This window comes from Trinickia violacea (assembly GCF_005280735.1).
Taxonomy (GTDB): Bacteria; Pseudomonadota; Gammaproteobacteria; order Burkholderiales; family Burkholderiaceae; genus Trinickia_A; species Trinickia_A violacea.
In genome coordinates, this window is the sequence record NZ_CP040078.1 from 3,599,577 (window position 1) to 3,655,272 (window position 55,696).

Genomic DNA, 55,696 nt, shown 5'->3' on the forward strand with positions numbered 1-55,696 from the left:
ACGAAAATCTCGGGGGAGAGGTAGCGTCCGTCCACGAGCCACCTGACGAGCGCTTCCGCCCCCACGCATTCGCGGTCCGCGAGCTTGACGATGGGCTGGTAATACACGTCGAAGTCACCGCGCTTGATGGCCCGTTCGAGCAACGCCGGAAACGACAGCTGGCGCGACAGCAGCCGGAACGCCATCCACCCCACCAGCGCGCCCGCCAGAACGCCCACCGACAGCCACGCCGCAAGCAGGTTGGTCCAGCCGGTCAGCAAGCCGACGCGCGGCGACTTGACCACCACGCCCCACGGTCTCGTCGGCGAGCGCGCCACCGCGTACAGCCAATCGCGGCTCGTCACTTTGCCCTGCTGCTTCCAGGCGGCCAGCATTTCGGCACTGTTCGCGCCCGGCGACAGCGCAAAGATCGTATTCGTCTCGACATTGACCGCCGCAATCGGCCGCCGGTCCTCATCGATGACATCGACGTACGATTGCGGATCGATCGACACGTAATCGCCGTTGCGTCCGATCATGAGATCTTCGCGCGCCACGTCGAGCGGGCTCTTTTGATGAAACCACACCTGGTAGCCGTCTTCGCTCTGCCAATCGGGCGGGGGCAGCTTGAAGTGTTGGTATCTGACATCGCCGAGCAGCGGTGAACACCGATATTCCCCGCCGCCGTAGGCACCGGAATCTTGCACGTAGCGATAAGTGAAGCTGATGCGGGCCAATTGCTGAAGAAAGGCCGGCGAGCATTCTTGCTGGGATACCGCGGCGATGTCGGCGATCGCGGTGAACGCTTGGCGCGTGACGAGTTCCGAGCGCAGCACGGCTTTCTCCGCGTACTCCTGGAGATCGCTTTGCTCTCGGTGCGCTGCATCGCGATTGGCGACGTAGAGGCTGGTGAGAACGGGCGCAAGAGTCGCGGCGCAAGCGACGACGGCAACGGAAACGGAGATCAGCGAGAGACGGCGCATGGAGTTGGCCCCTGTCAGACCCGGATACGTGCCTGCCGCGACGCGCGCGCTTCAGTGGATCGCGGCTCGAACCGCACTCGTAAGATCATATATCCCGGGGACGCTTTTGCGCGGCGATATTGTCGTATCGCGCATCCCTGACGGGCAAAATGCGCGCTCGCGCGCGGCGCTATACTAAGCCGCACCGCCTCTAGCCGCCTGAAGCAAACCTTAAGGCACGTCAATCGCTTCCCCCAAATGGCCGATCACGTTCAATACCAACACATCGCCGAAGTCCCCGGCCTCGTGCTTGGTGCAGCGCGATTTTCCGAATTCAGCTTCGACCTCCACTTCCATCTCGACTATCACATCGGCTTGGTGACCGAAGGCGTCCAGCGCCAGAGGTTCGGGGGAAAGACCGTTTTGCTCGGTCCTGGCTGCGTCTCGCTGATGCCGCCCGGCGAAATCCACGACGGAACTCGCGAAGGCGGCGGCGCCTTCACGCTCCAGACGTTCCGGCTCTCCCCCGACCTTCTCGACAACATGGCCGAGGAGATCGGCGGCTCACCCCGTGAGCCGGAATTGGCCGGAATCGTGCTCGAAGATCCGGTGCTGGCCGGGCATCTGCTGCGCTTGCACGATGCCATGCGGCGCAACGACGGCGCGATCACGCTGGACGTGCAGTCGCAATGGCTGACGCTGATGGAGTGCTTGTTCAGACAGTCGCGCGCCGTGGTTCGGCAAGATGTCAAAGGCGCGCTTTCGCCGATGCAATGGCAGCGGGTAAAAGACTACTGCTTTGCGCACCTCGGCGAAAAAATCACGCTGGACGAATTGGCGTCGGTGTGCGGCTTGGGGCGCTTTCACTTCCTGAGACAGTTCAAGCAAACCGTGGGCATGACACCGCATGCGTGGCTCGTGCGGCTGCGTCTCGAACAGGCATGCGCGCTCTTGGCGCGAAGCGCGCACACCATCGCCGAGGTCGCGCAGGGCGTGGGGTTCTACGATCAAAGCCACTTCAATCGTGCTTTCCGGCAGGCGTTCGGCGTGCCGCCTTCCAACTACTAGGTTCGTCAAGCTCGAAGCGCGCTGCGCCTGCGCTTCGTTCGTCCAGTCAATTTTTTACAATCGCGCCCGCCACGATCCCCCTACGATGCGTCCATCGTCGAGGAAACGGTTTCCTCGCAGCAAGGAAGGATGTTCGAACATGACGGAACGGCATTATCTGCACAGCGACAAGCTGGAAATGCACGCCTCGGTGGTCAGTTGCTCGCCGGCCGAAGACGGGACCTATCAAATCGTTTTGTCGGCGACGCTGTTTCATCCTCAAGGCGGCGGCCAACCGTCCGATCTGGGGACGATCGCCGACGCCAAAGTCATTCGCGTGAGTCAGGCGGGAGACGACGTGATTCACCACTGCGACCGGAGCGTCGCGGCAGGCGACGTCGATATCAAGGTATCCGCCGAGCCTCGCGCCTTGCACGCCCGGCTGCATTCCGCCGGTCACTTGATCAGCTATTGCGGCGAGCCGTTCGGATGGCGGGCCGTGAAGGGCCATCACTGGCCGGGAGAAGCACGCGTCATTTTTGAAGCCGAAGACGGCGCGCCAGCATTCACCGCCGACGCAATCGAACAGCAGGCCAACGCTCAGATCGCGTCCGATGCGGCTCGCCACGTGTCGCAAGAAGGCGAAACACGCAAGGTCGGCTTTGGACATCTGCCCGCCTATCCCTGCGGCGGCACGCACGTGGCGTCTTTAGGGATCGTCGGAAGGGTCAGGATTCTGAAGGTCAAGGAGAAGAAAGGCCAGCTGTGGGTTCACTACGATGTCGAAAGCTGAGCGCGGCTCCTTTACTGAATATCTGGCCCCACCAGATGTGACTTAAGTGTCGGCGTGGACGCGTCGCGCTAGCCGCTATAACACGTTCATCACCGCCAGCGCCGTCTCCCGCAACGGCCCCAATACACGCTTGAGCGCCGCCTCGACCGTCTCGCCGCCAAGCGGCATATTCGTGCTGAGCGCGGCGACCACTTCGCCGCGCCGGTCCTTCAATGGCACCGCAATGCCGCGCACGCCGATCTGCAATTGCTGCTCGATGACCGCGTAGCCATCGGCGCGCGCCTGCGCGATGATTTCGAGCAAGCGTGCCTTGTTGGTCAGCGTGTGCGGCGTGAACGGCGCCAGCTCGGTGCTGTTCAGCCATTCGCGCACCGCGTCCTGATCCGGCAGGCCCGCCAGCAGCACCACACCCGGCGACGTCAGCGGCACCGGCACGCGCGCGCCGAGCACGAACCCCGTCGTCATCACGCGTGACGTGCTGTTGCGCGCGATGAACACCAGCTCCCATTCGTCGAGCACGCTGACGTAGACCGATTCGCCGATCGTCGCGCTCAATTGCTGCAAATACGGTTGCAGCATCCTCGGCAAACGCGCCGAATCGAAATACGACCAGCCGACCCGCAGCACGCGCGGCGTGAGGCCGAAGAGCTTGCCGTCGCTTTGCACGTAGCCGAGGTGTTCGAGCGTCAGCAAATAGCGCCGCGCCGCGGTACGCGTCATGCCGGTGCGCGCGGCGGCCTCGCTCGGCGTCATGCGCGCGTGCTCGGCGTCGAACGCTTCGAGGATCGCCAGGCCTTTTTCGAGGCCGGCGATCCAGTCGCGTTTATCCAATGGTGGCCGGGTCATAGGTGGATGCCTTTCTCCTGCTATTGCCGTTGCTGTTGCGTATCAAGCGGGCCGTGCGCCGTCTCAGGACTAACCCGCGAAGCGCGCGATAATCGCACACTTTGCGTCGATAATCGCACAACTCTCAGTCAGTGAGCATTGCCTCACCTAGCGCACCTCCCTATTCTCTAGTCACCGCGCAGCAAACTAACCGTTCCGGTCACGCCGAGCCAGCCCGCTCCCGAACGCCCGTCCGCTGCGCGTGAATTTTTCCAACATTTGAGACATCGCCATGACATCCGCTATCCGCACCCCTCATATTCCCGCAGTGGCCAATCGCGAGAAAAGCCGGGCCCGCAAGGCGGCGGTCGGCAGCTTCGTCGGTGCGGTAGTCGACTGGTACGACTTCCTGCTCTACGGCATCGTCGCCGCGCTCGTCTTCAACACGCAGTTCTTTCCGAAAATCAGCCCGGCGATGGGCACGCTCGCCGCGTTCGGCACCTTCGGCGTCGGCTTTCTGTTCCGGCCGCTCGGCGGCTTCGTATTCGGCCACTTCGGCGACCGGCTCGGACGCAAGCGCATGCTCGTGCTCACCGTGATGATGATGGGCCTCTCCACGGCGCTGATCGGCCTGTTGCCGACCTTCGCGTCGATCGGCTGGTGGGCGCCCGTGCTGCTCGTCGTGCTGCGCGCGGTCCAGGGCTTCGCCGTCGGCGGCGAATGGGGCGGCGCGGCGTTGATGGCGGTCGAAAGCGCGCCTGAGAAAAAGCGCGCGTTCTACAGCAGCGGCGTGCAGGTGGGCTATGGCGTCGGCCTGGTCCTCGCGACGGGCATCATGTCGATCCTCGGCGCAACGCTCGGCTCCGACGCGGTCAAGGCCTGGGCGTGGCGCATTCCGTTCGTGTTCAGCGTCGTGCTGGTGCTGATCGGCTTGTGGGTGCGCGCGAGCATGGAGGAATCGCAGGAGTTCATGCACGAGGTCGTCGAAAAGAAGCACCGCAGCAAGCTGCCGATTCTCGAAGCGCTGCGCCAGCATCCGAAGGCGTTCCTGCTGATCATCGCGCTGCGTTTGGCCGAGCTCTTCACGATGTACATCGTCACCGCGTTTGCGCTCAGCTATTCGACGACCAACCTGCACATGTCGCAGCAGTTCTTCCTGAACATCGGGCTGCTCGTCGGCGCGATCAGCATCGTGACGATTCCGGCCTTTGCGGCGCTCGCGGACCGCTACGGCCGCCGCCGCGTGTACCTCACCGGCGCGGTGATCGGCTTGCTGAGCGCCGTGCCGTTCTTTGTCGCGCTCGAAGCGCGCGCCACGCTCTGGATCGTGATCTTCGCCGTGATGCTCGCGAACGTCGCGCACGACATGGTGGTCAGCGTGCAGCAGCCGATGTTCACCGAACTGTTCGGCACCGAGTACCGCTATAGCGGCGCGGGCGTCGGCTATCAGGTGGCGAGCGTGGTCGGCGGCGGGTTCACGCCGTTCATCGCGGTGGGGCTCGTGAGCCTCGCGGACGGGTCGTGGCATCCGGTTGCCGCGTATCTCGCGATCGGCTGCCTGCTGTCGGTGCTGGTTGCGGCGAGGATGAAGAAGAGCTGAGTCGACGGCAGCGCGCAGGCGTGCCTGTGTGTGCGGGAGAACCGGCCTCATCGTCGAAGCGAGCGGTGTGCGCTGGGTTCGCGTCGCGCTCGCGTTGAGTCTCGTTGGCCGGCCGTTGCGGCGTCGCCGCCGCTAACGTGGGTTGAGGGTCTTTTCCGCAGCAAGCCGGATCAGGCGTTCAGCGCCCGCAGCGCTGCGGGCTCGATCGTTGTGGTCGCAACGATCTGGACGGCGCAGTACGCGGGAGCGTCGGCTACGGCGCAATACGCAGGCTTGCCCGATGCGGACACGGCGCAATAGGCCGCCTCGCTCGAAGCGGATACCGCGCAGTACGCTGGCTTGCTTGAAGCCGACACGGCACAATACGCCGCCTCGCTCGATGCGGACACGGCACAGTACGCGGGCTTGCCTGCCGCCGACACGGCGCAATACGCCGCTTTGCTCGACGCCGATACCGCGCAATATGCCGGTTTGCTTGAAGCCGACACGGCACAATAGGCCGCGTCGCTCGACGCGGACACTGCACAATACGCGGGCTTGCCCGCCGCCGACACGGCGCAATACGCCGCTTTGCTCGACGTCGACACCGCGCAGTAAGCGGCATCGCTCGAAGCCGACACGGCACAATAAGCCGCCTCGCCCGACGCAGACACCGCACAATAAGCCGCCTTCCCCGAAGCGGAAACCGCGCAATACGCCGCCGCTTCCACCACCGGCTTCGCGCAATACGCCCCCGCCTCCGCCTCGTCCGCACGAAACTCCGACGCCATCAGCTTGTTCGTCTCCTCGGCCATGCTCAAGAGCCGCGCCTCGTCTTCCGGCCCGTCGATGCCGACATACGGATTGTGATGCAGCACGCCGCCGAAAATGCGCTCGCAATCGGCCGCATAGCGCTGCGTATCGAGAATGTGCGCGTGCCAGAAATCGTCGACTGCCTCGCTCGGCACGACCGGCATCTGCGGATATTTCGCCGCGAGCTTCAAGAAGCGCCGATACCCCTCCTCCGCGTGCGCGAGCGCCTCGGCCGTCCACGTGCTTCGCTGGCCGTGCAGCATCTTCTGCTTCATGCGGTCGAAGTCCAGCTCGTCGATGGCCTGCCACAGCGCTGCAACGCCTTGTCCCCGTTGTTCCATGATTTTTTACTCCTTCCACTCAGGTGTGATACGCGCGTTCCAGGTTTTCATCCTGGACGCGCAACGCAGCCGGTTTGCGCCTCTCGGCGAGACCGGCATCCAGCCGTCGATTGACGAAACTGCCAACCTCGTCGGCGGGAATGGGTCGGCTGAAGAAGTACCCCTGTACCTCGTCGCAGCCTTCGTTGCGCAGGAAATCGACCTGCGCCTGGGTTTCCGCCCCCTCCGCGATCACTCTGAGCCCGAGGCTGTGCCCGAGCGCGATCACGGCGCTCGTGATCTGCGCGTCGCCGCGGCTGTCGGGGATATCGCGAATGAAGGAGCGATCGATCTTCACGACGTCGATCGGGAAACGCGTCAAATACGCGAGCGATGAATACCCGGTGCCGAAGTCGTCGATCGACAAGCGCACGCCGGTTTGCTTCAAGCTCGACAACCAGCGCGACGCCTGTTCCGGCTGGCGCATGACCATGCTCTCGGTCAGCTCCAGCTCGAGCGAATCGCCGGCCAAGTGCGCTTCGTCGAGCGCTTCGAGAATGTGGTCCAGAAGATCCGGCGTCGCGAATTGCGCGGCGGACAGATTGACCGCCACACGGATCTGCCCGAAGCCGGCCGCGCGCCATTCGGCGGTTTGCCGGCACGCTTCGCGCAGCACCCACGCGCCGAGCGGCACGATCACACCGGTCTCTTCGGCGAGCGGGATGAAATCGGACGGCATCACGAGACCCAGCGCGGGGCTCTGCCAGCGGAGCAGCGCTTCGACGCCCGTGCAGCGGTTCGTCGCGAGGCACACGCGCGGCTGATAGCGCAGCGTGAACTCGCGGTTCTCGATGGCCTGCCGCAGATGTGCCTCCATCTCGACGCGCCGCTGCAGCGACATGCTCATCTGCCGCTGATAGAGCTGATACGTGTTCTTGCCGCGCTGCTTGGCGCCGTACATCGCGATATCGGCGTGCTTGAGGAGCGTTTGCGCGTCGTCGCCGTCGTCGGGGAACGAGCTGATGCCGATACTCGCGCTCACTTGCAGCTGCAGATCGCTGACGAACACGGGCCTCGCGAGTGCGGCCTGGATGGCATCGACGGTGCGGATGATGCTCGCGTGATCGCTGTGCTGCTTCACGAGCACGGTGAATTCGTCGCCCCCCAGGCGCGCGATCATCTCGGCATCCTTGACCTCGTCGAGCAGACGGTCGGCGACCGCGCGCAGCAGCGCATCGCCGACGTTGTGCCCGAGCGAATCGTTGATGTCCTTGAAGCGGTCGAGATCGATGAACAGCACGTGCAGCGTCGTGCCGTCCTCGCGTGCGTGCGAGAGCGCGTCGTCGAGGCGCTCCTTGAACATCAGGCGGTTGGGCAAGCCGGTCAGCGCATCGTGATTGGCGATGAAGTGGAGATTGTCTTCAGCCTGCCTGCGCTGCAGGAAGTGGCTCAACTGGCTGGCAATCGAGCGCGCCATCGCGAGCGCATGCGGCTCCGCGTGACCCCGCTCGCGCGAATAGAATTCCGCCACGCCGAGCACCACCGAACCCGTGCGAAGCGGAAACGCGAACACGGTGAGGATGCCCGCATCGGCGAGCCAGCGCGCGTGCGCGAGCTGCGCCACCTGCTGTCCCGCGTACCACGACGGCGCGGCAGGGAGGTCGTCGCTATCCGGCGCGATCGGCGAGCGCGCCGCCAGCCACGGCTCGAGCTCGCGGCATGGCGCGACATACGTCGGCCGCAGCGACTGCTTGAGGCCCGCGCGCGACGGCCAGAACGCGCCGGCTTCCCAGCCCATGCCCTGCGCGAGCGAAGCGATCATCTGCTGGAAGACTTCGACTTCGTTCGTCGCCGTCGCGAGCTGCAGCGTGATCGCGTGCTCGAGTTCGCGCACGCGTTCCGCCGATTTCTGCTTCGTGATTTCCAGCGCGGTGCCGCGCAGCATGCGCTGATCGTTCGAGCCGTACGCGTAGCCGATCATGCGCAGCCATCCGCGCCGGCCGCGCTTCGAGCGATAGCGGCACTCGAACTCGAATGCGGCGCGGGTGTGCAGCGTGTGCCTCACACGCTCGATCAGCGCGAGCCGGTCCGCCGGTTCGATCGCGCGCATCAGTGCCGTCAGCGTCGGCTTGCCGCTGCGCCAGCCGATGAGGCGCGCCATCTCGTTCGAAAGATGGATCACGCGGCGGTCGAGGTCGACGCGCCAGTCGCCCAGATGCGCGATGCGCTGCGCTTCGGCACGCGCCATTTCGCTTTCGCGCAGCGTGTGCGTGATCTGATTCGCGAGCTTCACGGCGCGCACGCGCGAAGTCGAAAGCGCATAGGCAAGCCCCGAGAGCAGCATCGCGATGATCGTGCCCACGAGAAACGCGAGCCCGGGCAAGAAGCGCTGCGGACCGCTCAAGGCCATCGGGTCCGCGTCGAACACGATCAGCCAGCGGCGTCCGCCGAACGACTGCACGACGCTGCGCTCGAGACGCGGGTTGTCGCGATCGATCGCCGAGACCGCATCGGCCGATTTCGCACGGGCCGGCGAGAGCGGCGCGATGCCGCTCGCGCCCGCGGCTGCCCGATGCGCGCTCGTTGCCGTCGAGACGCCCGCGACGCTGTCGTACAGCAACGTCGAGGGCGAGGGCGGCACCGCCGGCACGCCGAACGAGCCCGCATCGTAGATGCGGAATTGAATCAGGCGTTGCGTCTCCGCGCTGAGCAGGCCGGCAAGCAGATCGCTCACGCGAATGCCCGCGCCGACCGAGCCGATATACGCGCGGCGCCGCTCTTCGACGGTCGCGAGCGGCAAGCCGCGCCGATACACCGGCATGCGCACCGCAAGCCCCACTGCTTGCCCGCCGCCGTCGACGAAGATCAGCCGCCCGCTACTGATCGCCTCATTGTTGTCGCGCGAGCGCTCGAGCGCCGCGAGCCGGCGAGCGTCCGAACCCATGTCGATGCCGAGCGACGGCAGATTCTTCGCCAGCGGCTCCACATAGCTCAACACGTAATACCCGGCGCGCGCACCCGGCGGACGAACGGAGAAATCGATTCCGGCCTTCTGCAAAACCGGGTCGCTCTTCTGGTGCGCGACGAACGCGGCAATGTCCTCGCTACGCACATAAGGCGCGTAGTTCAAGGTCTGAAAACCCGGATAGCGGCCCGGCAAATCGAGGCCGTCGACAAAATCGCGAAACTCGATGCGCGCCACTTAGTCCTTTGCACCGAACAGCGCCTGCATCGTCACGAGCACATCGGAATAGAGCCGCACGCGCATGGCGATCTTCTGCTCGGCATCGCTCGTATCGTTGTCGAAGCGCAGCCTCGACTCGCGATAGACCAATTCGGAGCTGACGAGATACATCGTCACCGTTGCGCCCATGCCCAGCATGAGCACACCGAGTGCAAGACCGGTGGAGCACCGGTTTCGTATCAGCCGGCGCATGAGTCCGAGTGTTTTGCGCATACCTCCCCCGAGGCGGGTCCCATTCTCGCGCTCGTGCTGGTGCGCGCCGTCAAAACATGCCCCGATTCAGCGCGTAATAAACGCACTAAATCGCAAATGCCGAACTTATTTCGTTTACAGCAAGACGAATTGCGTGGTTTAGCCGGTAGCTTCGGTGGTTTAAAGTAAAACCATTTCGCCGAAATGAACCGAAAATGTGCAGCGCGGTCTCTCGCGGCCCCAGGTTTCAGGGAGGGAATCCGTTAATCGGTTTGTTTTCTTTAGTATGGTACCGACGATCGACCAGATTCAATCAGGCGAATTCCCTAACTAAAACCCCGCAAGTCGATGAATTGGCGTATGCCCTGAGATCTCTGCATTGCAAATAACACGAGCGTTCTTTTCAATCGGTCGAAAAAGTCCGTTATTACCCTTTTTTCGTGTAACGGCTAATTCCAAAGGCAGTGGCCTCTGGTCCCGCAAAAACAGCTAGAACAAATGACGAATCCCGAGCGAAACGACCGTCTGGGTGTTTGTGCTCGATGCCGGCAGCAGGAATAACTGAGCGTGCGTACCGTTGTTTGCGTGTAAATACACGGCATTCAAATAGACGTCGGTGCGCTTCGAAAATGAGTAATCGGTACCGATCGCCACCTGATTCCAATGGTTTTCCCCAAGCTTGGAATATGCATAACTGGCCGCCAGCGACCACGCATAAGTCACGAAATATTTCGCGCCGCCTTCCACCGTGCGCAGCACGTCGGATTCGCCGTGCTGCTGTAAATCGACTAACGTGAATAATCCATGAACGTTAACCGGCCCGAGCTGATAACCGGCGCCGAATCCCGCCACGGTGACTTTGTCGAATGTCGCCGGCTTCGCCAGTAAGCCGAGCTGCCCCGTGCCTTGCAGCGATTCGCCGAGCACCGACGTGCCAATGCCGAACGTCTGCACGTAGTTGTGCATCGCCACGTAGGCCGCCGCGAGATGCAATTGACCGAGCGCGTACTGCAGGCCGAACGCGTTCGCGCTATCGGCCGAGAAGTTTCCGGCCTGTCCGCCGAACGAATACAGCGCGCCGACCCGCAAGCCATAAAACTCCGGCGTCTGGTACTTGACCGCGTTATTGATCCGCTCGCCGCCCAGACGGTCGAGATCGCCCAGGTGAAACGCAAAGACCGAAGGCGTGAGCGTCCCCGCCGAGAACTCGGTCAGGTAGGGCGTCATGAAATCGTATTGGCGGCCCAGCGTGAGGCTGCCGAAACGGTCGCTCTCCAAGCCGACGAAGGCTTGCCGGCCCCACTCCAATCCGCCTTGGGCCAATTGACCGTTATTGAGCGTAAAACCGTTTTCGAGCCGGAATATCGCGCGATAGCCGCTGCCGAGATCTTCCACACCGCGCAAACCCCAGCGATCCGATTGGCCGACGCCGCTGAATTGCGCCCATGCATGGCTGCCGCCTTCGTTGCTCACGTAAGTCAGCGCATCGTCGACTATGCCGTAGAGCTGCACGCTGCTTTGCGCCTGCACCGTATTCGCGAGCGCAAAAAACAACGCGCCCAAAACGAGGCGATTCATAGTTTCCCCTGGTCGACGGTACGCCGTCTTGTTTAAGCGACGAATGGCTGCGGCAATGCAACTGGTTTCAGAGAGAGTGCTTCTGCGCGAAATTGTGCGCGATCGGTTTCAGCGAGCGCGAATGTTCGATTACGACTATAGGAGACGATGAGATCGAGGCGGTCCGATAGAAATGCGTTAATCGTTCTTTATGGCAGCCATTCCAGCACTTATTGCGCCACAGCAATACCTGCTAGAGATGACAGGCCGGGTTGGTCCCAATCGTGCGTGTTCGTTTCGCGTTTTCTATCTGTTATTTAGGGTGTCCGCATTTCGCGGTTGATGGTTGGTGCGCCGCAGCGATCGGTCGCGGGCCATTGCGCGGTCCGCGACGCGGCACACCCAGCCATTCAGGAAATGCCCCGAGGTCGATTACAAGGTAATTGCAATGCTTGCACTTCCTCCCGATGATGCCATCATTGATAGCAATTGTTGATGTAGAGGTAAGCATGGCAAATCTTGTGGTGAGGAATTTGGATGACGCGCTTGTCCAGAGCCTGAAAGAGCGCGCGGCGGCGCACGGCCGGAGCGCGGAAGCCGAGCATCGCGAGATTCTTGCGAAGGCCCTGCGCCGGCCGCAACGCAAGACCTTCGCGGAAATGCTGATGTCGATGCCGAATGTGGGTGATGACGCCGATTTCGTGCGAGTGGAAGACGGCGAGGCGGGGCATGTAGTTGGTTGACACCAACGTCATCAGCGAGATTCGCAAACAAGGGCGTGTTGGGCTTCTTCCATGCAGCGACGCGTGACGATATCGACCTGTACCTGTCCGTTGTGACGGTCGGTGACTCGCGGCGAGGCGTCGAACTGATTCGACATCGAGGGGATGAACCGCAGGCAACGCGCCTCGAAAAGTGGCTGAACACGGTGTTGCAGGAGTTTGGACAAAACATCCTGCCGGTGGATGAAGAGATTGGTTAGGTGTGGGGGCGTCTGAGAGTACCGCTCCTGGAGCACGCGCTGGACAAGTTGATTGCGGCAACCGCGTTGATTCATGACCTGACGGTCGTTACGCGCAACGTCGACAACTTTGCGGGATCAGGCGCTCGCGTCTTGAACCCCTTCCAATAGCAAAACAGGAACAGCCGAACGATCGTGAAAGTCATGCCCTCTTTGTGGCCGCAAGGAAAGTTCAAATGGACCCAGTGCTTATCACGGTCGGGCTGAAAGGAGCTGGGATGCTCCTCGCGATAGCGGGTGGCATCACTGTCGCCCGATACGGCTTCCACCTGTACAAGGACGGTGTCGGGGCTGGGCCCGGTGACATAGCGGTCGAACTCGGCAAGCTCAAAGTCAAGGCCCGCTCTGCGGGAGCCATCGTTATGTCGACTGCATTCGTGTGGGCATGGATCGGATCGACACTTAGCCCGAATCTGGACAGCCACGGCGATGAAATTCGGGTCTACTCGCTGGCTACGCCAGAGGGCAACGTGAACATGCAAGTGCTCGCGGCAAAAATCTCACAGAAAGATGCTGCGGCGGATCCGGTAGTTCTAAAGGGTCTTTTGGCGCGCGCCATCGTCGACGCAAAAAAGCGCCAACCGACGGGTATCGTTCAATTAAACGGCCACCCAGCCTCAGTCGATCTTTCATCGATTGACGTCACGCAAAACCCATCCGGAAACTACGTGCTAGCAACGAAGGTTCAGTCACTCAAGGATACTGCAGTGGTCTTGCTAGAGCCGAGAGTTGAAACGGGAAAGATTATTTTCTATCCAACCAGTGCCGAGAAGTTTGAAAAGAATCCTCAGTAACAACGGAAAACAATCGCCGAGTTATGAAGGATTTTTCAATACCTTTTCACTACAACGGTTGGTTTCGCCTTGGTTGGACGGTTTTTCCGCCAAGCTGTATCTTGCTCGTGCTCTCTCTTTGGCACTTCATAGCAAGTCTTTCCGACTACAGGTCGGCTGCTTTTGCGGGTCAGCTACTTCAGCTGTCGTTTGGCCTTTCCGGCTTTAGCATTGTGCCTATTGTTGTCACCAAAAATGGTGCAGGTACGTTGAGGACGTTTCGAAAGTCCGTGAGGCTCATTGAAGACAACAAGCGCCTCATAGCGGCAGGTAAGCAGCCTTTAAGATTCCCTTCGGAGCTTGAGCGATGGGCGACAACATACTGCCAGCGGGCGGGGCTGAAGGCCGCAGAGTGTGAGCTTAATTTCGCAAGGGAGCTTCCGCCAGGCTACCTAAAATGGTGGAGCATTGTCGATACTCCGTCGCGTATTTGCGCGAACCGTTGCTGAACTGGAAAACAAAAATAGGAGCACACTATGACAGACCCAGGGATTGTGCCAATTAGCGGGGCCCTATCGAGGCCAATGGAGCGTCTGTTCCGTGCTGGCGGTTTTGCCCTTGCCTTTGGCTTTTCTGGTCTCTTCTTGATAGTCTTTTCCGGAATTGCGGGAACCTACGAGGGCTCGCTAAGATTTCCCATTTTTTCGGTCGGCTGCTTGCTGACATTTTCCTGTCTAGCCTACTTTGTCTTTACTGGACTGAAAGCGAAGGAGGTAGCGAGATCGGTGAAGGAAGATCTCCCTCTCCTAGACGCCCTGCAACACACGGCGTATCAAGTTGCCGAAGTCGCATCAGTATCCCAGGCGTTGGCTTTCAGGCACTTAGCAAAAATACAAGCGGCAATCGAAGTGATCACTCCTCTTTTGGAAAAGTGGCCCCCGGTCAGAGAACTCGCCAAGAAGGCTGGACTAACTGATTCCGCAAAAGCAGCATCGGTCATAGTCGCCGCAACCGAGGGCACGAAGGAGACTATTCAGAATCTTCAGGAGGCGATTCGTCTTGGCGACCTGAAAGAGGTTAAGAAGTATGGTAAGCAACTTGACCGACTGCTAGCCGACTTGAAGTCAGTGCTAAAAGCCGATGGAGACGAGTAACCCCAAGGAAAAAGGGACAAGCAGATTTTCGCGTACAAGAAACGGTTAGTACGATGGTTTGTGGACTGGACCGATAGCTGGAGTCACGAGTTTCACGAAGCAATCGAGACAAAGATTCGGGCGGAATATTCACGTACGTTTTCGAATCCCGAATGTGGCTCAGTAGATTTCGAACAGATGGACAAACAGATGCGGCAAATGCGCGAGTTCTACTACGCGAGAATGATCAACACGTCGATGCTGCTATCGACGTAGCCGTTTACCTGTACGGCACGCTTGAGTCCACTACGAGCAAGGCGGCACACCGGCACTAGACGCCACCGCAACCGCACTTACGAATTGGAAGACAGGAATAGATGATGTCCGACGAAGTCACCAAATCTACTTGAAAGCCGCGGTTCTTACGGAGCGAGGTGAACACATGCATGGAAAAGAAAAGTCGACCAAAGTAACCAATGTACAGTTAACGAGATACGGCAACGCGTTCACTAATTTTGCCGTACATGATGAGTTGGACCAGCTGATCAACATGCCGGGCGCGATCAAAGCAACGCGTGAAACAAATATCGTCGCCGACCGATGCACCGTGATCATCAGCGTGCCAAAGAATTGGGGGGGCTCCTTTGGTGAACACCCGGGTCATTGTGGCATCGTTTTGTGGAAATCCAATACCCGCCAATACCAGAGCTTTGGCATTCTGATGGACGGCTCGTTCATGGACGAGGAAGTCAACGTTCACAACGACACCTTGAAAAGAGATACCGCGTTCGGGATATGGTATTTCACTGTGGCAATCAATCCGGCGACGTACGAACGCATGCGCAGCCGGATGGAAACGCTGGGCGTGAAGAAAGTTGGCTACGGAAAGTTTTTCGTTGCCCGCGGATGGAGTGAGGAAGGCTCATATAGCTGCGTCACCGCGGTCGATACCATACTTTGCGCCGGCGGCCTTTCAAGGGGAATCGCCTCCATGTCATCGACGCCGTATGCCTATGCACAGACTTTCACAACGATTGGGTGGTACGTCTCCTATGCGGATAACATGAAGCACATGTGAGCAGCACGCGAAGCTGCGCCACTCGTAAGGGCGTTCGAGTTGGCAGATCTCGAAGGTCTCAACACTCTCCCAGCAGGCCGCAATGACCGCGATATCTGTAAGTACCGTGTGTGTGCTGATTTGAATTATTAAAGCGGAAGCCAACGGCGCCGTTTTGGGTGATCTCGACTTTGGTCGTAGTGGGCGCACTCGGCTGGTTGTTGCCGTCTTCCAACATGACGAGCAAAATCATGTTCGCCGTAGGCATCTTGGGCGGTTACCTTGCATTCGGAGCAGCGAAAAAACAGCGATAGTTACGAAGGAAAAGCAAGGCAGACGGCTTCAGGCGTGTTCACCTCGCTCTCGCCGAAGAAGTTGCGACGGGCGACAGAATCACACTTACACTGCTGAGAAACGTTGGACCAAATGAGGATATCAATGAGGCTGAGCGAGTCGCAATCCGCGGATCGAACTGCACGTTGAACGACCAAGAAAACATGCGAGGGCAGAATGGCAAATCGAGAAGGCATTGACACGTTTCGCGACGAGGAAGCGACATGGAGCACAAAGGCCATGTTCTACTCGTTCATTCATATCTCTTTTGGCGTCGCCGCGATTGTGCTGTCCAGTCTTGTGGCGAGCAAGCCGCCACTTCTGCATGGCAATGACGCTCTATACCAAAACTTGTCATGGGCCGCGGCGCTGTGCACTGCGCTTTTGACATTTTTCTCTGCGGCAAAGCGAGCAAGTCAGTTCCGAAGAGCTGCGCGAGTGCTCGACACGGAAATTGCCCGGTTTGACGGAGACCCCTCCTACACGATTAATCACGTTGTCAGAGCACGTGACGCCGCGGTAAGGCTCATCGAGCACGACTAGGAAAACGGGAAAGGAGACGCGCGTTGGCCTGGGATTTCACCGTCAAGATTACGGACGTAGCAATTATCGTAGCCACTTTCATGGGTCCGATCGCAGCCGTCCAAGCGCAAAAATGGCTGGAGCGTGGCAGGGACGTAAAGCAGAGACGGATAGCCATATTCCGCGCGCTCATGGCTACTAGGGCCAATGTGCTTGCGCCGGCTCACGTAGAAGCTCTGAATTCGATCCCAATCGACTTCTTCGGCCGCTCGCAAAGCCTTAAGGACGTCATAGCCGCCTGGAACGTTTTGCTAGACCATCTGAATGCTCGAAATCCGCCCGACATGAACCGCTGGGGGGAGCGTCGTGTGGAGCTCTTTATTTCGCTGCTGTTCAAGATATCGCAGTGTTTGGGCTATGAGTTTACGGAGCTTGATCTGAAAAATGATTTTTATGCGCCGCAAGGACATCAGGCCGTTCAAACAGATCAGGAAGTAATCCGAAGAGGTTTTGCGGAGGTCTTTTCGGGCGCGCATCCGTTCCCGGTAGAAATCCGCAATCCGCCCGGTGCGCCGGCTGCTCCAGCGCAGCAGCGCGACCAATAGGAAAAGCGTCCATGCGTCGCATTGCTTCGGCGCAGCAGCCATCAACCGCGAAATGCGGATACCCGTTATTTATATAGGGCGAATGCGGTCTGGAACGTTCCGTCTCTTCCGAGCGGCTCGGTCGACGGCAAGGTTGCGGCGGCGGCGATTCACTCGCAAGCAAGCGCATCACCGCCCTTCCTACACGCCCACAATAAAACTCCCCATCCGCTCCCACATTTCCACCGGGTTCGAGTACATAGGAAAGTGTCCGCAGCGCGATATCTCCGCCAACTGCACGCCGTGTTCGCGCAGATGCGGCAGATACGACAGCGAAGCGTTCTGCTCCCCGTACATGAACATCCGCGGAAACGGGAGCGACAGAAACTTCGTCATCAGATCCCCATGGTCGGAAAGCCGGACCATGGACGTGAAGATGCCCCTTACCGCCTCGGCACGCACCTTATATTTCAAGCTCGCCGCATAGAGCGAGCACGAATGGAACGGCGAGTGCCACGTTCGCTCGATGAAGTCCTCGAAAAAAGCCTCCGCGGTGTCGGCGGGATAGTCGACGACCTGCCGGCTCAAGAAGCAGTCTTCCGGAGCCACGTTGCCTTCGATGTCGGTAAAGCTGAGCACGCGCCCCGGTTCCGCGTGAGCCAGCATGAGCGCCGTGAGACCGCCCATCGAATGGCCGACCAGATGGAATTGCCGGATGTCGAAGCGGTCGAGAACGGCCTTCGCCGTCGCGACGAGAAACGGAATGGAGACCGCCGACAAGTCAGCGCATCGTGTCGCGCCGCAGCCCGGAGCATCGTAGGCGAGCACGGCATGACCGGCGAACGCGGGATAGTGAACGATGTCCGCATAGTCCTCCTTGGTCGAACCGAAGCCGTGCAAAAAGACAATCGGCGCGAGTTCGCCCGCGCGATGCATCGTGGCGATGTCGAGTTCGACGCCTTCCACGGACACGGCCACCGTATCCTTTGCCATTTCACGCTGCATCGACATGGCCTTCCCCAGTGAGCGATTGGCAGAAGCGCTGGATCGCGCGGCAAGCGTGGATCAACGCCTCATCGTCCAGCGCATAGGCGATGCGGATATAGGGGCCGAGGCCGAATGCGCTGCCCGGCACGACCGCCACGCCCGCCTCGTCCAGCAATGCGCCGGCGACGTCCTCGTCGTCGTTGAGCGGCGCGCCGGCCGCCGTCCGCTTACCGATCAGCGCCTGGCAGGACGCGAAGGCATAAAACGCGCCGCCAGGTTTGGCGCAAACGAGTCCGGGCGCCTGATTCAGCAGTTCCACCATCAGATCGCGCCGCTGCTCAAACACGGAGCAGGCTTCTTTGATGAACTGCTGCGGGCCGGTCAACGCGGCCAGGGCCGCATGCTGCGAGATCGAACTCGCGCCCGAGGTCTGCTGCCCCTGAAGCGTTTCCATCGCGTTCAGCAGCCAGCGGGGCCCGGTTCCATAGCCGATGCGCCACCCTGTCATCGCATAAGCCTTCGATACGCCGTTCATCGTCAGCACGTGCGGCATCAGGCGAGGCTCGACCTCGGCGATCGTGTGGAACGGCGCACCGTCGAAGATCAGGTGCTCGTAGATGTCGTCCGACAGCACGAGCACGTGCGGATGGTCGAGCAGCACCGCGGCCAGCGCCGCGAGTTCCGCGCGGGAGTAGACGGCACCGGTGGGGTTCGACGGCGAGTTCAGGATCAGCCAGCGCGTGCGCGGACCGATCGCGCGCGCCAGCGCTTCGGGTGTGAGCTTGAAGCCGCTCTCGGCGTCGCAGGCCACGATCACGGCCTTCGCGCCGCACAACTGAACCATCTCCGGATAGCTCACCCAGTATGGCGCGGGCACGATCACCTCATCGCCTTCGTCGAGCGTCGCCGCGAGCGCGTTATAGATCACCTGCTTGCCGCCGCTGCAAACGATCGTGTCCTCCCAGCCGACCTCGAGGCCGTTCTCGCGCCGGAATTTCGCGGCGACCGCCTCGCGCAGCGCCCGCATGCCGGCGACCTGCGTGTAGCGCGTATGGCCCGCGCGAATGGCGTCGATCGCCGCGTCGCGGATGTGCGCGGGCGTGTCGAAGTCGGGCTCGCCCGCGCTCAGCGAGATGACGCTCGCGCCGGACGCGCGGCGCGCCGCGACGCGGTCCATCATGCGATACGTCGCCGACGGCCGCGTCTTGGCCAGATGCGTGCTCAGCTTGTGCCCATCCGTGACCGTGCTCATGCGCTTTTTCTCCATTGCGTCAGACCCATCAACTCGAGCGTGCTCGCGCCTTGTGCGAGCTGTTCCATCATCACCGCCTCTTTCGCGGCGCGCGCTTCGCCCGACACGATCGTGCGCTCCGCCTCGGCAGCGGGAATCACGATGACGCCGTCGTCGTCCGCCACCACTAAATCGCCCTCGGCAACCGGTACGCCCGTGAACATCATCGGTTGCCCGACCGAGGGCGCGCTGGCTTTCAGGGTGCCGCGCACCGAGATGCCGCGTGCGAAGACCGGGAAGCCGCGCGCCGTCATCGCTGCAACGTCTCTTACGCCGCCATCGATCACCAGGCCGACAACGCCGGCGGCTTCGGCCGCGACCGTCAGGACTTCCCCCCAGTAACCGGCCACGAAATTGCTCGTGCTCACCACGAGCACACTGCCGCGCGGCACGCGCTCCATTGCGATGTGAATCGCCAGGTTGTCTCCGGGCGAGCAAACGAGCGGATAGGCGGGAGCGGCGACAAAGGCCCCGCTCCAGATGCTGCGCACGAGCGGATCGACGGCGCATGGCAGACCCGACGCCTCATAGAGCGTGGCGCTGCCCAACGCCCGCGCTCGTGAAGCGAAGTCCGCCGGCAGCGCCGACGGGGAACGCGATTCGCTCATGACGCCCTCCGCTGCAGCGTGTGGTAACCGAGCGCTTCGCGCGCCTCGCGCAGCGTCTTGCCTTCAGCGATCCGAGCGCGAATATCGGCTTCCACGGCTTCGATCTCGCGTGCCACGGCGGCCACTTCATGCGCACGGTCGCGCGGCACCGCGACGACGCCGTTCGCATCGGCCACGATGATGTCGCGAGCGCAAACGCGGGCGGTGCCGATGGAAACGGGCGCATTGACCGCATCGACCTGCACCCGGTCCTTGCCGGTGCGCATAAATCGCCCTTTCGTGAAGAGCGGGTAGCCATCGCCCAGCGCCTTCGTCACGTCGCGGCACACGCCGTCGATGACGGTCCCGGCAATCTTTCGAACCCCGGCGTATTGGGTCATGATGTCGCCCCACACCGTGCAGTCCGTGCGTCCGCCGTTGTCGATCACCACCACGTCGCCGTCCGCGACGTCATCGATGAAATCGCCGACCGTGCCCGGCGGCGTGCTGGCCGTGACATACCTGACCGTGAAGGCCGGCCCGACGACGACGCCCGCGTAGTAGGCGAGCGGCATGATGCCGAGGCACTGCCCCGGCAAGCCCAGCTTGTCCATGGCATCCGATACGCCGGGCGTATCGAGCCCTGCGAACAACGCAACCAGATCCCGATCCTCTTGATTCATCGCGCGGCTCCTTGCTGAATGGCATCGAATTCCTTGTCGTGCATGACCTCCGCGACCGACCGGCCGGCGCGCACGGCCTGCACCATGCCGTCCTGGCGCCGCGAGATGCGGTGACCCAGCTCGATCACCTCCTCGATGCGCGCTGCCGCGACGAACACGGTTCCGCAGCGGTCGGCGATGACGTAGTCGTCTTCGTGCACGACCACGCCGGCGACCGTGACGGGCTGTCCCGACGACACCTGCACGACCCGGTTGCGCGCGCTGATCATCGTCACGCCGCGGCCGTAGACCGGGTAGCCGATCGCTTCGCTGCCTTCGATGTCGCGGCTCATGCCGTCGATCACCGAGCCGCGAATGCCTTTGACGTGCGCCGCATTCGCGAGGATGTCGCCCCAGCAAGAAATGCCGTCGATGCCGCCGGCGATCACGAGAACGCGATCCTGTGACCGGATCTCGGCAACGACCGGCGTGATCAGATGAACGGTCGGCTTCGTATCCGTCTTCGGGCCGAGCTGGATCGTGCTGGCCCGGCCGACGATTTTCGGGCAGTCCCACAGCGGCCGCAGCCCGAACGTGGCGCCGGGCAGGCCGAGGAAATCGAGCGCATCCGACACCGTGTTGGTGTCGAGCGCGGCGAGGCGGTCAAGCAGCGAAGAAGAGGGCATGGCAGTTCGGCATGGAGTTGCGATGCCGTACTTTCGAGCCTACAGTTCCATATGTAAATTCCGAAAAATGGAATCATTCGATACGCTCGACCTATCAATCGATCATGATCAACTTCCGGCTCATCCGCCACCTTTGGCTCTTCCTTGCCGTCGCCGAAGAGCAGCATTTCGGGCGCGCGGCGCGCCGCCTCGACATGTCCCAGCCGCCGCTGACCGAGCAGATCCAGGCGCTCGAGCAAGCGCTCAAAGTGAAACTGTTCGAGCGCTCGCGGCGCGGCGCGCAGCTCACGCCAGTGGGCGCCGCCATCCTGCCTGCGGTGCGCAAGTTCGCCGACCAGCTCGAACGGCTCGAACTCGCCGTGCGCGAAGCGGTTGCCGGACGCAGCGGCGTCCTGACCATCGGTGCGATCTCGTCCGCCATGGTGGACGTCCTGCCGCCGTTGATCGAGCGCCTGAAAGCCGACTATCCGCAGCTCACCGTGTCCGTGAAGGAAATCGACAGCGTGGAAGCAATTCCGGCGCTCGAAACAGGCGATATCGATCTCGCGTTTGCGAGGCTCGAGGGTGAATTGGGCGCAACGGTCGAATCATTGCCGCTGAAGCAAGATCGCCTGATGGTGGCGATGCCGAAAACGCATGCGCTGGCCGCAAGCCCGCGCGTGCGGCTGGCGGCACTGGCGGACGAGGAATTCGTGATGTTTTCGCGGCAGGTGAGCCCGGTCTATTTCGACAGCCTCGTGGCGTCGTGCAGGTCCAACGGGTTTTCTCCGCGCATCGTCCACGAGGTGCGCTCGGTCGCGTCTCAAGTTGCGTTCGTCGGATGCGGCCAAGGGATCGCGCTCGTGCCGGCGTCGCTCAAGAAGCTCGCGCCGGAGAATGTGGTGTTTCGGCCGCTGAAGGAAAACTTGAGCGTCGTGACCACCGCCATGGCCTGGAGCACGGCCCGCGACAATCCGCTGATCGAAGCCGTGGCGGCCATGCTCGGCAACGCTCGATCCAATCGGAAAACGCACGCTTAGGAAATCGGCCGCATGGCGGCATCGTGCGTCGCTTGTTTAGTGAGACTAAATTTGTGCCCCCCTACTCCTTGCCCTGCGCCTCGCAGGAAGTCCGGCTCGGCGGAAGTTGGGCCCGTCTGCAAAGATATTCGACCAACCGCTGTGCAGCTAGCTGTAGCGACTCGAAGTTCTTGAAGCAAACAACGAAGTGCCGGTTTGCCCAGGCATCGGTTAGCGGAATGATACGGACATTGAGCACCCGTCGATAAGTTTCGGCCACCTCGACGGGAAGTATGCTGACACCCAGACCCGCCGAAACGACCCTGAACGCAGCGTCGAAGCTCGACACGATCACGCGGTACGAGATCGTCTTGCCCGCGCTGGCTGCCGCGCGTTGGAGCATGGTGTGGACCGCGGTGCTGGGTGGCAGGCCGACGTAATCGAATGGGAGCGTTTCGTCGAAGGCGATCGACTTCTTTCTCGCTAGAGGATGGTCAGCGTGCACGGCAACAGCAAGGCGATCGTTCCGGTAAGGCCGTATCTGCAAACCCTGTAAATCGGCGTTGTCCCAGCAGACGCCGACGGATGCCGCGCCCTCGCGAAGCTGTCGGGCAAGATCGATTGAAAGTCTTTCCTCGACGTCCACCGTGATATTCAGATTGGCCGGTTCGCGCATGAACGATGCGATGTCGTCGAGTAGCGCTTCGGCAATCGCGGACGGTGAAGCGCAAATGCTTACGCGACCCTTTACGCCCCCACCGAACGCGGCAAGATCGGTGGTGATGCGCTCCATCGCGAAGAGCACGCCTCGCGACTGTTCGAGCAGCGCCGCACCAGCAGGCGTCGTCTCGACGCCTCGACGCCCACGCGTCAGCAGCGAAACCCCAAAATCGCTCTCCAGTTGTCCGATACGCTTGCTGATTGCGGACGGCTCGATATGCGCCTCTTGCGCCGCTCTTGCGATGTTTCCGTACTCGCAAACGGCGACGAACAGGCGCAACGTTTTCAGGTCGATGTCTCGCATGTTGCCCTTCGAGTGAGGTTTGCCCCGAACCGTCGCGCCTCGGTCACCTGAGACGTGGCGTTCCGGCTTGGAACGGTTGCTTTCCAAAATACCTCTTCTGGCACGTTTCCGGAAGCTCTAGAGTGGCTGTCGCAACCCCGGCATATTCGGAACTGGGGAGCCAGACGGAATCAGGAGATAACCGTGGATCAGCTGCATAACGAACTTTCCCAACCGGAACGGAAGGTTCGCTTCGGCGGACGCATTCTGTTCCTGTCGCAGGACGCTTCCGTGATGGAGCGACAACTACGGGGAGAGGACGTGAGCCTTGGGCAAGCTCGCCCGTTGCGTAGCGACGTTTCGACGGACGAGATCACGCCCGCCTACGTCTGCTATCACTACGACGAGCAACTGGGCGAGTACCCTTACCTCGGTCTCGACTGCTCCGGGACGCAGCCAGTGAAGCCCGGCACTGTGAAAGCGGGCAATTTCGCGGTTACCGTGGCGAATCGGCGCTACGGCAAGGGCTCGTCGCGAGAGGCAAGCCCGTTTGCGGAATGGTGCGCGGGGATCCGCCTCGTCATCGCGGAAAGCTTTGAGCGAATCTATCGGCAAAATTGTCACAACCTCGGCATGCTTACGTCGACCGACTTCGGTTTAATCGAACGCATCCGACGGGGCGAGGCAATCCCACTCGACGAATTTACGCGCGGCGAAGATGAGCTGACTGCTGAGCTGATCCGGCGAGGCGGGCTGTTCCGGCTCACCGAGGCGCGACGCTCCGGCTGGCGGCTTCCTATGTCAACGGCTCCAGAACGCCCGATGACCTACGCCGAGAAAATCATCGCCAGGGCCAGCGGGTCTCGCAGTGCGGCGGTTGGGCAAAGTGTATTCGCGAAGGCGAACTGGCGTTATGCGCATGAGTACGTCTCGCCCATGTCCATCAGCTTCCTGCGCCGCGAGTATGGCGACGGCATCGAGCTGCATGATCCGCATTCGATCGTCTGCTTTTCGGATCACCTGACTTTCATTCACAGAAGCATGCCGTCAGAGCGTCGCACGCTCGGACTGCTCGACCTGGCCCAAAGACTTGGCCAAGTTCAGACGGCTTTCTGCGCGCAGTTCGGATTGCGTCATCACGGCCTGTTGGCCGATCGCGAGGGTTCCGAAGGCATCAGCCATTCCATCATGGTGGAGCGCTACGTTGAACCCGGTCACCTTGTGGTGGGAACCGATTCTCATACGCCGCATTGTGGCGCGTTGGGCGCGCTTGCGTTCGGGATCGGAGCCACGGAGATGGCCAACGCGTGGCTTACGGGCGATGTGCGGGTGAAGGTGCCCGAGACTTGCCGAGTCGACCTGATCGGCAAACTGCCGCCGGGCGTCGAAGCAAAAGATATCGTCCTGCATCTTCTTCGCCTGCCATACGTCAGAGAGGGACGGGCCATCGGCCAGGTGATCGAATACACCGGCGAGGCACTTGCTGGGCTGACGACCGATGAACGCGCGACGCTGACCAACATGGTCGCCGAGATAGGCGGGTTGACTGGTATCGTCATCCCCGACGGTGAGACACGACGCTTCTTGCGCGAGCGCAGGGGCATTGAGTTCGAAATCGAGACCTGGATGCATAGCGATCCCGATGCACCCGTCGCGCACACGATCGAAGTGGACTGCTCGCAATTGGAACCGATGCTTGCCACGCCGGGTGATCCGGGGCACGGCTTGATGGTTTCGGCACTCGCCAACGACGTAAAAGTGGATATCGCCTACGGCGGCTCGTGCACGGGTGGAAAGCGGGAGGACCTCAAGCGCTGCCACGACGTGATCGTGTGGGCGCTCGAGCATGGCCTGAAAGTCGCCGAATCGACGCGTTTCATCCTGCAGTTCGGCAGTCAGGACGTTCGCGACTATTGTGTGCGCGAAGGCATGCTCGAGGCGTTCGAGCGCGCAGGTGTTGAACTGATCGAGCCGGGTTGCGGTGCATGCATCAACGCCGGGCCGGGTGTCTCGGAGCGTCCGGATCAGGTGACGGTCAGCGCAATCAATCGCAACTTTCCTGGGCGTTCGGGTCCGGGTCAGGTCTGGCTGGCGAGTCCGTCGACCGTTGCGGCGAGCGCGATAGCAGGTCGCATTGTCAGCTTCGAACAACTGCTTGCAGGGAGATGCAATGCGAAGGGTGATACTCGATACCAAGGACGTCCAGATACTTGACGCCTTGCAGAAGGACGGACGTTTGACGAACGCCGAGCTTGCCCAGAGCCTCGGCATGTCTCCATCCCCGTGCTGGCGGCGCGTACAGCGGCTCGAGCAGATAGGCGTCATTCGTGGCTATCATGCCGATGTTGATCGCCAACGAGTCGGTCTCGGCGTGCTTGCATTCGTTCGGGCTTCGATCGATTCCTTTTCGGAAGTCGAAGCCAGCCGCTTTGCCGAACGGATACAGGGCTTTGAGCACGTGGTGGCCTGCTATCAGGTCGCCGGTGAAGTCGATTATCTTCTACAGATCGTCGCCGCCGATCTGGACTCGTACGAGTCGACGGTAGTGGACCTGCGGCGCATTCCCGGTATCCGCTCGATGCACACGATGTTCGTGCTCAACGAGATCAAATCGCCCGCCGGGTTGCCGGTTCGCCCCACGCTGGAGGATGAGGCGTGATGTGGCCTCGATTGCCGTACCGTTTTGTATCGCGCACTGCCTCCGGGACCAGACGGGGGCACGTAAGCGCAGTGCGCGAATGCGTCAAGGCCAATGAAGCGGCTTACTCCTTCACCTCAACCGCTCCGTTGATCGTGATCGCGACCATGCCGAGGCTGGCTTCGACTGCGCCACGCGGTGCAAGCGGCGCGATTTCGTCATGCGGGCTGTCGAAATAGCGCAGCTCAGCCGTGCCTGAGGTCATCGGCCCCAACACCACGTCACCCACGGCAGCACGCAGCAAACGCTGCGAACCGCGATCCGGCTTGCCGACCACGCTCGGCAAACCCGCCAGGTTGACGACTGGATGAGCGAGCAGGCCTAGCGGGCGCCCCTCTTTGTCGCCGAGTGTCGCCTTCACTTCCACGAGGCGGCGGTCCTTCGACGCGACACTGGCGCCGATTACCGTTCCCGCACGCGGGGAGGCAGCCGCGCGATGTTCGAGCGCGTACGAACGCGTCATCCAGACCTGGCCTAGCTTTTTTGGCCAGCCCTGCAGCAGGCCACGCGCCATTGCGATGTCCTGGTCAACCCAGATCAACGGACAGAAATTCAGCCGTTCCCCCGACTTGGTTTCCACCTCGACCAGTAGGAAGAACTCCTTGTACTGCGCGTAGACCGGATCGGCGAGCTCCCAGCCGTCGGTCGTCGATTGCCATTCGCAAACGTGTCCGCATGCACGCCCGGTTGCCGTGCCGAGGTTTTCGGGCACGTAAGATTGCGCGACCTGAATGTCGACGTCATACGCGAGCGACAGGACCTGGCCGGCGTAGTGCCACGGAGGGGGCGAAAGCAGAGACGATTGGCCGTTCGGCGTGTACGGAGGAGAGAACCCTTTCAACATGGTGTTTGTCCCTTGCGACGAATTGTATTGGCTCGATTGCCGAGAAAAATTCTAGGTTCCTGGCAAGGGAATGTGCTGTCTATTACTCGTCCTTGGCCGAGGAAAAAGAAAAGTCCTGCCAGTGATTGAGGAATCGAGGGCAGGAGATTGCATTGACGAAGCGCTGCGTTAGGGAATGACTTGCAGGACATGAAGAAAGTCGGGCGCGTCGGCGGCAAGGCGCTGCTCTATTTCGAGGCCGCGTCGACGTTCGCGCTGGCGATCGGCTTGCTCGCCGCGCGCTCACGAACATCGTCGGCAACGGCGTGGCGACGATCGTCGTGTCGGCATGGGAAGGCGGCCTGAATCGCGAGAGGCTGGCTATGGCGTTGAATGCCACGCCATCAACCCGCCCCGCCCGGCCACGGCAGCGCGCTGGCGCGCCTGCCCGCCTTGCGCCCGACGATCTCGTAGATTGACACGTCATCACGCTCGAATGCCGCGGCCCAGTCGCTCAGATAGTTACACCACGTCCGAAAGCTCCGGTCATCGACGAGCTGCCGCAGCGCCATCTCCTTCGCCCGGAAGTTCGCCTCCCACAAACGCAGCGTCCTCACGCAATGCCGGCGCAGGTTCTGAATCGTCGAGACTTCGAGCCCGCCTTCGCGCATGGCTGTCAACGCGTAGCCAAGATCGGGCAGCTCGTCGTCGGGGAACACGTATCGGCTCGGGAACGCGCTGTCATCGAACTCGAGCCCGCCGCTGCTTGGCCCGCTCGACAGGATGCCGTAACTGACGAGCACGCCATCCGACGTCAGACGCGCCTGCAAGGCCGCGATGTACTCGGGAAGATCGCTACGGCCATCGCGCTCGAACATGCCGAGGCTCGTGATCCGATCGAAGCGGCCCTCGACATCGGGATAGGCTTGGAGCCTGATCTCGACACGCTCGGTCAAGCCCGCTGCCTTGACGCACTCGTTGGCCCAATCGAACTGATTCTTCGACAACGTAATGCCGACGCAACGCGCGCCGAACTTTTCCGCCGCTCGAATCACCAGCGCGCCCCAGCCGCAATCGACATCGAGCAGGCTGTGGCCCGGCCTGAGCCCGATTTTTGTGAGGACGTGGTCGATCTTCTTGAGTTGTGCGGTCGCAAGGTCTTCGTCGCCGCTTTCGAAATAGGCGCATGAATAGACCATCCTCGGGTCCAGCCACATCGCGTAGTAATCGTTCGACACGTCGCGCAGGTACCTGTCGCGCGCCGGCGTCATCCGCGCGCGAACGTCCTTGAACCACCGCGTTACTTTTCCGTCTAGAGGCATCTGTCTCTCCGTGGTGCGGGTTTTATTCAATGGTCTGCGTCGGCGTGCTGGCCCGGCGTGTCTTGCCGCTTGGTGGTCGGTGCGAAGAGCGTGCTCCGCGGAACCCACACTTGGCGGAATTGCTCGAGTTCGCGCTCCTCGGTGAACACCGACATCGACGGCTTGACCAGATCGTGCCGAGATACGATGCCGAGCAGGCGGTACGTACTCTTGTCTTCGACGACAGGAACGCGATCGAGTCCCGTGATGGCCAGACGGGCGGCCACATCTCTGCAGGTTTCGCCAGGCAGCGCGACTTCAGGCCGCGCGAGCGCGAAGACCGAGCCGATCGGGGTATCGCACTGCCCCGGCGGAATCCGGTCGAGCAGCGTCCGGTCCACCATGCCCACCAGGAACCCCGAGGCGACGACGGGGTACGCACGATACTTCTGGGCCGATCCGAAGTAATCGCGAAAGACCTCGGCTACGGTCGTCTTTGCATCGATCGTCTTCGCCGCACGAGTCATGACCTCCTCGACGTAATGCCTTTCGAGCGGATCGATGCTGTACTCGCGATAGATGTGATAGCCGCGGCGCGCGATCTTCTCGGTCAGGATCGAGCGGCGCATGAGCAGGACCGTAAAGCCATACGCGACAGCGGCGGCCGCCAAGAGGGGAAGCAAGGCGTTCGCGTCGCCGGTCAGCTCGAAGGCGAACACGGCCGCCATCACGGGCGCGCGCATCATGCCGCCGAGCGCGGCGGCCATGAAGATGAGCGGCCAAACCGCCGGGTCGCCGCCGGGCATATACGGAGCGGCAAGCGCGCCGACGCCCGCGCCCATCATCAGCAACGGCGCGAGGACGCCACCCGAGGTGCCCGAGGCCAACGCAATGACCCAAATCACGGCCTTGACGAGCACGATCGAAATCACGGCCTGCACGGCAAGATGGTTTTGCAGCAAGTCGCCGATGACGTCATATCCGACGCCGAGCGTGCGCGGCTGAAAATATCCGCCGATACCGACGACGATGGCGCCCAACGCCGGCCACCACATCCAATGAATGGGCAGCTTGCCGAAGAGGTCTTCCACTTTGTAAAGCCATGTGGACAATCCCCACGACAACGCGCCGGCAATCAGCCCTGCGATGGCCGACGCCACGATGCCGATCGGGCCGAGCGGCATCGTATGCAGCGGGAACAACGGACCGCTCCCCAGCAGCAGCGGGCGCGTGAAGCCAGCCACAGCACACGCGATGGCGACCGGCAAAAGGCTGCGGGGCCGCAGCTCGAACAGCAGAAGCTCGATGGCGAGCAGCACGGCCGCAACCGGCGTGCCGAACACCGCGGTCATGCCGGCGACCGCCCCCGCCACGAGAAGTGCCTTGCGTTCGGCGCTCGACAAATGGAAGTGTTGGGCGACGAGCGAACCGATGGCGCCGCCCGTCATGATGATCGGGCCTTCCGCGCCGAACGGCCCGCCGCTGCCGATTGCAATGGCGGAGGCGAGCGGCTTCAGGACGGCCACTTTCGGCGACATCTTGCTCTTTCCGAACAGAATCGCCTCGATGGCCTCGGGGATGCCATGGCCGCGAATCTGCTCCGAACCGAAGCGCGCGATCAAACCCACAATCAGCCCGCCGACCACAGGCGCCGCGACGACGAACCACCCAAGCGTGTTCAGCGACGGAGAACGGTTCGCCGTCGATATCGTCTGGAAGAAGAAGAGGTTCGTGAAAAAGTAGATGAGGTGCAGCAGAAAAGCGGCGGCGACCGTGCTCAGCACGCCGCCGACGGCAGCAATGAGGCTGATGCGCAGGAGTCGGACATCTGTTGCGAAATCGCCCTTGTGCTCGCCCATGATTCCCCTTGCCTGGTAGCCGAAGATCGGATGCATCCGAGGCGTATATATATCACGTTGTGATGTAACGCGCTCGGATGCCGCTGCGGGCTACCAAGCTGGGGCGATGGCTTGTGCGTGAGTCGAAACTATGCGCGGGACAATCTCGTCAGCGCCTGCTTCAAGAGATCAAGAGACCGACCGCCGCGCAAGCGGCGTTTCCGGCGTCGGATAGCCGGCTTCGCGAAACGTCTCGATGATCGCGCGGTTCGTGTCGAAATAGACCTGCCAGTACGTGCTGTTGTGCGTGTAGGGACGCACGCAAAGCACCGGACCTTCCGGCGTGAACGACAGCACTTCGATATCGGGCGCGGGGTCGGTAGCGACGTTCGGAATGCGGGCGATAGCGGCACGCAGCCGGTTGGCGGCATCGATCGGATCGACGCCGTTCGCGATCTTCGCCGTCAGCTCGACGCGCCGCACCGGCAGCGAGCTGAAGTTCGAGATCGTGTCGGAGAAGATCTTGTTGTTGCCGACGATCGTCGTCACGTTGTCGGGCGTGACGATCGTCGTGCCGAAGAGGCCCAGCTCCTTGACGGTGCCGGTCACCCCGCCTGCCGTCACGAAGTCGCCGACCTTGAATGGACGCAGTATCTGCATGAAGATGCCCGCGGCGAAGTGCGCAAGCAGTCCGCCCCAGGCGGTGCCGATTGCGAGACCCAAACCGGCGAGCAGCGCGGCGAACGAAGTTGTCTGGACGCCGAACACCTGCAGGATCGCGAGGATCAGCAGCAGGGTCAGCAACGTGCTGAGAATCGAAGTGAGGTAGTGCGCGAGCGTCGCATCGACCTTGCCGTTCTTCGCGAGCACCTTGCGCAGCAGGCCGGTGATCAGGCCGATGACCCATCGGCCGATGATCCACAATACAATCGCGCCGACGATTTTGGTCCCGAAGTCGATGCCCCGGGTCATGATGAACGCACGTACGCTTTCGAAGTCCAAGGTGCCCTCGCTACCGTTTTTAGTCTTCGCAAGTTATAGGCGAGGACTCACGCGTTAGCAAGGGCCGTTCCTGCTGCGGGCTATGGAAACCCGAGGCGTTTGACAATCCTTTTCGTTCGGCAAGCACCGGGTTAGTGCGCCGATTGCATGATGCGCACGAGGCGTTGCTTGTATCGAAGCTCGCCTTGCTGACGCACTTCGAATTCCACCGCATCGCTTTGAATGGCGAAGAGCGCGGTTGCAAGCGTGTTCTCGTCATCGGGGTCGGCCGGGTCGTCGCGGTAGATCGGCAAGCCAGCGGGCGCTTTGTCGAACAGCACGTGCAGCAGGTTCGCTCCGCTCGCGCCGGCGTCGCCGGGCAAGATGCGTTCGAGGCGGGCTTGGCGGTCGCGTGACGAATCGGTGACAATCTGCGCTTCCGTCTCGCAGCCGGCGTGAATCAGATGGTTCGCGTGGCCGGATAGCTTCGCGACTTCTTGCACTGAACAGCGCGCAACGCTCGCCTCGACGCTCAGCAGCCGCTCGTCGCCCGCGCAGCCGAGCGTGTGATGAAACCCGCTTGCGCGCGATGCATCGGAGAGCACGCGCACCGCCGAATCGAGCGACGATTCGTCGAGCACAGCACGTGCGAGGATCATCCGCGGCACGCCCGCGGCGGGATGCTGGATGCGGATGTTGTTGATCGCCTGCACGAGACCGGCGCGATTCACGGCGAACGTATGCCCCGGCAGCGAACCCGGATAGTAGAAGCTCACGAATCCGGGCTTGCCGTCGGGCCTGACGTCGACCAGCATGCATGTGTTGCGCAGATACGGGTCGCCGTCTTCGTTATGAGCGATGAAGCGCACATCGCCGCTGCGTGCCGCAAGCGTGGTGCAGCCGTCCGGCGCGTTGTGTATCAACTCCCCTCGGCAGTTCCACAGAAAGACGTCTTCGGCGGACCATCCGAGGCCCTCCGCCATGCCGTCGAGTTCGGCGACGATCGCCGGGAACGACGCCTCGGCGGCTTCACGCAACGCGCGCACGAACGCATGGCCGCGCCATCGGCTCACGGCGCGCCACGCGCTGCTCTGTGCCATGTATGCGTCCATGACGGGCCGCGCTAGCGCGCCCAAACGCCGGCCGATTTCGTACGGCTCCCCGGAAATGACGGTGGGGTTCAGAACCTGCATGAACTGCGCAGCCTCGCTTAAGAAACGTGTTTGAGAAAGTCTTTGAGCCGCTGCGTCGGCGGCCGGTCGATCAACGCGGCGGGCTCGCCGTCTTCCGCGATGCCGCCCTGATCCATGAACAACAGACGCGTGCCCACGCGCTTGGCAAAGCCGATCTCGTGCGTGACGACGATCATCGTCATGCCTTCGGTCGCCAAGTCCTGCATCACCTTCAGCACTTCGTGACGCAGCTCGGGATCGAGCGCCGAAGTCGGCTCGTCGAACAACATCAGCTTGGGCCGGATCGCCAGCGCGCGCGCAATCGCGACACGCTGCTGCTGCCCCCCGGACAATTCCGAAGGATAGTGATTGGCTCGCGATTCGAGCCCGACCTTGTCGAGCAGCGCCATCGCTTGATCGCGCGCCTCGGCCCGCGACGCGCCGCGCACTTCGACGGGTCCGAACATGACGTTCTCGAGCGCCGTCATTTGCGGGAACAGGTTGAATTGCTGAAAGACCATGCCCGCTTCGAGCCGGATGCTGCGAATCACCGAGGCATGGCCCTTGACGCTCTGACCATCGACGAGCAGCTCGCCGCTCGTGATCTTTTCGAGCGCGTTGATGCAGCGAAGCATCGTGGACTTGCCCGAGCCCGACGGCCCGACCACCACGACCACTTCTCCCGCATCGATCCGCAAGCTGATGTCCTTCAGAACCGGCAAGTGCCCGAAGCTCTTCGAGACCTTATGAAACTCGATCATGCTCATAATATCCGCATCCTCCGCTCGACGAGGCGAAGCATCAGCGTCATGACGCCCGTGAGAACCAGGTAGATCGCGGCCACCGCCGTCCAGATCTCGACGGCCTGAAAGTTGCCTGCAATGATCTCCTGGCCTTTGCGCGTCAACTCGCCGACGCCGATCACAATGAACAGCGACGTGTCCTTCAAGCTCACGATGCACTGATTGCCGAGCGGCGGAATGAGCCGGCGAAACGCGAGCGGGCCGACGATCTTCAGCAGCACACGCGGCATCGAAAGACCCATCGAGAGCCCCGCTTCCGTGAGCCCCTTCGGGATCGAAAGCAGTGCGCCGCGCACGACTTCGGCCAGATAGGCGCCGGAGTTGACCGTGATCGCGATGATGGCCGCCGTCAGACCGTTGATGCGGATATGCGCGAGCAGCGGCAAGGCGAAGTAGAGAAACATCACCTGCACGACGATAGGCGTGCCGCGAATGAGCTCGATGTAGACCTGAGCCAGCACGTTGAGCACCGAAGGCCCATAGGCGCGAAACATCCCGGCGATCGCGCCGACGACGAAGCCGCCCAAGAGGCCGAAGATGGCAATGAAAATCGTCAACCGGACTCCATCCATCAAGTCCGGCAACGCTGTCCAGATAGCAGACCAGTCGAATTGCACACACCGCTCCTAGTAAATTGAACCTCGGCGCAGCCGCGCCGAGGTCATCCAGCGATTACGACTTGGGCGGCTCGGCGCCGAACCACTTCTTGTACAGCTTCGCGTAGCGGCCATCCGCCTTGATCTTGACGAGCTCCTGGTTGACCGTGGCCACGAGCGGGCTGCCCTTCGGGAAGCCGATGCCGTACTTGTCGCCGCTCACCGGATTGCCCGCGACCTTCACCTTGCCCTTGCCCTCGTTGTTCACGAAATAAAGCACGTTCGGCGTATCGTGCATCGCCGCATCGACGCGGCCGGCTTCGAGGGCGAGATAGGCCTGGTCGATGTTCGGGAACTGGCGGATTTCCTTCGGCTTCAAGTGCGCCTTGATCCAATCGATGGTCGCCGTGCCCGTCTTGGCCGCGATCACCTTGCCGTTGAGATCGTCGATCGATTTGATGCTCGTGTTGTCCGTCTGCACCATCGCGGCGAGACCGCTGTCGTAGTACGGGTCGGAGAAATCGATGGCCTTCTTGCGTTCCTCCTTGATCGTCATGCCCGACAGCGCGACGTCGATGTTCTGCGTCTGCAGCGCCGGAATCAGGCCGGCGAAGTCCATCGGCTGAATCGTGTATTTCCAGCCTTGATCCTTGGCGATTTCGGCCCACAGGTCGAGGTCGAAGCCGACGTATTTGTCGCCCTGCTTGAACTCGAAGGGCATGAAGGACGTGTCGGTTCCGACGATCAATTCTTTGCTTTCCGCGTGAGCGACGCTCGTACCGAGCATCGCAAGCGCGACGACAGACATAAGGAAGGAACGACGTCCCATGATTTTCTCCGCAGTGGTTGGCGATGCGCCCGGATAACGCCGGGGCAAACGACAAACGTCAGGCCGCGCTTCAACATGCGATGTTTCACACACCGATCACGCAACAAGTGTTGTCACGGCGGATAGTACAACAACAAAAAGAACAGCAACAAGAATTTGCGGAGCGGAAAAACCCTGAGCACGCGGGCGCTCAGGGTTTCAAGAGGAAGGGAACGGCGGGAGGGGGTGCGGCGGGCGCTCGTCTGAGGAAAACGCGCACCCGAACGGTGCAACGCTGCCTTTCAGCGGTCGTCGTCGTGAATCGACGACGGATGCCGGCACAGCGCATCCACTTCGATTTCCATGAAACGGAAGAGCGGCAATTGGAACAGCAGATCGTTGAGCTGCGCCGCGCTCTCGACATCGAACACGCTGTAGTTCGCGTACTGCCCGGCGATTCTCCACAGATGCCGCCATACGCCCTCCCGCTGGAGCTTTTGCGCAAACGCCTTTTCGTCGGCGATGAGGCGCTGCGCCGTTTCGGGCGGCAGGTCGTGCGGCAGCTTAACGACCATCTTGACGTGAAATAGCATCGGATTCCCCGTTAGCGATTGCGGATCCGCCGCGTGGGCGGACCGCTACGTTTCCAAAGCGCTGCGGGCCTTAAGGAAGGCCCGCAGCGCACTTCACCGGCTTTGAGCGCTCGATTAAGCGATCTCGGCGCGCACGCGCTCCACTTCGGTCGAAGGCAGGCCCTGGCGATCGTGTACGAGCGTGAAGTCGAAGTCGATCAGCGAGAACTGACCTTTAATCTCGTACGGCTCGCCTGCCGCGCCTTCTTCCTTCTTCACTGCCGGCACGAGACCTTCGCGCGTCGCGAACGCGAAGTCGTCCCACAGATACGGGTCGCCTTCGATGTTGATCTGCGTGGTCAGCTTCCGGTAGCCAGGCGCCGAGACGAAGAAGTGGATATGCGCCGGACGATGGCCGTGACGGCCCACCAGATCGAGCAGCTGCTGCGTCTTGCCTTCGGGCGGGACGCTGTAGCCGATCGGCACCACGCTGCGGAAGCTGTACGTGCCGTCCGCATTCGTGCGGATCGAGCGGCGCAGGTTGAACTCGGGCTGCGAAGCGTCGAAGTACGAGTAGTTGCCGAGATGATTCGCGTGCCACACCTCGACGAGCGCGCCGCCGACAGGCGTGCCGTCTTCGGCCACCACGCGGCCGCGCATCACGAGCGTTTCGCCCGGCTCGTTGCCGTTGTCGAGGCGCGCATGCCCGACCGATTCCGGCGCGCCGGCCACGTAGAGCGGGCCTTCGATCGTGCGCGGCGTGCCGCCGGTCAGCCCGGCTTTCTGCTCGGCTTCGTCGAGGCGCACGTCCAGGAAGTGCTCGAAGCCCAGGCCGGCGGCAATCAGCCCAAGCTCGGGACCCGCTTCGCCGAGATAGTTGAGCGCGGCCCAGAATTCGCTCGGCGTCACGTCGAGGTCTTCGATCGTATAGAAGAGGTCGCGCACGATACGATTGACGACCGCCTTCGCGCGCGCGTTGCCTTCGTGGGTGGCGCTTGCGTCGATCTTGTTCAGCAATGCGTCAATGGCTTTCCTGTCCATCTGTGTCTCCTTGATAGATTCAATGTCCATGCTTGGCTGCAGTTGAGGCTTCGCGTCAACGGGTGACCGTCACGCTCGCACCACGTGTCGCGTCGCGGCGCAGCCGGCCGATCCGCTCCCAATCGAGTTCAATGCCGAGCCCCGGTCCAGCGGGCAAGGCCAGCGAAAAATTCTCGTAACGCAACGGCTCGGTCAGAATCTCTTCGGTCAAGAGAAGCGGGCCGAACAGCTCGGTGCCCCACTTGAGCTCGTCGAACGTGCTGAAAAGCTGCGCCGACGCGATCGTGCCGACCGCTCCCTCCAGCATCGTGCCGCCATACAGGTCGATGCCCGACGCCAGGGCGATGGCCGCCACATCCGCCGCGCCCGCCAAGCCGCCCGATTGCGCGATCTTGACCGCGAAGACATCGGCGGACTTCGTGCTGGCGAGTGCGAACGCGTCGACAGGGCCATGCAGCGCCTCGTCGGCCATGACCGGCACGCGAGCCAGCGCCGTGAGCCGCTTGAGCCCGCGCGGGTTGCCGGTGCCAATCGGCTGCTCGACCAGATCGACGCCCGCGTCCGCCAGCCGCCCGATCGCCCACACCGCTTCCGCTTCGCTCCACGCCTGATTCACGTCGACGCGCACCTCGGCGCGGCTGCCGAGCGCCGACTTGATCGCCGCGACGTGCGCCACGTCGTCGGCGACGGCGCGCGCGCCGATCTTCAGCTTGAAGACGCGATGCCGTTTCTTCTCCAGCATCGCTTCCGCTTCGTCGATATCGCGCCGCGTGTCGCCGCTCGCGAGCGTCCAGGCGACGTCGACCGAATCGCGCACCCGCCCGCCGAACAATTCCGACAGCGGCACGCCCACCCGCCGCGCCTGCGCATCGTAGAGCGCCGTCTCGATGGCGCACTTCGCAAAGCGATTGCCTTGGAACAGCACGCGCAGCTGCTTCATCGCCGCGCCGGGACGCGTCGGGTCCATGCCGGCGAGCATCGGCGCGAAATACGTGTCGATATTCGTCTTGATGCTCTCCGGGCTTTCCTCGCCGTAAGCGAGCCCGCCGATCGTCGTGCCCTCTCCCCAGCCCGTTATACCGTCCGAGCATCGAATTCCGACCAACACCAACGTCTGACAATTCATCGTCGCCACCGACAGCTTGTGCGGGCGAATCGTGGGCACGTCGACCAGAATCGTCTCGACGGCCTCTATTTTTAGGGGTTTTGCTATCATGCGGCTCTCTCCTGCTGTTGCAAACCATACTAAGAGCAGCGGGCGGGCGAGTCCAACACCGATTCGATCTAATTTCATACTCTGCGGGTATGCATGGAACTCCGTCTACTCCGGTACTTCGTGGCGGTCGCCGAGGAAATGAACATCACGCGCGCGGCCGAGCGTCTGCACATGACGCAGCCGCCGCTTTCCCGCCAGATTCAGCAAATCGAGGAAAGCGTGGGCCTGGCGCTGTTCGAGCGCGGCTCGCGGCCGCTCAAGCTCACCGAAGCGGGGCGCATCTTCTACGCGCAGGCGCAGCGCCTGATCGCCGAAAGCGATGAGCTGCTGCCGCTGACGCGCCGCCTCGCGCAGCTCGCCGAGCGCATCATCATCGGGTTCGTGTCGTCGACGCTGTATGGGCCGCTGCCGGAGGTGATCCGCGCATTTCGCGAGGCGGCGCCTCACATTCAGCTTTCACTCGTGGAGATGTTCACGATCGAGCAGTTGAGCGCGCTGAAAGGCGGACGCATCGACGTCGGCTTCGGCCGCCTGCGCTTCGACGACCCGCAGCTCGCCCGCGAAGTGCTGTTCGACGAACCGCTGATCGCCGCGCTGCCGGAGGGACATCCGCTTGCGGCGGGCAAGGCGCCGGTTTCCCTCGAAGCGCTGGCTGCCGAAACGCTGATCGTGTATCCGTCGACGCCGCGGCCCAGCTTCGCCGATCAGCAGCTCTCCGCGTTTCGCGATCATGCGCTCGAGCCCGGCAGCACGCAGGAGGTGCGCGAGTTGCAAACGGCGTTGGGGCTCGTGGCCGCGCAGGTCGGCGTGAGTCTCGTGCCTGCGGGTGTCGATGGATTGCGGGCGCGCGGCGTCGTGTATCGTCCGCTCGCGGACGCGCACGTGAGTTCGCCGATCATCATGAGCCGGCGCGTGCAGGATCAAAGCGAAACGACGGCGCTGTTCTGCGAGATTGCACGAAAGTTTTTTGCGCCGGCCTAGTTGGGCTTCGCGGCGGGCTTAGCGATCCGGCGCGGTGTTCGGATCGCGATCGGCGGCCACGTAAGTGCCGTCGTAGAAAACATCATGCCCGGCGCCGCACGTGGGCGCATCGCCTTTCTGGTCCACCTCGAGACGGTTCAGCACGCGCTTGAAGGTCAGCACGCAGCCCTCCGTGTCGCTGTCCGCGTCGCCGGCGTAACGCGCCGTGTCTTCCGCAACGAGCGATGCCTTGCCCAGCAATTCGCCCGAGTTCGCACCGGCCCATGCGCTGAATTCGAACTCGAACGCGCCCTTCGTGACGTCGCGAATGACCAGCACCGACGCCGCCATGCCGCTCGAATCCACGCGCCACCAGTGCGCGTCCCACTGAAACGGCTGCTTGCCGGCGTGCAGCACTGTGAGGCGCTCCGAGTATTGCTGGCGCAGGCAGCCATTGTCGGTTCCGCAGCGGTTGCGCTCGTCGAGCCATGCGAGCTGGTCGGCTTTCCAGGCGCCGTTGGCGTCGGTGGTTTTGAGCACGCTCTCGTAAGCGTCGCTCAACTCGCGGTCCATCTTGGTCAGCAAGGGATCGGCGCAGATGCGTTGCTCGGTAGGCGACTTTGCCTTCGAGCAATCGAAGCCCGCCGCCGATGCCAGCGACGGCAGCAACAGCACCAGGAAGAGGAGTTTTTTCATCTAAGTCCTTGGGGTCTCTCAGGCAAACACGTCCATCCCTTGCACAAGCCGCTTGGCGAGGCGCGGCTGCCGCAGTTGCTCCAGCCACCATTGCAGCGCGCGTCCTTCGCGATCGCCGCGCCATCCCACATACAACACGTTGGGCTCGCGCGGATCGGCGGTGCGTTTTTCCACTAAATCGCCGCGCTTGAGCAGCGCTGCCACGCGATGGCGCGGCAGCCAGCCGACGCCGAGCCCGTCGCGCTGCGCGACGATCTTCGCATGCATCGACGGCACGGCGAGCGCCGCTTGCCCGCCGAGCATGCCATACGCGCGCGCGCCGGAGACGCGCGCCGAATCGGCCACCGCCACGGCGCGATGCTGCGCGATCTGCTCGCGCACGAGCGGCCCATCGACGCCCGCCAGCGGATGACGCGACGACACCGCGAACACCCACTCGATTGCGCCCAGTTCGAACCAGCGCAGGCCCGGAATGGCGGGCGGCTCGTTGGTCGCGCCGACGATCAAGTCCGCGCGGCCGTCGCGCAGCGCCTCCCAGGTGCCGCCCAACACCTCGTGCGTGACACGCAGCTTGACGCCGGAATCGAGCGCATCGAACGTGCGGATCACCGGAATCAGCAACTCGAACTCCAGCAGCTCGTCGGTCACGATCCACAGACGGTCTTCCCAGCCGCTCGCCACCTGCTTCACGCGCTGCGTGAGGCGAGCGACGTCCTGCATGAGCCGCCCCGCCTCGTCGACGAGCAGATGCCCCGCCGGCGTCAGCTGCAGGCGGTAGCGCCGGCGGTCGAACAGCAGCGCGTCGAAGCGCGCTTCGAGCTGGCGCGCGGCGTGCGAGACGGTCGACGGCGCTTTGCCCAGCCGCGCCGCCGCGCGCGACAGGCTGCCGCTCTCGCGGATCGCTTCGAGCAGCGCCAATTCGTCTTCCGACAACATGTTCGACTCCTTCGAACGAGTTCATCGCGCACATCGTATGGCAAACGCGTCCGGCGCGTCCATCATGGGCTCACTCATTCGATTTTGTTCAAGGAGAACATCATGTCACGCTTCACTGGAAAAACCGTCCTCGTCACCGGCGGCAACAGCGGCATCGGCCTCGCAGCGGCGCAAGCCTTCGCGGCGGAAGGCGCGCGCGTCGTCATCACGGGCCGCGACAGCACGACGCTCGCAGCGGCAAAGGCCACGCTCGGCGAGCGCGCGCTCGCCGTGCAGAACGTGGCCGGCACGGTGGCCGCGGCACGCGAGCTGGCCCGCACGCTCGACGCCGAAGGCATCCGCCTCGACGCCGTGTTCATCAACGCGGGCGTTGCCAAGTTCGCGCCGTTTCCCGACGTCACCGAGTCGCTCTGGGACGAGACTTTCGACAGCAACGTCAAGGGCGCGTACTTCCAGATCCAGGCGCTCCTGCCGCTCTTCAATCGAGGCGCGTCGATCGTGCTCAACGGGTCCATCAACGCGCACATCGGCATGCCGGCGTCGTCGGTCTATGCGGCGAGCAAGGCCGCGCTGAACACGTTCGCCAAAACGCTTTCCGCCGAACTGCTGCCGCGCGGCGTGCGCGTCAACGTGGTCAGCCCCGGCCCGGTGACCACGCCGCTTCATGTGAAGCTCGGCCTCGATGCGGACACGGCGGCGGCGATGCAAAGCCAGATTCCGCTCGGCCGCTTCGGCACGTCGGAGGAAATCGCCGCGACGGTGCTGCATCTCGCCTCGAGCGAATCGGCGTTCATCGTCGGCACGGAGATCATCGCCGACGGCGGGATGAGCCAGCTTTAAGCCGCGCCGGGGTGGATCGGGAAAGCCGTCGCGCAAGTCACGGCTTTCCCTCGCCTCGTCAAAGAATGAACCCGGTGTTGATGAACTTCGATTGATGATGGTTGACGATCGAATCGAGCAGCGCTTTGCTCGCGTCGGTTTCCTTCGCCGCGACCATCGAGCGGATCGAGAAACAGCGCAGCGCGTCGGTCACCGAGAGCGTGCCTTCGGCCGAATCCTTGCGCCCCGCGAACGGGAACGTATCGGGCCCGCGCTGACATTGGCAGTTCAGGTTCACGCGGCACACCTGGTTCACCAGCGGATCGACCAGTTCGCCGATCTGCTCCGGGTTCTGTCCGAAGATGCTGACCTGCTGGCCGTGATCGGACGTGATCACGTAGTCGAGGGCCGTTTCGAGGTCGTCGAACGGCGCCACGGGAATGAGCGGCCCGAATTGCTCCTCGCGGTAGAGCATCATGCCTTCGGTCACCGGATAGACCACCGCCGGATAGAACAGCGTCTTGCAGAACACGCCGCCGCCATCGCTTTCGTTCACCACCGTTGCGCCCTTGGCCTTCGCATCGTCGATGGCCGCGGTCATGTAGGCGGTGCGGTGCATGCCGGGCAGCGGGGTGATGTTGACGCCCGCCTCCCACGGCATGCCGACCTTGAGCTTGCCGAGCTCCTCGACGAAGCGCTTCAAGAACGGCTCGACGATCGACCGATGGACGAGCAGCATCTTGAGCGCCGTGCAGCGCTGTCCGTTGAACGACAGCGCGCCGAGCAGGCACTCCTTCACGGTCAACTCGAGATCGGCGTCGGGCAGCACGATCGCGGCGTTCTTCGCGTCGAGCCCGAGGATCGCGCGCAGCCGGTGCGACTTCGGATGCTGCTTCTTCAAGTGATCGGCGACCTTGCTCGAGCCGATCAACGCGAGCACGTCGATCTTGCCGGACGCGAGCATGTGCGGCACCACGACGGCACCCGGCGCGTAGATCGTATTGATCACGCCCTTCGGGAACGCGGTGCGGAACGCGTCGAGCAGCGGCTCGAACAGCAGCGTGCCGTATTGCGGCGGCTTGAACACCACCGTGTTGCCCATCAGCAGCGCGGGGATCAGCGTCGCGAACGTCTCGTTGAGCGGATAGTTGTACGGCCCCATGCACAGCACGACGCCTAGCGGCGTGCGGCGGATCTGGCCGATCGTGTGCTCGTTGATGACGAAGCGCGAGTTGCTGTTGTCGAGATCCTTGAGCGCGTCGATCGTCTGCACCATGTAGGTGATGGTGCGATCGAACTCCTTGGCCGAATCGGCCGCGCTCTTGCCGATTTCCCACATGATGAGGTTCACGACCTCCTTGCGCCGCGCGGCCATTTGCCGGATGAAATCCTGCATGCAGGCAATGCGCTGCGCGACGGTCATCGTCGGCCATTCGCCGCGGCCGTGGTCGTAGGCGCGCACGGCGGCATCGAGCGCGGCGTCGCTCTCGGACTCGCCCATGACCGGGTAGCTGCCGATTTCGACCTGCTCGACCTCGCCGGACGCCGCGCGCACGCAGACCGGAGACAGCACCGTCTTGCACTGGCCGTCCCACGATTTGAGTTCGCCGTCGACGAGTGACACGCGCTGATGAATCGGAGCCGGCATGCCGGCCGCCTCCGGCACTTGGCCTGCTTCGGGAAAGAGCTGCTTCAAGTCGTCAAACGTGATCATGGGCGTCGCTCCGCGTGAGGGTTGTCGGACTTCGGAGCCATGCTAACGCCAATTGGAGGCGCGCAAAGCGCCATTCGGCCGGGGCCGGCAAAAATATCAACCGCCCTTCTTCCAATCGGGCACCTCGGCCTTCAGCCCATGCAGCCCGCGATACTCGGCGACTTCCGGCGATTTCCATCCGACGAGCATTTCGGGCGCGAGGCGATACACCTCGATCCCCAGCGGCCGGCACACGTCGAGCGGATCGCGCGCGTCGGGCCCCCACATCGGCACCGACAAATCGCCGCCCGGGCAAGTCGACAGCGCGCACAGCAAGTCGATCTCCGCGAAGAACTCGAGATAGTCGCCCTGCTTCGCCGGGCATGCCTTCATGAAGTACTGGTCGTCCAGATTGAGGCCCGTGCATTGAAAGACGTTGAGCACGTCGTGCACGTCGAACTCCGTCAAGCCGTAAGGCAGGATTGCGCGCGTCAGGTTCGAATGGCAGTGGAAATGAAAGTCCTCGCCGGTCAGCATCCGGTTCACATACGGATCGCAGCGCGTGCCGAGCAGGTCGTGCACGCGGCCGCCGTGCTCATCGACGCCGTAGTTCGCGAGCGTGTCGTCGGTAATGGTCACCATCGGGCGCAGGAACGGCAGCGTGGACCACAGGCGGTCGAACGTGCTCACATGGGCCTGCTGCAACTGCCGCGTGCGCGACGCCCAAAAGCGCTCGCGCGGATCGTGCCGGTTCCACATGTTGAGGTCGGCGACCTGCGGGCCTTCGATCGTGACGATCCGGAACACGTGGCCGGCCGGCACCGTCCAGGCTTGGCCCGAGCGGATCGGCACGACGATCGATTCGACGAGCTTGCGCGTGTCGTGCCGCGACGCGATGCGGCGGTAGAAGTCGCGGTCGACGTCGAGCGCGGAGCCCTTCGTGACCTGATACGCGGCGGGATAGTTGAGCATGGTCGATCTCCTCCTTGGCCTGACGTCTTGTTAGTGTAGTTCGGCACGGTCATGATCACACCCGCGGAGCGGCAAGACTCCACGGCGTTCCAGTTGAAATTCCACGCAGGAACAATAGACTTTTCAATGGCATAGCCGCGTTCGGTACCATTAGGCGCAAACGTCGGCCAGTCCCGATCCCTCCACCGAAAGAGCCATCCCCATCATGCAAAGCGCACCGATGCATGTGCTGTTTCCCGACGGGCTCATCGTGCTCGCCATCGTGATCGCCTCCCGGACAGGCGACTTCTGGTCCGAAGCCACCAACCGGCGTCTGACTTATCTCATCTCACTGTGGTCGTCGACCGCCGCGGGTTTGGCGTTCGCGTTCCAATCACTGGACCCGCACCAGTACTTTTTCTTCTCGCGGACGATCGTCGTCGATCCGTTCGCCAGCGTAATGAAAGCCGCCGTGACGCTCGGCTTCGCTGTCACGCTCGTCTATTCGCGCCGCTACCTCGAAGATCGAGAGCTGTTCCGCGACCACGTGTTCCTGCTCGCCCTGTTCTCGCTGCTCGGCCAGCTGATCATGATCTCGGGCAACCACTTCCTGATGCTCTACCTCGGCCTCGAGCTGATGTCATTGCCGCTGTACGCGATGGTCGCGCTGCGCCGCGAGGTCGCGACCTCGAACGAAGCCGCGATGAAGTACTACGTGCTTAGTGCATTGGCGACGGGTTTCCTGCTGTACGGCATCTCGATGCTCTACGGCGCGACGGGCTCGCTCGACTTGAACGAAGTCCTGAAGACGGTGGCCTCGGGCCGCGTCAACAATGCCGTGCTGCTGTTCGGCGTCGTTTTCATCGTCGCGGGCGTGGCCTTCAAGATGGGCGCCGTGCCGTTTCATATGTGGGTGCCCGACGTCTATCAGGGCGCGCCGACTGCGATGACCCTCTTCGTCGGCGGGGGACCGAAAGCGGCGGCGTTCGCGTGGGGGCTGCGCTTCCTGGTGATGGGCTTGCTGCCGCTCGCCGTCGACTGGCAGCAGATGCTGGTGATTCTGGCGGCGCTGTCGATGATCGTCGGCAACATCACGGGGATCGTTCAGTTCAACGTCAAACGGATGCTGGCGTATTCGGCGATTTCGAACATGGGCTTCGTGCTGCTGGGACTCCTGGCGGGCGTCGTCGACGGCAAGGCCGCCGGCGCGGCCGGCGCCTACGGTTCGGCGATGTTTTACAGCATCGTGTATCTGCTGACGACGACGGGCACGTTCGGCGTGATCATGCTGCTCGCGCGCCGCGATTTCGAAGCGCAGACGCTCGACGACTTCAAGGGCTTGAACAAGCGCAGCCCCGTGTTCGCGTTCGTGATGATGATCATGATGTTTTCGCTCACCGGCATTCCGCCCACGGCCGGCTTCTATTCGAAACTCGCCGTGCTCGAAGCGACGTTGAACGCCGGCCTTGTGTGGCTCGCGGTGCTGGCCGTGATCACGTCGCTGTTCGGCGCGTTCTACTACCTGCGCATCGTCAAGCTGATGTACTTCGACACGCCGCACGACACGGCGCCGATTCTGGAAGGCGCCGGCAGCCGCACGATCCTGGCGCTGAACGGGGTGGCCGTGCTGGTGCTCGGCATCGTTCCGGGCGGGCTGATGGCGGTCTGCTTGAAGGCGATCTCGGACACGTTAGCGTTTTGATCCACGCGCCTCGAAGTGGGCGCCCCCTCAAAACTCCAGCCGCCCGCTGAACCGGAATTCACGCGCCGCTCCGATCGTCACGAACGGCAGGCCCGTGCAGCAACTCGACGTGTAATACGTGGAGTTGAACACGTTATTCACGTTGAACTGCCAGTCGATCGTGCGCCCGAAAATGCGCGAGTCCCACGCGACGAACGCATCGGCCACATGCCCCCACGGCAGGCGATACACCTTGCCCGTGCCGTCCCCGACCGCGAGACTGCTGAACACGCGGCCGCCCGCGCCCGCGCGCAGCCGGCCGCTCACCGGGCCCGAGCCGATCACGCCGAAATCGCGCGTCAAGTACAGTGCGGCCTCGTGCTTCGGCGCGTTCGGCAGGGGGTTGCCCGCGATCTTCGGATCGTCCTGATAGCGCGCCTCGGTGTACGCGTAGCTGCCGATCACGCTCCACTTGTCAGTGAGCTTGCCGTTCATCTCGAGCTCGACGCCGCGCGAATACGCGCGCCCCGCGTTGCGCGTGTAGTTGATCCCGCCGATGGTCTCGGTCGTCTGGATGTTTTTCTTGTGGATGTCGAAAAGCGCGACGCTCGCGGTCAAGTTGCGCGACACGTACTTCGATCCGACCTCATACGCCTTCGCCTCCTCCGGCGGCAAGTCGCCGATCGGTTGCGCAATCGACGTGTTCGGCCGGAACGATTCGCTGTAGCTCGCATAGAGCGACCAGTTCGGATCGATCTTGTAGACGACGCCCGCACGCGGCACGACTTTGCCCGCGTCGACGTGCGAGCCGACGACAAACGGCCGGCCCTTGCCGGTGAGCTCGTCGAACGATTCGTAGCGCAGCCCGCCGAGCACGATCCAGCGATCGCTCAAATGCAGCGAATCCTGAATGAACGCGCCGCGCGAGATCAGCTTGTCGGTCTGGTCGCTGTCGGCGTTCGACAGCGTGCTCGTCTGCGGCAGCAGTCCGTACACCGGCGCGTACAGGTTGAACGTCGAGTTGTTCTTGCCGCGATAGAGCTCGCCGAGCAGGCGGTAGTTGTGCATGTAGTCGACGCCGGCAAGCAGGTCGTTGTCGAAGCCGGCGATCCGCAGCTTGCCCTCGACGTTCAGCGTCACGTTGTGCACGGTTTGCGTCGCGTTCTGCGTCGAGTCCACGCGACGCGTCAGGTAGCCCGTATTGAAGTTCGCGCTCAGCACGCGCGCCTGCCAGTCGTTGTAGTACGTGCGGTTGAAGCCGTAGCCGAAGTGCAGCGTCCAGTCGTTCGCGAGCTTGTGATCGATGCGCAGGTTGACGGCGTCCGAGCGCCCCGTCGACACGTTGTAGGGCTCGTCGAGGCGTTCCGTCGCCGGGATCGCCGCCGGGTTGCCCGTGCGCGGATCGATGATCGTGCCGCGGTCGAGCGGCACCGAGTAGCTCATGTGCTCATAGGCGACGAGCACCGTCGTGTCGCGGCCGTACCAGGCGAGGGACGGCGCGATCACGTCCTGGCGCGTCTGGCCGAAATTGCGCCAGTAGTCGACGCGCTGGTGATCGGCGATGAAGCGATAAGCGAGCCCCGAGGTGCCGATGGGCCCGGTCAGGTCGACTTGCGCGCCGCCTCCGCCATAGTTGCTCCCGAATCCGGAGACGCTGCCCGCGAAGTCCAGCTGCGGCTTCTTCGTCACCACGTTGATGATGCCGCCGGGGTCCTGGATGCCGTACAGCATCGACGCCGGCCCCTTAAGCACCTCGATGCGCTCGGTCGTCGGCGTGAAATTGCGCGGCTGCACCGACTGCATGCCGTCGCGCAGGATCGAGTTGTCGCGGTTGTCGCCGAAGCCGCGCTTGACGATCGCGTCGAGCGTGCCGCCGAGCGTGTTGCCCATGCGCACGCCCGGCACGGCGTCGAGGGCATCGGCGAGGCTCGCGGGCGCGCGGTCCTCGATCGATTGCTGCGTCACCACGTTGACGGCCTGGGGCACGTCGACGAGCGGCGTGTCCGTGCGCGTCGCGACCGAGGCGCGCCGCGGCTGGTAGCCGACCTCGTCGACCGCCCTCGCGCCCTGCACGGTGACTTCGGTCAGCGTGTGAGCGGCCTCGACCGCCGCTGTCGCTTGACCGGCACCGGCGGCGGCCCCCGTAGCGGTTTCCTGCGCGAGCGCATGCCGCGCCGCCGACAGCAACAAGCCCTGCGACACGATCAGCGACCCGAGACACGCCACGCGCCGGCGCCGGCCGCGCCGTTGCCAACCCTTCATATACCCGACTCCCGCATTGCAGATGTAATTTTCAAGGGGTCGGATATTATCCGTAATGGGAATTATTCTCAATAACAATATTTCTGAAGGCTTACGACGGACAACTGCGCTTACCTGAGCCGGGCGGCCAGGGGCACAATGGCGGACTCGGTTCGCGCTGGTCCGCGACCCTGCCAGCTTTGCCCCTCAGGAGACAACGCATGAACGCAACAACCGCGATCGCCACCATTCTGGCCACGCTGCTGGTGGGCGCCATGAGCCCGGGACCGAGCTTCATCATGGTCGCGAGAAACGCGATCGGCCTGTCGCGGCGCGACGGACTGGCGACGGCGCTGGGGATGGGGATCGGCGGCGTCTGCTTCAGCAGCCTCGCGCTGGTCGGGCTGTACTCGCTGCTGCAGTCGGTCGAGTGGCTGTACGCCGGCCTCAAGGTGGCGGGCGGCGCTTACCTCGTCTACATGGCGACGCGAATCTGGCGCGGCGCGGCCACGCCGCTCGAGTTCAAGAACGAGCGCGCGGCCGGCCATGAAAACGCGCGCAAGTCGTTCTGGATCGGGCTCAGCACGCAGTTGAGCAACCCGAAGACGGCCATCTTCTACGGCAGCATCTTCGCGGCGCTGCTGCCGCAGCATCCGCCGCTGTGGGCTTACTTCACGCTTCCGCCCGCCGTGTTCACGATCGAAGCCGGCTGGTACACGGTGGTCGCGCTGTGCTTTTCGAGCCGGCGTCCGCGGGAAATCTATCTGAGCTGGAAGACGGGGATCGACCGCATCGCGTCGGGCGCGATCGCCGCGCTGGGGCTGCGGTTGATGTTTACGGCGTTCAAGCGGGGGATTTGACCGGCTGACGACCCGGCCCTAATGCATTCGCAATGCCAGACCTCCGCTTCGCACACGCATGCATCGTGTCGTCTGAATCGCGTATCAAAGCAGGAAGGAATATTTCTTAGCTTCAAGCGTTTTCATAAGGCAAACCCAAAGCCATGAAGTTTTCTTTGCCAGAGGCTACACTCGAACGCTATTGTCTATACATACCAAGCAGCCAGACCGGTATTGCTTCACGCCGAGTCACGCAAGCGATTCAAGGGACACACCAGGACCTCTGTCGATGACCGGCGTAGATTTACCGAGCATGCTTCCTGAGATGCTGCCGCGGCTGTGGGCATTTGCACTTCGTCTGTCAGGCGACAGGCACGACGCTGAAGATCTCGTGCAGCGCGCATGCGTGCGCGCGCTCGAGCGCACGCATCAGCTTCAGCCCGGCACGTCGCCTCTCAGTTGGATGTTTGCGATTGTCCACACTACGTGGATCAACGAGATTCGGGCACGCTCCGTGCGCAGCCGCACGGGTGCGGAATGGGACGAGAGCCTGCTCGAAACCGTCGCCGATCCTGCCGCGCGCACGCCGGAAAACAACGTGATGATGGGACAGATCGTAAGCGCGGTTGAACGATTGCCGGAGGCGCAGCGTGTCGTCATGCTGCTCGTGGCGGTGGAAGGTCTTAGTTATAGCGAAGCGGCCGAAGCGCTCGACGTACCCATCGGCACGATCATGAGCCGTCTCTCACGAGCGCGTCAGACCATCGGCCTGCTGTTCGGGACGCGGGAAGAAAAGAAAGTGAAAAACGGGGAAAGAAGCGAGGGCTCGTTCTCATGAAAACGGACGACATCTTGCTGATGGCGTATGTCGACGGCGAGTTGCCGGCGGAAGAGCGCCAGGAAGTCGAGAAGCAGATGGCCGCGTCGGCGGAGGTGGCGGAGCGCGTCGCGCTTTTCGAAGCATCGCGCCTGCCGTATGGCGATGCGTTCGCCAAGCAGAAATTGCCGCCTGTCCCCGAGAGCTTGAAGAAAGCGATCGAGGACATGACGCGGCAGCACGCGGCCGATGCTGTAGCGGAAGATAAAAGCGCCAACGATCCGGTGCTGAAGCACGACGCGCAATTGCCGCCGTCGGCGCCGGTCCGCTCGCGGCTGCGCGTCGCGCCGATGTGGCTCGCGGTGGCGTTCGTGGCGGGCGTCTTTTGCTATGGCGCCGTGTTGCGCTTCACGCCCGGCTTGAATTCGACGGCGGATACGACGATCGCGTCCGCGAACGCGTTGCCGTGGGTCAAGGCGGTCGTCGGTTATCAAGCGATGTATGGGCGGGAAACGCTTGCCAACGCGACCCTCGATGCCGACGCGCTCAAGCAAATCTCGAGTGTCGTGCGCAGCGACGACGGTATCGCGCTTAACGTCCCCGACTTGAGCGATGCCGGACTCACGCTCAAGCGCGTGCAGCGGCTCAATTTCAACGATCGCCGCGTGATCCAGATCGAATACCTGCCAGAGCAAGGCCCCCCCGTCGCACTGTGCATCATCAAGGACGCGAAACCGGATCAGACGGTGGCCGCGCAGCGCATCAGCGGCATGAACGTGGTCACGTGGCGGCAAGCCAATCTCGGCTATGTGCTGCTCGCTAAAAGCAGCGACGTCGACCTCACTGAGTTAGGCAAGCGCATCTCCGGTCACGGCGTCGGCGAACTCATCGGGCAGGCTGATGCTTTGGGTTTGAGCTTCCTCGGTTAAGCGTGCCTTTCATTCTTAAAGTGCTTAACGAGGCGCTTAACGAAGCGCTCGCTTTGGTGCTGCTCACGATTCAGCGATCACGCAGCATCGGACATTCCCTTAGTCACAAATATTTCCCTTCAGAACTCAAGAAAGACGCCGATATCGCAGGGACGCGGCGGAATCGAAGGCTTGAGGTAAAAGCCTGCGCGGCATCCGGCGGTCGCCGGTCACCATTCCCGTCGTCGCATAGCGAAACGAGGTGAAATCATGGGAATGAAATTGGCGCTTGGGGTGTCGATGGCACTGGTGTCGTTGACGGGTGCGCTGCAATCGGCGCCCGCGCTGGCCGATGGTCCGAAAGCGGCCTACGAGAACGGCGGCGTGACCAATGCATCGCTCGATCCGGGCGAAGAGCAAATGACCGCCGACGAAGAAAACACCGCGCGCCTCAAGGACTTGAGCGACGCCTATCACAACGGCTACAACGCACGCGCGAAAGAAGACGCCGAAACGTATTCGTCGCTGCGCGATCAATTGAAGCACCCGCCGCAGCAAACGTCGTCGCAACTCATGCCGCCGCTGCCCGAAGGTGTGCCGCCGGGAGAGGACAACGCGCGGGTCGTGCCGGTGCAAAAGACTCAGGTCGCACAGCGCGCGCTGCCGCCGCAACCTCAAGCGCAGCCTCAATACCAGCAAGCGCAGCCTCAATACCAGCAAGCGCAGCCTCAGTATCAACAAGCGTATCAGCAGCCGCAGTACGCGCCGCCCGCCCCGCCGCAGCAAGCGCCGCGCTATCAACCCGCGCCGCAGTACGCCGCCGCACCCGCCTATGAAGAGGTCACGCAGGAGTATCAGGAGCCTGCGTATCAAGAAGAGGCGTATGAACCGCCGCCGCCTCCGCCCCCGCAGGCGTATCAATATGTGCCGGTGTACGCGCAGGCCGCTTACGTGCCGCAGCCCCCGGTTCAAGCCGTGATGCAGCCCGTGGTGACGATCGCGCGACCGGTTGCGTATCCGGTCTATCGGACCGCGTACTGGGCGCCTCGCTATCGGCGCACGTACACGGTTCGCTATGGCTATGGCTACCCGGTGCAGCAGATGGCTGGGTATGGCGGTTGGGAGTAAACGAATTCCCGACTCACCCACTCGACGCGAACGCTCAATGCTCGTTTGAGTACTGTTCCATCATCTGCAGATGACGGGCCTCAGTCTCGTCGTCTGCAGGGAACATGCATTCGATACGCAATTCCTGCGCGGCGACGCTGATCGGCGTCCCCACACTCGTGACCATCGAAAAATAATTGAGGACCTCGCCGTCCTTGACGAAACCGAGCGGTATCACCGGCAGGGCGGACGCCGCGGCTGGCGCACTCAAAACGCCCCGAGACCGCCACTCCGCTTGCACGTCCGGATAGGCGAGCAGCGCGGCAAGCAACTGCTGCGTCTCGCCGTCGATCACGCGACCCACCGATTCACGATGCACGCGCTGTATCAGGCTCTTTGCCACCGCTTCCCAATCGGCAACAACCGGACGCAGGCCGTCCGGATCGAACATGAGATGCAGCATGTTGCGCGGCCCCTTGCGCGCGGCCATATCGCAGAAGCAATTGAAGAAGCGCGGCGCGGATTCATTGGTCATCAAAACGTTCCAGTACCGATCCATGACGACGGCCGGAAACGGCTCGTGCTGTCGCAAGATGCGCCCAAGCGCTTTGGTGATGCCCTGCATCTCCTGCGCGTTCCAGGGCGCTTCGGGATACATCGGCGCATACCCCGCCGCCAATAGCAGCGTATTGCGCTCGCGCAGCGGGATGTCGAGCGCCTGAGCAATGTCGATCAGCATCTGGCGGCTCGGCACGCTGCGTCCGCTTTCGATGAAACTGATATGCCGCTGCGAAACGCCCGCATCGAGCGACAGATCCAGCTGACTCGTGCCGCGCACATCTCGCCAATGACGCAGCAGCGCGCCGAGATCACTAGACATGGCGTGTGTGTCGGGCTCTGCGGTTTTCATCGGCCTTTGCGCCCAAGTAGGGAAGGTTGAGGATCATTGCATCGATCGAGTGATGCCGGTAAGGATACGCCCTGCCGCTGAGTGAACTCGTGTGGATGGGATAGGCTGACATGACGCGTCGCTTACAGTGAATGCGCATCCGAAAGCATTGCGCGGTGAATGAAGAATATTCAGTAGGGCACTGCGCGCCAATTACCTGACATGTAATAGAAACGGATCGCCTTTCAATCGTCGGTATCGGGTACCGGAACGTCGTAACCGTTGAGAATGATCGCGACCAGATGGAAGCAGCCGACGAGGAAGATGATTTCCGCCATGCCCTCTTTGCCGAACGTTTCCACGCCGGCGTTGTAGAGCGATTCCGGCAGGCGGGCGCCGCGGTTCAACGCGGCCGCCACGTCGTAAGCGACCGCTTCTTCTCGGGTCAGGTCTGTCGGGCGCTCTCCCGCGACGATCGTCGCGATTTTTTCAGCCGGCACGCCGGAGGCAAGCGCCATCCGTTCATGGCCATAGATCTGAAACCGCGCCCCGAGCCGAGTCCCGGTGACGAGTACCGCCACTTGCAGTACGGAATTCGGCAGCGTCGTGTGGTCGTACATCGTCTTGTTCATGGCCCAGGCCGCTTTGCCGAATGCGGGGAAGTGCAGCATCGGGTTGAACGGGCCAAGCAGGGCGCCGTCCTGATTCCGAACGGTAAAGCTTCCGAAGGCTTCGTTCACGACAGTCATGATGCTGTCGTAGAGCTCCTTCTGATCGCCGGAAAGGCTCGACGGGGAGAGTAACGGCAAACGCATGATGCATCCTATGTGATAAGGATCGCTTATCGATAAGCGGATGGTTGTCGGAATGTCGTCTCGTTGTGCACAGGCGAAACTTGTCGAAAGTGCAAATGACGTTAACGTATGCAGGATTTCGTCTTGATCGAGCGAGATCCTGTAGCCGGCAGTCTGCATCATCCAGTCGACCTGATTGATACGCACGTACTTAAAACTGTCTTTCCTGGCGAAAACGAAATGGTCGCGATATGAGTCAACACGAACGACGCCAGCCTGAGTTCAACGAGCAATGCCAAAAAATAGACACAACTTCGCAATTTGGGCCCCTCCAGCGCGCCGCGCTTGCTAAGCTGACTCGGACCCCTGCCGAACCCGCATTCGCATGGACCCATCAGATTACATAGCGCATCATCTGCAAAATTTCTCGACTGCGAGACAAGCGCCACCGCACTTTCAGATGACCTACTGGAGCTGGGCCGCGTTGGGCTGCGCGATCTTGCTTGCCGCTCTCGCCGTGCATTCGGTCCTGCATCAGGATCGCAACACCGTGTTCCAGCTCTCGCCGCCGATGAGTACCGTGCGGCGCTTGTGGCTGTGGTGGTCGTGCTTTTGGCGGCAGACGCTCGTCGTATTTCCCATCAGCGCGATCGCCTGGATGATGACGCCTTCCCTTGCGCTCAAAGTCCTCACGTCGATGCCGGATCAGGTCATGCATGCGCCGGAGTGGGTCAGGCTGGTTGCAATGGGCCTGGTTTGGATTGGCCCGATCATCGTGGCGCTGTGGGTCGTCTGTCCGCCGCTCGTGGGCTATGTGGTGTACAAAGCGTTTGACGCGCATGCGCTCGCCACACCTATCCCGTTCAGCTTCAAGCACGCAACCCTGCTCGGACTCACCACCATGGCCTGGACGACACTCGGAGACTTCGTCGTCGGCTGGCTGACCGCCCCGCTTCCGTATCGCGGCGTCCATCTGCTTGCCGTGCTGATGTACATCGCTTGGGGCATGTACATCGTGCTGCCGCGTCAGGCTCGCCGAATCGCGCGGTGAGCAGCATCGGGCGCATTGTTCGCGTTAGTTCTTACAACCAAAAACATTAAAAAATACATTAACAAGAACTGGATGCGAACCAATAATATTGCGGAAACCACCAGCCGCTCTTGAATCGGCAGACTCTCTGAAACGGTCCGCAAGGCACCGCTTTCACCAGCCAAGGTACGCCCATGCCACGTCCGATCCTCGCCCGCATTCACCCTGATTCGGTCCGTCACAATCTCCAGCTTGCGAAAGAGAGCGCGCCAAACTCGCGCGTCTGGGCCGTCGTCAAAGCGAACGCCTATGGCCACGGCATCGAGCGGATTTACCCCGCACTGTCCAAAGCCGACGGCATCGCGCTGCTCGATCTCGATGAAGCCGTGCGCGTGCGAGAGCTCGGCTGGACAAAGCCGGTGCTGCTGCTCGAAGGGGTCTTTGAGCCCCGTGACGTCGAGATCGCCGACGCGCATCGCCTGACCGTCGCCGTCCATTGCGACGAGCAGCTCGATCTGCTGACGGCCGCGAAGCCGAGCCGGCCGATCGACATCCAACTGAAAATGAATTCCGGCATGAACCGCTTGGGCTATCGGCCCGGCGCCTACGTGCAAGCATGGCAACGTGCGCGGGAGATGGCGGCGATCGGCGAGATCGGCCTGATGAGCCACTTCGCGAACGCCGACGACGGCGCCATCGATTGGCAAGTCGACGAGTTCGACGCAGCCACGAAAGACCTCCCCGGCACGCGTTCCCTCTCGAACTCGGCGGCGGTGCTTTGGCATCCGCAAGCGCACCGCGACTGGGTGCGGCCCGGCACGATCTTGTACGGCGCGTCGCCGACGGGCTCGGTGCGGCATGTCACGGGCTTCCCGCTGCGCGCGGCGATGTCGCTGACGAGCAAGATCATCGGCGTTCAGACGTTGGCGCCCAGCGAAACCATCGGCTACGGACGAACCTTCCAAACCGAACGCGAGATGCGCATCGGCGTGGTCGCGTGCGGCTATGCCGACGGCTATCCGCGCCACGCGCCGACCGGCACACCGATCGCGGTCGACGGCATCCGCACGCGGATTGTCGGGCGCGTATCGATGGACATGCTGACCGTCGACCTCACGCCGTGCCCGGCAGCAGGCATCGGCTCGCGCGTCGAGCTATGGGGCGATCAAGTGAAGGTCGACGAAGTGGCGGAGGCGTCCGGCACGATCGGCTACGAGCTGATGTGCGCGCTGGCGCGGCGCGTGCCGGTCGAGATCGATGACGCGAGCCGCCTCGGAGAGTCGAACGACATGCGCCGAACGCTGGTGGCATAAAGCACGAAGGCCGGGAAACCCGGCCTTAGCGTCACTGCGCTCTGGACGTACGCGTCACACGTCCGCTTCACACGTCTCGACTCACGCGCTCAAGCCTCGCTTTTCCCCACGTACGGCAGCGCATGAATGCGCTTGCCCGTGGCCGCGAAAATCGCATTCGCCACGGCGGGCCCGACCGGCGCCACACCCGGCTCGCCCACGCCGGTAGGCGCTTCGCCTGACGGCACGATCACCACCTCGACCTTCGGCATGGCATCCATGCGCAGCACTTGGTAGCCGTCGAAGTTGTTCTGCTCGACGCGACCGTCCTTGAGCGTGATGGCGCCGTAGAGCATCGCGCCGAGGCCGAAGCCGATGCCGCCTTCCATCTGCGCCGCGATGATGTCGGGGTTGATCGGCGTGCCGCAGTCCACCGCGCAGACCACGCGATCGACCTTGACCTTGCCGTCCTTGTCGACGGTCACCTCGGCGACCTGCGCGACGTAGGTGTTGAACGCCTCGGCGACCGCGATGCCGCGGCCCTTGCCCGCAGGCAGCGGCGTGCTGCTCCACCCTGCGCGCTGGGCCGCCAGGTCGAGCACCGCCTTCATGCGCGGCTCGTGCTCGAGCAGGTTCCGCCGGAACGTGTAGGGGTCCTGCCCGGCCGCGTGCGCCGCTTCGTCCATGAACGCTTCGACGGCAAACGCGGTATGCGAGCTGCCGACAACCCGCCACCACAGCACCGGCACCGCCGATTGCGTCGTCGTCAATTCGACGTTGACGTTCGGAATCGCGTAGGCGATGTTCGCGGCGCCCTCGACGGAAGTCGAATCGATGCCGTCCTTGACCATCACGGCCGCGAACGGTGTACCTCCGAGGATGGACTGCCCGACGATGTGGTGATGCCAGCCGATCAACTGACCGTTGGCGTCGAGGCCTGCTTCGAGCTTGTGGAAATACATCGGGCGATAGCGGCCGCCGTGGATGTCGTCCTCGCGCGTCCATTGCAGCTTGACCGGCGTGCCGTTCGCGCCGAGCGCCTTGGCGATCGACACCGCTTCGACGATGTAGTCCGACTCGGTGTTCGCGCGCCGCCCGAAGCTGCCGCCCGCGTAGAGCGTGTGGATGCTCACCTTCTCGGGCGGCAGGCCCGCCGTGCGCGCGGCGTTGGCTTGGTCGACGGTCTGGAACTGGTCGCCGGCCCAGATCTCGCAGCTATCGGCCGTGAGCTTCACGACCGCATCGA

The 55,696-nt window shown here is 62.5% G+C and carries 53 protein-coding genes and 1 pseudogene (2 of these 54 only partly in view); 23 read left to right on the forward strand and 31 right to left on the reverse strand.

Annotation, left to right across the window (positions count from 1 at the left end; genetic code table 11):
- Positions 1 to 962 carry the 5' portion of an EAL domain-containing protein gene (locus FAZ95_RS38240; RefSeq protein WP_137337464.1) on the reverse strand. 649 nt of this gene lie to the left of the window's left edge, so only the first 962 of its 1,611 coding nucleotides appear in the window; the start codon lies at positions 960 to 962; its stop codon lies beyond the left edge, outside the window.
- A 237-nt stretch (positions 963 to 1,199) separates the two neighbouring features.
- Here FAZ95_RS38240 and FAZ95_RS38245 point away from each other — a divergent pair, with 237 nt between their 5' ends.
- Positions 1,200 to 2,009, forward strand: coding sequence for a helix-turn-helix transcriptional regulator (locus tag FAZ95_RS38245; RefSeq protein ID WP_137337465.1), 810 nt, complete (start codon positions 1,200 to 1,202; stop codon positions 2,007 to 2,009).
- A 139-nt stretch (positions 2,010 to 2,148) separates the two neighbouring features.
- Positions 2,149 to 2,781 (forward strand): alanyl-tRNA editing protein, encoded by a 633-nt coding sequence (locus FAZ95_RS38250; RefSeq protein ID WP_137337466.1) that lies wholly within the window; start codon positions 2,149 to 2,151, stop codon positions 2,779 to 2,781.
- Between the two features lie 75 nt (positions 2,782 to 2,856).
- Here FAZ95_RS38250 and FAZ95_RS38255 read toward each other — a convergent pair whose 3' ends face one another.
- Positions 2,857 to 3,627: an IclR family transcriptional regulator domain-containing protein gene (locus tag FAZ95_RS38255; protein ID WP_137337467.1), complete on the reverse strand. Its 771-nt coding sequence runs from the start codon at positions 3,625 to 3,627 to the stop codon at positions 2,857 to 2,859.
- Positions 3,628 to 3,898: 271 nt separating this feature from the next.
- On the opposite strand from FAZ95_RS38255, the gene shiA reads away from it, so the two are divergent.
- Positions 3,899 to 5,206 carry a shikimate transporter gene (gene shiA, locus FAZ95_RS38260; RefSeq protein ID WP_137337468.1) on the forward strand — a complete coding sequence of 436 codons (1,308 nt, stop codon included), beginning with the start codon at positions 3,899 to 3,901 and terminating at the stop codon, positions 5,204 to 5,206.
- Between the two features lie 170 nt (positions 5,207 to 5,376).
- Here the strand turns inward: shiA and FAZ95_RS40450 are convergent, their stop codons facing one another.
- The 4 genes from FAZ95_RS40450 to FAZ95_RS38275 form a co-directional block, all read right to left on the reverse strand.
- Complete coding sequence (locus tag FAZ95_RS40450; RefSeq protein ID WP_254700217.1) at positions 5,377 to 6,339, reverse strand: UCP032817 domain-containing protein; 963 nt, start codon at positions 6,337 to 6,339, stop codon at positions 5,377 to 5,379.
- A 19-nt stretch (positions 6,340 to 6,358) separates the two neighbouring features.
- Positions 6,359 to 9,520, reverse strand: a complete 3,162-nt coding sequence (locus tag FAZ95_RS38270) for a bifunctional diguanylate cyclase/phosphodiesterase (protein WP_254700220.1) — start codon at positions 9,518 to 9,520, stop codon at positions 6,359 to 6,361.
- Complete coding sequence (locus FAZ95_RS40455; protein ID WP_254700222.1) at positions 9,521 to 9,775, reverse strand: hypothetical protein; 255 nt, start codon at positions 9,773 to 9,775, stop codon at positions 9,521 to 9,523. It abuts the gene before it with no gap.
- A gap of 468 nt (positions 9,776 to 10,243) precedes the next feature.
- Entirely contained in the window at positions 10,244 to 11,332 is a 1,089-nt protein-coding gene (locus tag FAZ95_RS38275; protein ID WP_137337469.1) for a porin, read from the reverse strand.
- A gap of 488 nt (positions 11,333 to 11,820) precedes the next feature.
- Between FAZ95_RS38275 and FAZ95_RS38280 the strand changes: the two genes are divergently transcribed.
- The 7 genes and pseudogenes from FAZ95_RS38280 (at position 11,821) to FAZ95_RS38310 (ending at position 16,755) form a co-directional block, all read left to right on the forward strand.
- Positions 11,821 to 12,054: a FitA-like ribbon-helix-helix domain-containing protein gene (locus FAZ95_RS38280; protein WP_137337816.1), complete on the forward strand. Its 234-nt coding sequence runs from the start codon at positions 11,821 to 11,823 to the stop codon at positions 12,052 to 12,054.
- Positions 12,047 to 12,443, forward strand: a pseudogene (locus FAZ95_RS38285) (type II toxin-antitoxin system VapC family toxin). The gene FAZ95_RS38280 and the pseudogene FAZ95_RS38285 overlap by 8 nt, the downstream one beginning before the upstream one ends.
- A gap of 65 nt (positions 12,444 to 12,508) precedes the next feature.
- On the forward strand, positions 12,509 to 13,126 hold the full coding sequence (locus FAZ95_RS38290; RefSeq protein WP_137337470.1) for a hypothetical protein: 618 nt from the start codon (positions 12,509 to 12,511) through the stop codon (positions 13,124 to 13,126).
- A 515-nt stretch (positions 13,127 to 13,641) separates the two neighbouring features.
- The gene (locus FAZ95_RS38295) at positions 13,642 to 14,259 is read left to right on the forward strand and encodes a hypothetical protein (protein WP_137337471.1); all 618 of its coding nucleotides are present in this window, start codon (positions 13,642 to 13,644) and stop codon (positions 14,257 to 14,259) included.
- 421 nt (positions 14,260 to 14,680) lie between these two features.
- Positions 14,681 to 15,316 (forward strand): hypothetical protein, encoded by a 636-nt coding sequence (locus FAZ95_RS38300; protein WP_137337472.1) that lies wholly within the window; start codon positions 14,681 to 14,683, stop codon positions 15,314 to 15,316.
- 489 nt (positions 15,317 to 15,805) lie between these two features.
- Positions 15,806 to 16,171, forward strand: coding sequence for a hypothetical protein (locus FAZ95_RS38305; RefSeq protein ID WP_137337473.1), 366 nt, complete (start codon positions 15,806 to 15,808; stop codon positions 16,169 to 16,171).
- 23 nt (positions 16,172 to 16,194) lie between these two features.
- Positions 16,195 to 16,755 carry a DUF6680 family protein gene (locus tag FAZ95_RS38310; RefSeq protein WP_137337474.1) on the forward strand — a complete coding sequence of 187 codons (561 nt, stop codon included), beginning with the start codon at positions 16,195 to 16,197 and terminating at the stop codon, positions 16,753 to 16,755.
- 180 nt (positions 16,756 to 16,935) lie between these two features.
- On the opposite strand, the gene FAZ95_RS38315 is transcribed toward FAZ95_RS38310, so the two are convergent.
- From FAZ95_RS38315 to FAZ95_RS38335, 5 genes are read right to left on the reverse strand one after another with little or no spacing between them, the layout of a single operon-like run.
- Positions 16,936 to 17,745 (reverse strand): alpha/beta fold hydrolase, encoded by an 810-nt coding sequence (locus tag FAZ95_RS38315; protein ID WP_137337475.1) that lies wholly within the window; start codon positions 17,743 to 17,745, stop codon positions 16,936 to 16,938.
- Entirely contained in the window at positions 17,729 to 18,973 is a 1,245-nt protein-coding gene (locus FAZ95_RS38320) for a pyridoxal phosphate-dependent aminotransferase (RefSeq protein WP_137337476.1), read from the reverse strand. Before FAZ95_RS38320 ends, FAZ95_RS38315 begins: the two co-directional genes overlap by 17 nt.
- Positions 18,970 to 19,620 carry an RraA family protein gene (locus FAZ95_RS38325; protein WP_137337477.1) on the reverse strand — a complete coding sequence of 217 codons (651 nt, stop codon included), beginning with the start codon at positions 19,618 to 19,620 and terminating at the stop codon, positions 18,970 to 18,972. Before FAZ95_RS38325 ends, FAZ95_RS38320 begins: the two co-directional genes overlap by 4 nt.
- On the reverse strand, positions 19,617 to 20,282 hold the full coding sequence (locus FAZ95_RS38330) for an RraA family protein (protein WP_137337478.1): 666 nt from the start codon (positions 20,280 to 20,282) through the stop codon (positions 19,617 to 19,619). Before FAZ95_RS38330 ends, FAZ95_RS38325 begins: the two co-directional genes overlap by 4 nt.
- Positions 20,279 to 20,947, reverse strand: coding sequence for an RraA family protein (locus FAZ95_RS38335; RefSeq protein WP_137337479.1), 669 nt, complete (start codon positions 20,945 to 20,947; stop codon positions 20,279 to 20,281). The genes FAZ95_RS38330 and FAZ95_RS38335 overlap by 4 nt, the downstream gene beginning before the upstream one ends.
- 104 nt (positions 20,948 to 21,051) lie before the next feature.
- Here FAZ95_RS38335 and FAZ95_RS38340 point away from each other — a divergent pair, with 104 nt between their 5' ends.
- On the forward strand, positions 21,052 to 21,966 hold the full coding sequence (locus FAZ95_RS38340) for a LysR family transcriptional regulator (RefSeq protein ID WP_137337480.1): 915 nt from the start codon (positions 21,052 to 21,054) through the stop codon (positions 21,964 to 21,966).
- A 61-nt stretch (positions 21,967 to 22,027) separates the two neighbouring features.
- On the opposite strand, the gene FAZ95_RS38345 is transcribed toward FAZ95_RS38340, so the two are convergent.
- Positions 22,028 to 22,969, reverse strand: a complete 942-nt coding sequence (locus FAZ95_RS38345) for a LysR family transcriptional regulator (RefSeq protein ID WP_137337817.1) — start codon at positions 22,967 to 22,969, stop codon at positions 22,028 to 22,030.
- A 183-nt stretch (positions 22,970 to 23,152) separates the two neighbouring features.
- On the opposite strand from FAZ95_RS38345, the gene FAZ95_RS38350 reads away from it, so the two are divergent.
- Entirely contained in the window at positions 23,153 to 25,162 is a 2,010-nt protein-coding gene (locus FAZ95_RS38350; RefSeq protein WP_437437772.1) for an aconitase family protein, read from the forward strand.
- A gap of 22 nt (positions 25,163 to 25,184) precedes the next feature.
- Entirely contained in the window at positions 25,185 to 25,607 is a 423-nt protein-coding gene (locus FAZ95_RS38355; RefSeq protein ID WP_254700225.1) for an Lrp/AsnC family transcriptional regulator, read from the forward strand.
- A gap of 103 nt (positions 25,608 to 25,710) precedes the next feature.
- Here FAZ95_RS38355 and FAZ95_RS38360 read toward each other — a convergent pair whose 3' ends face one another.
- Entirely contained in the window at positions 25,711 to 26,490 is a 780-nt protein-coding gene (locus FAZ95_RS38360; RefSeq protein ID WP_137337482.1) for an acetoacetate decarboxylase family protein, read from the reverse strand.
- A gap of 189 nt (positions 26,491 to 26,679) precedes the next feature.
- Between FAZ95_RS38360 and FAZ95_RS39810 the strand changes: the two genes are divergently transcribed.
- Positions 26,680 to 26,835, forward strand: a complete 156-nt coding sequence (locus tag FAZ95_RS39810) for a hypothetical protein (protein WP_217497498.1) — start codon at positions 26,680 to 26,682, stop codon at positions 26,833 to 26,835.
- Between the two features lie 38 nt (positions 26,836 to 26,873).
- Here FAZ95_RS39810 and FAZ95_RS38370 read toward each other — a convergent pair whose 3' ends face one another.
- From FAZ95_RS38370 to FAZ95_RS38415, 10 genes are all read right to left on the reverse strand, one after another.
- On the reverse strand, positions 26,874 to 27,791 hold the full coding sequence (locus FAZ95_RS38370; protein ID WP_254700227.1) for a class I SAM-dependent methyltransferase: 918 nt from the start codon (positions 27,789 to 27,791) through the stop codon (positions 26,874 to 26,876).
- Positions 27,792 to 27,817: 26 nt separating this feature from the next.
- Positions 27,818 to 29,629, reverse strand: coding sequence for a chloride channel protein (locus FAZ95_RS38375; RefSeq protein ID WP_137337483.1), 1,812 nt, complete (start codon positions 29,627 to 29,629; stop codon positions 27,818 to 27,820).
- 168 nt (positions 29,630 to 29,797) lie between these two features.
- Complete coding sequence (locus FAZ95_RS38380) at positions 29,798 to 30,610, reverse strand: mechanosensitive ion channel family protein (protein ID WP_137337484.1); 813 nt, start codon at positions 30,608 to 30,610, stop codon at positions 29,798 to 29,800.
- Between the two features lie 131 nt (positions 30,611 to 30,741).
- Positions 30,742 to 31,782 carry a C45 family autoproteolytic acyltransferase/hydrolase gene (locus FAZ95_RS38385; protein ID WP_137337485.1) on the reverse strand — a complete coding sequence of 347 codons (1,041 nt, stop codon included), beginning with the start codon at positions 31,780 to 31,782 and terminating at the stop codon, positions 30,742 to 30,744.
- A gap of 17 nt (positions 31,783 to 31,799) precedes the next feature.
- A complete protein-coding gene (gene glnQ / locus FAZ95_RS38390; RefSeq protein WP_175425880.1) occupies positions 31,800 to 32,528 on the reverse strand; it encodes a glutamine ABC transporter ATP-binding protein GlnQ in 729 nt (242 codons plus the stop codon).
- Positions 32,525 to 33,181 carry a glutamine ABC transporter permease GlnP gene (glnP, locus tag FAZ95_RS38395; protein WP_137337487.1) on the reverse strand — a complete coding sequence of 219 codons (657 nt, stop codon included), beginning with the start codon at positions 33,179 to 33,181 and terminating at the stop codon, positions 32,525 to 32,527. The genes glnQ and glnP overlap by 4 nt, the downstream gene beginning before the upstream one ends.
- A 55-nt stretch (positions 33,182 to 33,236) precedes the next feature.
- Positions 33,237 to 33,989 (reverse strand): glutamine ABC transporter substrate-binding protein GlnH, encoded by a 753-nt coding sequence (gene glnH / locus FAZ95_RS38400; protein ID WP_137337488.1) that lies wholly within the window; start codon positions 33,987 to 33,989, stop codon positions 33,237 to 33,239.
- Between the two features lie 281 nt (positions 33,990 to 34,270).
- The gene (gene catC, locus FAZ95_RS38405; protein WP_137337489.1) at positions 34,271 to 34,561 is read right to left on the reverse strand and encodes a muconolactone Delta-isomerase; all 291 of its coding nucleotides are present in this window, start codon (positions 34,559 to 34,561) and stop codon (positions 34,271 to 34,273) included.
- A gap of 114 nt (positions 34,562 to 34,675) precedes the next feature.
- The gene (catA, locus tag FAZ95_RS38410; protein ID WP_137337820.1) at positions 34,676 to 35,581 is read right to left on the reverse strand and encodes a catechol 1,2-dioxygenase; all 906 of its coding nucleotides are present in this window, start codon (positions 35,579 to 35,581) and stop codon (positions 34,676 to 34,678) included.
- 55 nt (positions 35,582 to 35,636) lie between these two features.
- On the reverse strand, positions 35,637 to 36,797 hold the full coding sequence (locus FAZ95_RS38415; protein WP_137337490.1) for a muconate/chloromuconate family cycloisomerase: 1,161 nt from the start codon (positions 36,795 to 36,797) through the stop codon (positions 35,637 to 35,639).
- A gap of 93 nt (positions 36,798 to 36,890) precedes the next feature.
- On the opposite strand from FAZ95_RS38415, the gene FAZ95_RS38420 reads away from it, so the two are divergent.
- Complete coding sequence (locus FAZ95_RS38420) at positions 36,891 to 37,778, forward strand: LysR family transcriptional regulator (protein WP_137337491.1); 888 nt, start codon at positions 36,891 to 36,893, stop codon at positions 37,776 to 37,778.
- An 18-nt stretch (positions 37,779 to 37,796) separates the two neighbouring features.
- Here the strand turns inward: FAZ95_RS38420 and FAZ95_RS38425 are convergent, their stop codons facing one another.
- Both FAZ95_RS38425 and FAZ95_RS38430 read right to left on the reverse strand, forming a co-directional pair.
- Entirely contained in the window at positions 37,797 to 38,453 is a 657-nt protein-coding gene (locus tag FAZ95_RS38425; RefSeq protein ID WP_137337492.1) for a lysozyme inhibitor LprI family protein, read from the reverse strand.
- An 18-nt stretch (positions 38,454 to 38,471) separates the two neighbouring features.
- A complete protein-coding gene (locus tag FAZ95_RS38430) occupies positions 38,472 to 39,389 on the reverse strand; it encodes a LysR family transcriptional regulator (RefSeq protein ID WP_137337493.1) in 918 nt (305 codons plus the stop codon).
- Between the two features lie 102 nt (positions 39,390 to 39,491).
- Here FAZ95_RS38430 and FAZ95_RS38435 point away from each other — a divergent pair, with 102 nt between their 5' ends.
- Positions 39,492 to 40,229, forward strand: coding sequence for an SDR family oxidoreductase (locus FAZ95_RS38435; RefSeq protein WP_137337494.1), 738 nt, complete (start codon positions 39,492 to 39,494; stop codon positions 40,227 to 40,229).
- A gap of 58 nt (positions 40,230 to 40,287) precedes the next feature.
- On the opposite strand, the gene FAZ95_RS38440 is transcribed toward FAZ95_RS38435, so the two are convergent.
- Both FAZ95_RS38440 and FAZ95_RS38445 read right to left on the reverse strand, forming a co-directional pair.
- On the reverse strand, positions 40,288 to 41,922 hold the full coding sequence (locus FAZ95_RS38440) for an NADP-dependent glyceraldehyde-3-phosphate dehydrogenase (protein ID WP_137337495.1): 1,635 nt from the start codon (positions 41,920 to 41,922) through the stop codon (positions 40,288 to 40,290).
- Between the two features lie 96 nt (positions 41,923 to 42,018).
- Entirely contained in the window at positions 42,019 to 42,873 is an 855-nt protein-coding gene (locus tag FAZ95_RS38445; protein WP_137337496.1) for an urea carboxylase-associated family protein, read from the reverse strand.
- Between the two features lie 205 nt (positions 42,874 to 43,078).
- On the opposite strand from FAZ95_RS38445, the gene nuoN reads away from it, so the two are divergent.
- Positions 43,079 to 44,554 carry an NADH-quinone oxidoreductase subunit NuoN gene (gene nuoN, locus FAZ95_RS38450; protein ID WP_137337497.1) on the forward strand — a complete coding sequence of 492 codons (1,476 nt, stop codon included), beginning with the start codon at positions 43,079 to 43,081 and terminating at the stop codon, positions 44,552 to 44,554.
- Positions 44,555 to 44,581: 27 nt separating this feature from the next.
- On the opposite strand, the gene FAZ95_RS38455 is transcribed toward nuoN, so the two are convergent.
- Complete coding sequence (locus FAZ95_RS38455) at positions 44,582 to 46,795, reverse strand: TonB-dependent siderophore receptor (protein WP_254700231.1); 2,214 nt, start codon at positions 46,793 to 46,795, stop codon at positions 44,582 to 44,584.
- A gap of 200 nt (positions 46,796 to 46,995) precedes the next feature.
- On the opposite strand from FAZ95_RS38455, the gene FAZ95_RS38460 reads away from it, so the two are divergent.
- From FAZ95_RS38460 to FAZ95_RS38475, 4 genes are all read left to right on the forward strand, one after another.
- The gene (locus FAZ95_RS38460) at positions 46,996 to 47,634 is read left to right on the forward strand and encodes a LysE family translocator (RefSeq protein ID WP_137337498.1); all 639 of its coding nucleotides are present in this window, start codon (positions 46,996 to 46,998) and stop codon (positions 47,632 to 47,634) included.
- Positions 47,635 to 47,902: 268 nt separating this feature from the next.
- The gene (locus FAZ95_RS38465) at positions 47,903 to 48,451 is read left to right on the forward strand and encodes an RNA polymerase sigma factor (protein ID WP_137337499.1); all 549 of its coding nucleotides are present in this window, start codon (positions 47,903 to 47,905) and stop codon (positions 48,449 to 48,451) included.
- On the forward strand, positions 48,448 to 49,359 hold the full coding sequence (locus FAZ95_RS38470) for a zf-HC2 domain-containing protein (RefSeq protein WP_137337500.1): 912 nt from the start codon (positions 48,448 to 48,450) through the stop codon (positions 49,357 to 49,359). Before FAZ95_RS38465 ends, FAZ95_RS38470 begins: the two co-directional genes overlap by 4 nt.
- Before the next feature lie 249 nt (positions 49,360 to 49,608).
- Complete coding sequence (locus FAZ95_RS38475; protein WP_175425881.1) at positions 49,609 to 50,466, forward strand: hypothetical protein; 858 nt, start codon at positions 49,609 to 49,611, stop codon at positions 50,464 to 50,466.
- A 34-nt stretch (positions 50,467 to 50,500) separates the two neighbouring features.
- Here FAZ95_RS38475 and FAZ95_RS38480 read toward each other — a convergent pair whose 3' ends face one another.
- On the reverse strand, positions 50,501 to 51,355 hold the full coding sequence (locus tag FAZ95_RS38480) for a helix-turn-helix domain-containing protein (RefSeq protein ID WP_137337501.1): 855 nt from the start codon (positions 51,353 to 51,355) through the stop codon (positions 50,501 to 50,503).
- A 224-nt stretch (positions 51,356 to 51,579) separates the two neighbouring features.
- The gene (locus FAZ95_RS38485) at positions 51,580 to 52,335 is read right to left on the reverse strand and encodes a carboxymuconolactone decarboxylase family protein (RefSeq protein ID WP_217497462.1); all 756 of its coding nucleotides are present in this window, start codon (positions 52,333 to 52,335) and stop codon (positions 51,580 to 51,582) included.
- Positions 52,336 to 52,588: 253 nt separating this feature from the next.
- Here FAZ95_RS38485 and FAZ95_RS38490 point away from each other — a divergent pair, with 253 nt between their 5' ends.
- The gene (locus FAZ95_RS38490; protein ID WP_137337502.1) at positions 52,589 to 53,179 is read left to right on the forward strand and encodes a hypothetical protein; all 591 of its coding nucleotides are present in this window, start codon (positions 52,589 to 52,591) and stop codon (positions 53,177 to 53,179) included.
- Between the two features lie 173 nt (positions 53,180 to 53,352).
- Positions 53,353 to 54,471 carry an alanine racemase gene (alr, locus tag FAZ95_RS38495; protein ID WP_137337503.1) on the forward strand — a complete coding sequence of 373 codons (1,119 nt, stop codon included), beginning with the start codon at positions 53,353 to 53,355 and terminating at the stop codon, positions 54,469 to 54,471.
- Between the two features lie 89 nt (positions 54,472 to 54,560).
- Here alr and FAZ95_RS38500 read toward each other — a convergent pair whose 3' ends face one another.
- On the reverse strand, positions 54,561 to 55,696 hold the 3' portion of the coding sequence (locus FAZ95_RS38500; RefSeq protein WP_137337504.1) for a xanthine dehydrogenase family protein molybdopterin-binding subunit. Its footprint extends 1,078 nt past the window's final position; only the last 1,136 of its 2,214 coding nucleotides appear in the window; its start codon lies beyond the right edge, outside the window — the gene reads right to left on this strand; its stop codon occupies positions 54,561 to 54,563.

Excerpts from the sequence above, each read along its gene's own strand:
- catC (WP_137337489.1), bottom strand. The coding sequence starts at position 34,561 with ATGCTATTTCACGTCAAGATGGTCGTTAAGCTGCCGCACGACCTGCCG.
- FAZ95_RS38480 (WP_137337501.1), bottom strand. The coding sequence starts at position 51,355 with ATGAAAACCGCAGAGCCCGACACACACGCCATGTCTAGTGATCTCGGC.
- FAZ95_RS38300 (WP_137337472.1), top strand. The coding sequence starts at position 14,681 with ATGCATGGAAAAGAAAAGTCGACCAAAGTAACCAATGTACAGTTAACG.
- nuoN (WP_137337497.1), top strand. The coding sequence starts at position 43,079 with ATGCAAAGCGCACCGATGCATGTGCTGTTTCCCGACGGGCTCATCGTG.
- FAZ95_RS40455 (WP_254700222.1), bottom strand. The coding sequence starts at position 9,775 with ATGCGCAAAACACTCGGACTCATGCGCCGGCTGATACGAAACCGGTGC.
- glnH (WP_137337488.1), bottom strand. The coding sequence starts at position 33,989 with ATGGGACGTCGTTCCTTCCTTATGTCTGTCGTCGCGCTTGCGATGCTC.
- FAZ95_RS38250 (WP_137337466.1), top strand. The coding sequence starts at position 2,149 with ATGACGGAACGGCATTATCTGCACAGCGACAAGCTGGAAATGCACGCC.
- FAZ95_RS38290 (WP_137337470.1), top strand. The coding sequence starts at position 12,509 with ATGGACCCAGTGCTTATCACGGTCGGGCTGAAAGGAGCTGGGATGCTC.
- FAZ95_RS38275 (WP_137337469.1), bottom strand. The coding sequence starts at position 11,332 with ATGAATCGCCTCGTTTTGGGCGCGTTGTTTTTTGCGCTCGCGAATACG.
- FAZ95_RS38465 (WP_137337499.1), top strand. The coding sequence starts at position 47,903 with ATGACCGGCGTAGATTTACCGAGCATGCTTCCTGAGATGCTGCCGCGG.
- glnQ (WP_175425880.1), bottom strand. The coding sequence starts at position 32,528 with ATGAGCATGATCGAGTTTCATAAGGTCTCGAAGAGCTTCGGGCACTTG.
- FAZ95_RS38330 (WP_137337478.1), bottom strand. The coding sequence starts at position 20,282 with ATGAATCAAGAGGATCGGGATCTGGTTGCGTTGTTCGCAGGGCTCGAT.
- FAZ95_RS38435 (WP_137337494.1), top strand. The coding sequence starts at position 39,492 with ATGTCACGCTTCACTGGAAAAACCGTCCTCGTCACCGGCGGCAACAGC.
- FAZ95_RS38345 (WP_137337817.1), bottom strand. The coding sequence starts at position 22,969 with ATGCGAGACATCGACCTGAAAACGTTGCGCCTGTTCGTCGCCGTTTGC.
- FAZ95_RS38455 (WP_254700231.1), bottom strand. The coding sequence starts at position 46,795 with ATGAAGGGTTGGCAACGGCGCGGCCGGCGCCGGCGCGTGGCGTGTCTC.
- FAZ95_RS38425 (WP_137337492.1), bottom strand. The coding sequence starts at position 38,453 with ATGAAAAAACTCCTCTTCCTGGTGCTGTTGCTGCCGTCGCTGGCATCG.
- FAZ95_RS38470 (WP_137337500.1), top strand. The coding sequence starts at position 48,448 with ATGAAAACGGACGACATCTTGCTGATGGCGTATGTCGACGGCGAGTTG.
- FAZ95_RS38440 (WP_137337495.1), bottom strand. The coding sequence starts at position 41,922 with ATGATCACGTTTGACGACTTGAAGCAGCTCTTTCCCGAAGCAGGCCAA.
- FAZ95_RS38415 (WP_137337490.1), bottom strand. The coding sequence starts at position 36,797 with ATGATAGCAAAACCCCTAAAAATAGAGGCCGTCGAGACGATTCTGGTC.
- FAZ95_RS38360 (WP_137337482.1), bottom strand. The coding sequence starts at position 26,490 with ATGTTGAAAGGGTTCTCTCCTCCGTACACGCCGAACGGCCAATCGTCT.
- FAZ95_RS38375 (WP_137337483.1), bottom strand. The coding sequence starts at position 29,629 with ATGGGCGAGCACAAGGGCGATTTCGCAACAGATGTCCGACTCCTGCGC.
- FAZ95_RS39810 (WP_217497498.1), top strand. The coding sequence starts at position 26,680 with ATGAAGAAAGTCGGGCGCGTCGGCGGCAAGGCGCTGCTCTATTTCGAG.
- FAZ95_RS38295 (WP_137337471.1), top strand. The coding sequence starts at position 13,642 with ATGACAGACCCAGGGATTGTGCCAATTAGCGGGGCCCTATCGAGGCCA.
- FAZ95_RS40450 (WP_254700217.1), bottom strand. The coding sequence starts at position 6,339 with ATGGAACAACGGGGACAAGGCGTTGCAGCGCTGTGGCAGGCCATCGAC.
- FAZ95_RS38430 (WP_137337493.1), bottom strand. The coding sequence starts at position 39,389 with ATGTTGTCGGAAGACGAATTGGCGCTGCTCGAAGCGATCCGCGAGAGC.
- FAZ95_RS38460 (WP_137337498.1), top strand. The coding sequence starts at position 46,996 with ATGAACGCAACAACCGCGATCGCCACCATTCTGGCCACGCTGCTGGTG.
- FAZ95_RS38370 (WP_254700227.1), bottom strand. The coding sequence starts at position 27,791 with ATGCCTCTAGACGGAAAAGTAACGCGGTGGTTCAAGGACGTTCGCGCG.
- FAZ95_RS38420 (WP_137337491.1), top strand. The coding sequence starts at position 36,891 with ATGGAACTCCGTCTACTCCGGTACTTCGTGGCGGTCGCCGAGGAAATG.
- FAZ95_RS38245 (WP_137337465.1), top strand. The coding sequence starts at position 1,200 with ATGGCCGATCACGTTCAATACCAACACATCGCCGAAGTCCCCGGCCTC.
- alr (WP_137337503.1), top strand. The coding sequence starts at position 53,353 with ATGCCACGTCCGATCCTCGCCCGCATTCACCCTGATTCGGTCCGTCAC.
- FAZ95_RS38315 (WP_137337475.1), bottom strand. The coding sequence starts at position 17,745 with ATGTCGATGCAGCGTGAAATGGCAAAGGATACGGTGGCCGTGTCCGTG.
- FAZ95_RS38255 (WP_137337467.1), bottom strand. The coding sequence starts at position 3,627 with ATGACCCGGCCACCATTGGATAAACGCGACTGGATCGCCGGCCTCGAA.
- FAZ95_RS38335 (WP_137337479.1), bottom strand. The coding sequence starts at position 20,947 with ATGCCCTCTTCTTCGCTGCTTGACCGCCTCGCCGCGCTCGACACCAAC.
- FAZ95_RS38445 (WP_137337496.1), bottom strand. The coding sequence starts at position 42,873 with ATGCTCAACTATCCCGCCGCGTATCAGGTCACGAAGGGCTCCGCGCTC.
- FAZ95_RS38385 (WP_137337485.1), bottom strand. The coding sequence starts at position 31,782 with ATGCAGGTTCTGAACCCCACCGTCATTTCCGGGGAGCCGTACGAAATC.
- FAZ95_RS38280 (WP_137337816.1), top strand. The coding sequence starts at position 11,821 with ATGGCAAATCTTGTGGTGAGGAATTTGGATGACGCGCTTGTCCAGAGC.
- FAZ95_RS38305 (WP_137337473.1), top strand. The coding sequence starts at position 15,806 with ATGGCAAATCGAGAAGGCATTGACACGTTTCGCGACGAGGAAGCGACA.
- FAZ95_RS38320 (WP_137337476.1), bottom strand. The coding sequence starts at position 18,973 with ATGAGCACGGTCACGGATGGGCACAAGCTGAGCACGCATCTGGCCAAG.
- FAZ95_RS38340 (WP_137337480.1), top strand. The coding sequence starts at position 21,052 with ATGATCAACTTCCGGCTCATCCGCCACCTTTGGCTCTTCCTTGCCGTC.
- FAZ95_RS38475 (WP_175425881.1), top strand. The coding sequence starts at position 49,609 with ATGGGAATGAAATTGGCGCTTGGGGTGTCGATGGCACTGGTGTCGTTG.
- catA (WP_137337820.1), bottom strand. The coding sequence starts at position 35,581 with ATGGACAGGAAAGCCATTGACGCATTGCTGAACAAGATCGACGCAAGC.
- FAZ95_RS38490 (WP_137337502.1), top strand. The coding sequence starts at position 52,589 with ATGACCTACTGGAGCTGGGCCGCGTTGGGCTGCGCGATCTTGCTTGCC.
- shiA (WP_137337468.1), top strand. The coding sequence starts at position 3,899 with ATGACATCCGCTATCCGCACCCCTCATATTCCCGCAGTGGCCAATCGC.
- FAZ95_RS38325 (WP_137337477.1), bottom strand. The coding sequence starts at position 19,620 with ATGAGCGAATCGCGTTCCCCGTCGGCGCTGCCGGCGGACTTCGCTTCA.